This window comes from Paenibacillus sp. RRE4, from assembly GCF_031844205.1.
Taxonomy (GTDB): domain Bacteria; phylum Bacillota; class Bacilli; order Paenibacillales; family Paenibacillaceae; genus Paenibacillus; species Paenibacillus xylanexedens_B.
Window position 1 is genome coordinate 1 of the sequence record NZ_JAUZUT010000004.1, and the last position, 57,671, is coordinate 57,671.

A 57,671-nucleotide genomic window follows, 5' to 3' on the forward strand; every position below is an offset into this window, starting at 1 on the left:
ATTTCCTTTATATCGGGATGTAGCTCAGCTTGGTAGAGCACCTGGTTTGGGACCAGGGGGTCGCATGTTCAAATCGTGTCATCCCGATTTTTCGTTTATGCGGGTGTAGTTCAATGGTAGAACTTTAGCCTTCCAAGCTAATAGCGTGGGTTCGATTCCCATCACCCGCTTACGATTCAAAGAGTTCTTGCATAATGCAAGAACTCTTTTTTTATTATTAGTGAGTATTAATTGGCTTATACAGATCAAGTGAACCATATGATGAGGTTTTGTGGTAATCTATTCTTAATTAAAAGTAGAAAAATACAGGAGGGTGTTAAATGGGTCCTATTGTAATCCTTGTCTTTATAATGATCGCTATAATTATTTTTGGCATTGCACAAACGAGAAAGTCGAACAGATTAAAGAAAGAATTTGGTGCAGCCTTACATTCGGTTGGAATTCACCAATCAGGTCTACCTCAGGTGCCGGAGGGTAAGAAAGTCGATATACTGTTAGGTAACGGAAACTTGTACATTAAAGCAGATCAACAAGTATTCGAGCTTTCACTAAGTAAAGTGAGTGGCGTACATCACCCTAACCAACGAGAAGTGATGAAATTCCAAAGTTTTCTGATTATTGGTTATCATATGAACGGCAGACATCGAAAGATAAAATTATCTTTTTTTAAGTCGGCAATAGCTAAAACATTTTTATGGGAGATCGAGAGGCAGCTGTTCACTAATAACTCAAGTAATGGGGTCATTCGATTGTAATTCGTGATTGTTTAGTTTTAGTGGTGTTGAATATACATAGTTTAACTATATCCCCTGGAAAAAACATTAGTCTTGTAAAAAATAGTTTTTAAATTATCGGATAAAGATGATGAAAATTGAAAGCTCCTCCTGCGTCTATCTAAAGAAGCAGGAGGAGCTTTCGTGTCTACTGCATATCCTTTTCCATTAATACCGTTCCAGGATGGTCTGTGTTTTCAACCCATCGGCAGGGATCAGCCAGTTTTTGTTTTCAAGCAATTGTAGCAATTGGTTACGTAGACCGGATACGGCTACTGCGTCATCTGTTTTGAATGAAACTTCGACGATGTTTTCAGTACCCGTGCCTGCCGCGTTGCGGATTGGCCATACTTCCAGGGTAAGCTCCTGACCGTTCCATGTGCCTTCATACCGTTGGAAGATGATCGGGCCATAGGCACGGGCCTGGGTAAGTTGTTGTTTGCCCCAGTTGGAGGCAGACCAGTTTTTTAATTTACCGGGAAGCTTGTCCAGTAGCAGGTTCAAGGCATCCTTTTCGGAAGGCAACTGTGTGCCAGTTGTTTTGGTGTCTACTTTTTTCGTGTTGGAGAAGCTCAGTGTTTGTTTACCATATCCCCAGTCAATTTCAGCCTCGTAGTTATCGTCTGATGAATCGAAGCCTTCCTGATTTGCAAGTGTTAGTGCTGCATTGATATCCCCGTTCATGACAGGATAACGCTTCTTGTAGGTTAACTCGTAGTTGTTTTTATCATCCTTTTTGCGAAAACGGACGTTCCAACCTTGGGCATCCAATCCGAGAGCATGGGTGTCAAAGTACTCCACATTGATATTTCGTGGTGTAGCGTTCAGCCCGAGGGTCTGGATGACCTCACTGCGCGGTGTTCCATTGGCGTTTAATACAAGCTCAGGCTTGGCGAGGAACTTCACTTCATAAGCGGGAACGGCGTTGGCAGCGGCTGAAGCCGGCGGCGTATCCAGAAATGTTAGTCCACTTCCCAGGGTGACGATGCTCAGCATCAACGAGGCGGTTACTTTTTTCCACTTTTTCAAAACCAATCACTCTCCTAATCTGGATTAACGTACAGACCCCACTTTACCGCGCAAGTTTCTGAATACGATTAACGGGAAGCGCACATTACGTTAACCCTGCATAGATTTCATGATTGGCCAGCGATAGTTTATATAGGTTCAACCGATAGGCTGGTGCAGCAAAGGCTGTGTGTTCATGACTTCGTGCAGGACTTCGATGAACCGATGGACCTGAACAGAAGGGTGGCGATCCTTGTTATGAACGGTATAAATATGGCGTGGTGCCTGCTCTCCCGGAATGGGAAGCACCTGAATAAGACCCTGCTGCTCCTCCCACTGAACGGCCATTCGCGACATGAAGGAGATGTGACCGCCAAGTAACACAAGCTGTTTGATCGCTTCCAGGGAATCCATCTCTACGGTACTCCGCAGCCGGATATCATGTTGTACAAGCCATTGGTTGGTCAGCCTTCGCGTACTGGACTCATCCCCGTGCAATGCAAAAGGCACCTGTGCAATATCCTCGGGCAGCAATGATTCTTTCTGAGTCAGCCCATGTTGCGGAGAACAGATGAGCACAAGATCGTCCTCACACAACGTTTCAGCGTGTAATACTGACCCAACAAACGGTTCGGATGAGATGATTCCCAGATCAAGCTGATGTCGGATGACCATCTCGCGGATGACGGGGGCCGGTTTGACAGACAACAACATCCGAATACCCGGAAACTCTTGAGAAAACGTATGAAGCATCGCGGGTAGCAGATAGGTAGCCGGAACATAACTTGCTCCAATATGGAGCGTACCCCGATACAGGCTGTCGTATTCCTTGACGACGCGGCGGGCCTCCTGGGTCAGGGCATTGATTTTGACACTATAATGAAGCAAGGCTTGTCCAGCCTCGGTCAGAAATGTTTTTCCACTGCGGGATTCGAATAAACGAACCCCCATCTCTTCCTCCAGTGACTTCATATGAAACGTAACCGTTGGTTGCTTGATACCGAGAATCTCGGCCACACTTGTCATATGGTGATACTTGTCGATCAGTTCAACAATTTGTAATTTGATCAGGTTCAACCCGCTCCACACTCCTCAGTTCTGAAAAATCCCGGTTATGATGATTCGATGCTTTAATGAAATCTCATACCGTGTCTATCTATAGATTTAATCTATGAACATCAACAGAATTCATCTAAAAAGTTAATTCCCATTTTACAAACATAACAAACAACTCTCGAAAGCGAACGTTAGACTGAAAACAGTGCAAGAGAGGCAACAAGCAAGTAACACTTAAGCAATACATGAAAGCAACACAAGCGCACTACAAGAGAGCAGTACATCAAGTGTAGTACTAGAGCAGTGCAAAGGGGATAAGCTCAAGCAGAGCAACATAAACGAGATAAGCTAAGCCAGAGCAACAGAAGAAATCGAAATAACAGAGAAACATAATAACAGAGAAACATAATAACAGAGAAACATAATAACAGAGTAAAACAAGAGATTAGTCCAAGAGATGTGTAAAAATGTTAATAAAGAGGACAGGCAGGGGTGCTTATGAAACTGGAGTTAACAGGAATTCAAAAATCATTTCATCAAACGCCTGCACTTTTGCCCACGGATCTGACGCTTGAACACGGAAAATTCACCACTTTGCTTGGCCCTTCGGGCTGCGGCAAAACGACGTTGCTCCGCATGATTGCCGGGCTGGAACAGCCGGATGCGGGGGAGATTCGTGCAGATGGGGAGTACTTCTACTCTACAGCAAAGCGGATTGATACACCGACACACAAGCGTAATCTGGGCATGGTGTTTCAGGATTTTGCATTATGGCCGCATATGACGGTATATGAAAATGTAGCTTTTGGCTTGAAAGCAGGCAAACAGAAGTCTGATTTGCGGCAAAAGGTGAATGAAGCACTTGGCATGGTTCGACTGCAAGGCATGGAAGATCGGTATCCTCATCAGCTGTCGGGTGGACAACAGCAGCGGGTTGCTTTTGCCAGAGCCGTGGCGGTGAAGCCGGGTGTTATCTTGTTTGATGAGCCGCTGAGTGCACTGGATGCGGTACTGCGGGAAGAGATGCGGATTGAGATGATGTCACTAGTACGGGATATGGGACTCACTGCCCTGTATGTGACGCATGATCAGATTGAGGCCATGTCAATGTCGGATGAGATCGTGGTGATGCAGAAGGGGCGGATTTTGCAAAAAGGTACCCCGGAGACGATCTACTCTGCGCCAAGTGACTCTTATGTCGCATCGTTTATCGGAAAGTCCAATTGGCTTACGCCAAACGAATCCATGGTTCGTCCGGAACATGTCACCTGGAACAAAACAAGCCACGATGATCTGGGCTACACCGGAATTATTCTCAGCGTCAGCTATGTGGGAGAACGCTACGAGGTGCGTGTGCAGATGGAAGGACTGGGCGTGTGGACGGCATATGCGAATCACAGATTAAGCGTTGGAGAGAAAGTGCATCTCTATGTATCGCCGGAACGAATCTGCCGAATGCATGGTGCGCAAAGCCAGAAGGACAGTCCAAAGCCGGATATGAAGCATGATATGAGGCAGAACGCGAGTGCTAAACAGCGAGAAGTGATCGCTGTAGCTCGGTAGATAGCGACTTACAGTGAACTAAAACGACAAGCTTTTCAAAACGTAAAGCATAATGCAAAAAGACAATAACAGAAAAAAATAAAGAAGATATGATCGATGAATAAATGGAAGCAAATTCTTGCGGTATTACTCTAATTCGAATCCAAGGGAGCTGGAATGGACATGTTCGGTATGAAATCAAGTAAAAAGAGTGCAACACTTTTATTAACAGCAGTGATGAGTCTGAGTCTATTCGGATGTAGCACGGGAAATACAACAACTGGAAACGCATCGCAACCTGCAGGGGCAGGAAATACAGCGGCGGCAGCGGAAACGGAAACGCCAACTAAAGCAGCAGGCGGCAAACTGGTATTGTACAGTGCAGGGCCACAGAAGCTGGCAGACAATATCGTGAATGGATTTACAACAAAGACAGGCATTGAGGTAGAGATGTTCCAGGGAACGACGGGTAAGATTTTAGCTCGTATGGAAGCGGAAAAAGCCAATCCGGTAGCAGACGTCGTTATTCTGGCATCCTTGCCTTCGGCACAAGCTTTGAAAGCAGACGGACTAACATTGCCATATCCGGGAGCCGCTAATGCGGACAAGCTGAATAAGGAATGGTCGGATGCAGACGGAAATTATTTTAGCAGTAGTGCATCTGCACTGGGTATCGTGTATAACAGCAAACTGGTGGCAACGCCGCCTACAAGCTGGGCTGAACTCGCAACATCAGCATGGAAAGATAAAGTGAATATTCCTGATCCGACCTTATCCGGCTCCGCACTTGATTTCATTACGGGTTACCTGAGCGCCAATGGTGAAAAAGGATGGGATCTGCTGAACGCCTACAAAGCGAACGGTGTAGCGATGGCGGGAGCAAACCAGGAAGCCCTTGACCCTGTGGTTACGGGTGCGAAAAGCATTGTGGCAGCAGGTGTAGACTACATGGCTTATTCCGCCAAAGCCAAAGGGGAACCGCTGGATATCGTATACCCTGAAGAGGGTACAGTGATTAGCCCAAGACCGGCGGCCATTCTGAAATCCAGCCCTAACGTAGAGAACGCCAAAGCATTTATCGACTATCTGTTGTCGGATGAAGCACAGAAGCTGGTTACAGATGCATACCTGATTCCAGGACGTGAAGATATCGAAGCAACCAACCGTGCCAATGTGAAGGATATTCCACAACTGAAAGTGGATTGGAACTGGATGAGCGAGCATGGTGATGCGACCGCAGCACGTTTCTCCGAAACTTTTAAATAAGTGAACACAAATACAGAAACGGTAGGCAACAGGTGATGCCGCTGTCTTGATGTGGAAAGTATGTGAGGTGAGCGTAGTGAAACCTGTTGTAACAGATAATAACCGTATTTTTCGGAGAGTGGGCGTGGTGTTGGCCCTCTTTCTGCTGACAATTAGCATTGGAATGCCGCTATTACTCATCTTCTGGCAAAGTGTGTACCCGAACGGGCAATGGGATTGGATGGCGCCTCTGCGCACGATTACGGGGCATCATCTATCCGGCGTGTTGCTGAATTCCGTGTGGCTGGGCATCTGCGTGGTGGCGATGACAACGCTGCTGGCGCTACCGCTTGCTTGGATGATGTCCAAAACCCGGATGGGAGAGCACCGCTGGGTGGATGTCATCCTGATGATTCCGTTCATGACCCCGCCGTATATCGGCTCGATGGGATGGATTCTGTTTATGCAAAAAGGGGGATACCTCCAGCAATGGATACCCTCCTCTGCGAACTGGACGGAGCTTTTCTTTAGCTTCTGGGGTATGGTGATGATCATGAGTCTGCACTTGTTTCCTTTCCTCTACTTGCTGCTACGGGATGCATTAATCCGCATCGGCGGTAATTTGGAAGAAGCGGGAGCCGTGCACGGCGGGCGTGCCGGATACCGCTTCAGACGTATTATTTTACCCTTGTTGCTGTCATCTTACGGGATGGGGATTATGCTTGTTTTTGTTAAAACGATTGCGGAGTTCGGTACCCCGGCTACTTTCGGGCGCAAAATAGGTTACTATGTGATGACTTCCGAGATTCACAAATACATCTCCAGTTGGCCGATTGACTTCGGTAAGGCGACTTCACTTGCATCGGTGTTGCTGTCCGTTTGTCTGGTGATGTGGTATATGCAGTCAGCAATAAGCCGGAAGTTCACATATCGGCTGGTGGGCGGTAAAGGGCAACGGTCGAAACGGTATTCCCTGCGAGGCTGGGCGGGATGGTTATGCGGTGCATATCTTGCCATCTTGCTGATTCTATCCATCGGCATCCCGTATTTCTCGATCATAGCGGCATCCACGATGAAGCTACGGGGAGTTGGGCTTGCTCTGGACAATCTGACATTGGAGCACTACCGGGAATTGTTATCCTGGGGTTCAGTGAGCATGAAAGCCATCGGCAATAGTCTTGGATTATCTCTGGCGGCTTCTACGGTGGCAGTGATCATTGGTACGGGGTTTGCGCTGGCGATTGGCAAGTCATCCACGTTTATGCAGCGGGTTATCGACTTGTTCAGTCTGCTACCAAATACGGTGCCGGGTATTGTTATGGTGGTTGGTCTGATTCTGTTCTGGAACTCGCCGTGGATGCCCGTGACGCTGTACAACACGTATGGGATGGTGGTGCTTACCTATGTTGTGCTGTTCCTGCCATATACCGTGCAATATGTAAAATCAAGCTTCACCCAGATCGATGGCACGTTATTTCAGGCGGGTCAGGTGTTTGGCGGTAAGCCGCTGTACATTCTGCGGCGCATCCTTGTTCCGCTGATCCTGCCCGGTATGCTGGCGGGCTGGATGATGACTTTTACGATTGCGACCCGAGAATTGGTCGGCTCGCTTCTGATTCTTCCGCCGTCGATGCAGACGTCGGCGACGTATATTTTTGCCCAGTTTGAACAGGGTCAGGTGTCACTCGGGATGGCTATGGCTGTGGTAACCGTAGGTATGACGGTGCTGATGTTACTGGGGATTGAAATGCTGAATTCAAAGAGAAAGTGGAATGCTTCATGATCAAACTGAATGTATGGGGCGGTGCGGGCGAGCACGGACGTTCCGCCTATCTGCTTAGCGGGAGCCGTTACCGGCTGTTGCTGGACTGTGGTGTGAAAAAAGAAGGAAACGGCGAATATCCGCTCATCGAACCGGAGGTTGTGCCACAACTGGATGCGGTGTTATTATCCCATGCCCATGAGGATCACTCCGTTGCCATCCCGCTACTCTATAAGCTAGGCTATACGGGGGAAGTATGGACAACACGCGAGACAAAAGAGCAGTTAACAACTTATTTTCGATCATGGAGAAACAATATGGAACGTGCGGGTCAATCCTTGCCCTACGATGAAACAGATGAAAAACGGATTCGCTATCGATTTTTGGAAGATGAGGTTGAGCGTGAGTACTGGTATGAATTGTTACCGGGTGTATCGGTCATGTGGGGGCGCAGTGGACATTTGGCTGGATCAGTCTGGTTCGGATTGGAGATGGAAGACAAGCGAATACTATACTCTGGCGATTACACCTCGGAATCTATGCTGCTACAGGCAGATGATGTAGCTGACGGACTCAGGCAGGCTGATCTGAAGAGGCAGCGGCAGAGGCAGAGACTGAAAGAGGTCATGCCCGTTGCTTCTGTAGTAGGTGGAGCGCAACGTTTGTCTTGGTCCAGCAACTCATCCGTTACGAGTAGCAGTCAAGCCGTGGAGTATGCTCGTTTGGAAGTGCAAATGGAATCTGTCATCAGACTGGATTTGGCTATTATCGATGCAGCCTATGGAACAGATCGTGATACACAGGCAGACAAGTTGCAGCAGCTGGAAAGTGCCATCCAGAACGCTCTTCATCAGGGTGGTAAGGTGCTCTTGCCCATGCCTGCGGTTGGCCGGGGACAGGAACTGATTCTGTGGGCACAACAACGTTTTGCAGATGTACCTTTGATTGTGGAGCAGAGGCTTGTAGAAGGTATGAAGCAATTGCATCGCGCATCTTTTTGGCTTAGAGAGCTGGAAGGTGAAGTCACCGAAAGTGTGCCTGCTCATAGGATTGCAACATTTCTGAGCGGAGAAGGCTGGGAAAGAGTGAGTTCAACCGAAGAACGGACAAAGTTGCTTGAAAAATATGAAGCTTCGCTCTGGTTCATTCCGGATGGCATGATGCAGTCTTCACTCGCACGCTGGTATTACGGGATGTGGGCACCTGAAGTGCAAAATCTGATTTTGCTCACGGGTCATTCCGCTGTAGGTACATTTGCACATCAATTGCTCGAAAATCCGGAGCAATACGGCGTATGCCGGGTGGAAAGGGTCCGATACAAGGTTCATCAAGGATGGCATGATGTCGAGCGGATGTTGAACCGGGTCGCTGCACGGCACAACGTGCTGGTTCATACCGATACTGCAGAGACAGAGCGGCTGAGACAGGGATTGCTCGCTGGACAATTTCGATCTGGTACAGAGATTGATCTGTTATCTCCTGGGGATGAGTTAATCTTCTGAAAAATGGCTTAACGATCACCTTAGTTTTGATTTCGAAAAGGATACGGACAAAGAATAGCTTAAACAGCCAAAAAGGCACCTTGTGTGCCTTTTTTGTGATATGGCTAATCCATTCATTTTTCAATTTCCTAGAGATGTATCTGTCCTAAGGGGTATAGCCTGCTCTATTTATTGAACCTGAATATTACCTGATCGAGTTATCACGTGTACTTGATGTGTTCCCTGACCTGTAACCCCTTGTGATATATGTTTATTTTCGTTCATCTGCTGCCATTCAAGAGCAAAAGTACGCTTTCCGCTAAGGGACTCGAGTGTCCATCTTACATCAGGTACAGGCTCCGCGATCCTTAGCGATATCTTACCACTGGTGGAGGCAAGGCGAATATCTGAAACAATACGGTCAGCGGTCAGTTCAATGGAGCCACTAGTTCCATCCACTATGAGACTATTCTGAGGCCGAATGATGTTTACGGTTCCGGACGAACTGTTGATCTGTACGCTCCCCTCATAATGTAGAGGGATTTTGACGACGATGACGGGCTTGTTGGCCAAGTTAAAGATGCGAAACAGATGATTATTGGCTGCGATTCGAATGTGTTGTTGGCTTCGTTCTATTGTGAAAGCAGGTTTACGATCGGGAGCAGTGCTTGACACTTCCAACGAATCAAGGCCGGATACGGTTTCTATGGTTACGGGAGTACTACCGTTATTAATGGAAATGACTTTAGCTGTACCAAGCGGCATGGTCTTATTGTCTGTAAAAGGGGCATGAGGCGGATTGCAGGATACCAGAATGAGAAGCATACAAAGCCATACAGGCCAAACTTTTTTCATTAAATCACCTCATAATAAGAAATGGATTAGGAACAGGGTGTGTTCATCCATCTTACGAGATGACGTTACGTAAGGATCAAGTTTTTTTGCATAATGATTAGGAGTTGAAGCTGACGCTACGTCATTTTATATAATAGTTTCAAGTCAAAAAGGTCTTGTTTTGCAAATAGAAGGAGGTGTGAACATGAAAACTGGGGATGTCCTCATATACAGTTGTGTTATCATCGGGGCAGGCATCGGACTAACCATGGATTATGTATTTCCAGGTGTATTAATCGGGTTAGGTGCTGGTTATCTTCTGAAATATGCGTGGTCTGGAGAACAGAAAAACAAGGATACCTGAGCGAATTGTACAGGATGCCTGAGAGGTGAATGAACGTTGTATATTCATATTAATGAACTTGCACGTAAGACGGATATTACTGTAAGAACACTGCGGTATTATGATTCAATCGGTCTTCTAAAGCCATCCTCTAAGACAGATGGTGGTCACCGTTTGTATATAGAGAACGATCTAAAGAAGCTTCAGCAGATTCAGTTTCTCAAAGATTTGGGTTATGCGCTCAAAGATATTCAGGAGATGTTATCGGATGCGTCTTGGAATTGGGAGCATTCTTTGCATAATCAGCTGGATTACATTGTAGAAGAGCAACAACGGCTGAAATCGATGGAGGTATCGATCAGGGAGATGTTGCACAGCTTAGTGCTGGAGCAGGGAGATCAGCATGAAGCGATCGAAAAGCTGATCCAACTCTCCAAACCCAATGTAGCCAAGCGGCCTTCTTTAAGAGAGGGATTATTTAGTCATGATGAAATGAAGATGTGGCGGAAGTTACCACGGATGCGTGCAAACGATCCCCATTCGCTGGAGTGGATTGCACTGCTTGGGCAGCTTAAGAGTTATATGCATGAACCGCCTACACATGAGAAAGTACAGAACATTATCAGGCGAATGATGGAGAAGCAACGAGAGGACTTTGCAGGGCAGGATGATTTTTTAAACAAACTATGGGAGGCGAGGAAATCGCCTGAAGTTTCCGAAGAGCTTGGCTTATACCCCTTGGAGCCTGGACTTTTAGATTATATGGAGGCGGCCTATGACATTTTTATAACCAACGAAGGTGGAACAGCTGAATGAATGCTGAAATGTTGCTCTATGTTGGAGGTCTTGCAATTCTGGATATGTTAAGCCCAACACTTCTGGGGGTAACCATCTATCTGATGGCGTTGGGGCAAAGACAATTCGGTTCGCGGTTGACGGTGTATTTGCTGACTGTTGCGGTATTGTACTTTTTCCTTGGCTGTATACTCATGCTGGGGATGGAGTTTGTACAAAATTATTTGAGTTCCTTTTTCAATAACAAGATTGCAAGCTGGTCGATATTTATCATTGGTGCGTCATTGTTTGTGGTAAGCTTCTGGATTAAACCCAATTCTCGAAAAAATAATCGAATCCATTCTTTACGCTCTGCTGGTACTGTGGGAGTAGTCTTAATGGGGGTTACAACGTTTTTTCTGGAAGCAGGCACAGCCTTACCATATTTCGGTGCAGTAGGCCTCATGACAAGTAAGGGGCTTTCATGGTTGGAATGGTTGCCGCTACTGATCAGTTACAATATTTTGATGATTATGCCGCCTGTGCTGATCTATCTGCTGTACACTTGGATCGGGTCATTCATTCAATACCACGTGGAGAAGTTGCATCGTAAGCTGGTTGAACATTCGGGCTCTATGCTTTCGTGGGTTATGTGCATAGCTGGACTTATTCTTATTTTCAACGTACTCGATTATTTGTAGCGTTTCGTCTATGTAGTAGAACGAGCAGATATAAGAAATATGGAGCGCGAGATAAAAGAAGTACATGAAAGTGTAATTAAATTTCACAATATAATTGACTTGTGAAATTTTGTATCATATACTGATTGAAATATGGACAGGACGGGGCAGGTGGAGCATCCAGAGCATCCGGTCTAGGGAGGTTGGCATACGTATGGACACACGAGGAGATATCAGCAGTTACCCGATGTGGGCAAAGTATCGTTCTAAACGGGAGCACCTGGTGATTGGGTTGATGTCTGGCACGTCGCTGGATGGAACGGATGCAGCGCTGGTACATATTCAGACCGATGAGAGCGGAGCAATGCAACGGCTTGATCTGATTGATTTTATCTGTACGCCATATACGAATGAGCTCAGAGAGAGGTTGATTCGCTTATGTTCTCCCGAAACAGCGCGTGTCGATGAGCTGACAACAGCCCATTTCGGTGTATCCGAATGGTACGCACAGAGTGTACAGGAGCTACTGCAATCAGCTGGTTTCTCCAGCGGACAAGTCGATGTAATCAGCATGCATGGGCAGACAATCTGGCATGCCCCGGTGCCTTCTGCGTTTCCAAGCCCATTGGGTACCGGCAATATGAAAGTAAGCTCTACACTGCAAATCGGGGAGTGTGCTGTTGTGCGAGAGCGCACGGGGCTACCCGTTATTGGTAATCTGCGTGCACGTGATATGGCCGCAGGCGGTGAAGGTGCTCCGCTCACGCCCTATGCGGATGCATTAATGTTCCGTAGCGATACGGAAGGACGTCTGGTGCAGAACATTGGCGGGATCGGCAATGTGACTGTGCTTCCGTCAGGATCATCCGGGACGGAGGTTTCAGCTTTTGACACAGGACCGGGGAATATGGTGATAGATGCACTGGTTCGTCATGCTACCGAAGGGAAACAGCATTACGATCCCAATGGAAGTATAGCAGCGAAGGGAACCGTGCACCCCGAGCTGGCGGACTACTGCATGAATGATGAGTACTTCCGTCGCCAACCGCCCAAGAGTACCGGACGTGAAGTTTATGGTGCAGATTATGCCAAGCGACTTATGGAATTTGCGGCATTGCATGATCTGTCACTGGAAGATCTGTTAGCTTCCGTAACTTGGCTTACAGCAGAAACAATTGTACGGGCCGTTGAGGATTTTGTGTTACCCAAGACGTCAATCTCGGCGATGCTTACCTGCGGAGGGGGGACGTCCAATGACACATTAATGAAGATGATTCGGTTAAGACTTCCAGAATCTATCCGTCTGGAGCGTACAGCAGATTACGGCGTTCCGGATGATGCCAGGGAAGCGATGGGGTTTGCGCTACTTGGACATGAGGCTTTGATGGGTAGAACAAATACACTTCCTAATGTAACAGGTGCGGCACATGCTGTTATTTCGGGACATCTGACTCTGTAGTGGCCATTGAATTGCCAAGGTAAGCGGTATCTCCAATTAGACGTGGCAATAAATATAAGATAAAATGCTTGTACAGATAACAGTACGGAGAGGAGGAGCGGATGGAAGGTATGAAAGGTGGACTTGTACGTTTACGCGCGTTACTGGATGATCTGACTCCGTCAGAACGAAAGATCGGAGCTTACATTCTGGAACACCCCCAAGAGACAGTGCAGTCGTCCGTTGCGCAACTGTCTGAACGAAGCGGAGGCAGTCCGGCCGCCATTATCCGGTTGTGCAAATCCCTGGGTGTAACCGGTTTTCAGGAGCTGAAGCTCAAGATAGCGGGCGATTTACAGACCAATGAGCAATATCAATATACGGAGATTCGTCCTAAAGACTCAGTGGAGAGTATTATTCAGCATGTGTCTACAAACAACATTCAATCGATCAAGGACACGGTTCATATTTTGGAACCAAGGCTTGTAGATCAGGCGGTTAACATGCTGAATGAAGCCAATCGCATTTTTTTCTACGGCGTGGGGGCGTCTAATTTGATCGCACTGGATGCACATTACAAGTTCATGCGGATTAACCGAACCAGCTTTTCGTTCGCCGATCCACATATGCAGATTTCATCTGCAACGACGTTGCGTGAGGACGATGTTGTGGTCTGTATCTCTTATTCAGGCGAGACCTCCAATGTGATTTCCTGTCTGAAGCATGCCCGTGAAGGTGGTGCAGGAACGATCAGTATTACCAAGTGGGGCAGTAACACGCTGAGCAGTCTTGCGGATGTTCCTCTTATGATTACGTCGATGGAGAGCGATATTCGCAGTGGAGCTACCTCTTCACGCATTGCACAGCTTAACGTTATTGATATTCTTTATTTGGCTATTGCCAGCCGGGATTATAATCAATCGGTGCAGTATCTGGAGAAGAGCAGACAAGCGATTCAGGAGCATAAATGAGCAACGATATTATGATGTGTTTAAAAAATAAAAACGTGGAGAATCCCGTACAGTCATATGTACCAGGGATTTTTTTGATGAGGGAATACAATTGTACGTCAGGAAAAATAGAAAAAGAGAAGCCAACCGGGCAGGCAAGGCTTCTCTCATATAAATAACCATCTCTCAGCACCGGGAAAGCTCGCCTATACGTACCAAATGACTTGCTGGCTTTGCTTATTTATCCCAACTTTTTTAATACAAACAAGCTGCCGCATACTCTCCAATGATCCTTAAACAGGTAGGTGATAGATGTTACAGCAGCTAACCAGGTAGCGTCCCGATCAGCCTGATCCGGAAATAGCATGACGTACAAAACCATCTGCATTCTCTAGCCGACGCCCGGCTTCGGCTGCATCTACATCAGCCATCAGCATCACGATCGCTGTTTTGACATGCCCATTCGCTGAGGTAAAGGCTTGCTCAATTTCGTTTTCCTGCGCTCCAGTCGCAAGCTGTATCATGCGTTTTGCTCGATGTACAAGCTTTTCATTGGACGGATTCAGATCCACCATGAAATTACGATACACCTTACCTAAACGGATCATCGCCGTTGTCGTCAGCATGTTCAGAATCATTTTCTGGGCGGTGCCGGCTTTCATGCGAGTCGAACCCATCACGACCTCCGGCCCCATAACTGCTTCAATGCTCACATCCGATAGTGCGCTCATGGGTGTATCTGCATTATTGCTCAAACCGATGACTACAGCACCGAGCTGTCTGGCATAATTCATGGCTCCAAGCACATAAGGGGTGCGTCCACTTGCTGCAATCCCAACGACAACATCGTTAGCGCGTAGTCCGTGCTGCTTCAAATCCGTTCCCCCGGCTTCCTCGCTATCTTCTGCGCCTTCTACCGGGTCTTTGACTGCCCGAAACCCACCTGCAATAATACCCTGCACCATGGAAGGGGGAGTACCGTACGTAGGGGGGCATTCCGATGCATCTAGAATACCCAGCCTGCCGCTTGTACCTGCACCTACATAAAACAGTCTTCCTCCCGATTGAAAGCTGGTTACGATGTGTTCTGCGGCTTGAGCAATGACTGGAATTAGTGGCTGAATAAGCTCAGCTATGCGGCGATCTTCCCGATTGATGAGTTCCATAATTTCGGCTGAAGGCAGTTGATCCATATCATCTGTCAGTGGGTTAGGCTGTTCCGTTACTAATGAGTTAAGGGTATGATTCATCCGTAAGCCCTCCTTTTTGTTTAGAATGATTTATTCGAGTGGCATTGTAGTCTTGCTAACTGTGCCGCACCCACGGCCGGTGCAGGAGTATTTTCCAAGCAGACAACCTGCTGTTGATCGTACACTCCGGTAAGGTAGTGAAGGAATGTATTTCGAAACAGGGAAGAGTAGCGAAATATGGAACCGGAAAGCGCCATAGGAGCCGTGGCAAAAGAAACATGTTGGCGTATGAGCGCTTTAGCGGTATCGGCCAGTTGCTTGGCCTCATCCATGAGAAGCAAACGTGCTACCTCATCCCCTCCAGCGGCGGCTTCTATTGTCAGGCGAGCCATGGAAGCCATACTTGATTTGTTCCAGTCAGCTTGGTATACCACGTATTTTAATTCCGATGGATGCTTGACTTGCAACTCCTGCAATACGAGTGATGTCAAAGTAGTCGTAGGTAAAACGCCATCATGGCTCTTCATCACGCTTTGCAGTGTACGCTGTCCAATTCGATAACCGCTCCCCTCATCTCCAAGTAAATGTCCCCACCCGCCTGCCCGGTTCACTTCACCTTCCGGCGTGATTCCATAGATGATTGAGCCGGTTCCTGAAATGGCAAGCAAACCGTGCGGTTGCCCAAGCGAGGCCATTAGCGCGATTTCTCCCTCCGTGACAACATGGATCATACAGTTCACATGGATGGAATCAGCCGTGTTTTTCTTGCTTTTCATATAGTCATCAACGTGAGCAATGATCCATTGTCGCTCCTGATCTTCAGCTATACCTGACATACCGAGACATATACCCTCACAATTAGACAAAAAATCTACATTGGATGAAAATAGAATATCTAAGAGATGTAATAACTCCTTTACAGCTTCGTGAGGAGGCACACTATGTGGATTCGTTGCACCGCCGCGAGCTGTTGCCAGAATGTCACCAGATTCAGAAATGATTGCTGCATCAGTTTTGGTACCGCCTCCATCAATTCCTACGTATACTCGCAAGCGTGCTCACCTCGTTAGGGCTTATTTTCTTTTTTTCATAGTATAGAGGCTTGAAACGAAAAAGTAAAATTAAATTTTATAAATAAATTTATTGTTGAATTTTTATTTTACACCTCATATAATGAATTCAATCCACAATTTTGGAAGGAATCGATACGATTGATGTTACATTACTTAACGTTGAAGTTTCATTAGTAAAACTAGACCTTGCCGAATAGGTCGAGCTTCAAGGAGGTGTAGATCTCGGCTCTGTGCCAAGCTGTGAGCAGAGGGTAACGAAGGGAAAAGTAGCATAAGGGACCAGCAAGAGACTTTCATAATGGGCTTAGGACAAGAAGACGACATGCAAAAGGAGATGAAGGGTATGAAAAGGAAGGGTCTTGTTTTGGCAATGGTGTTATTGATGGTCTGGATCACAGCCTGTGGCAACAGTGGTGGAGCAAATTCGAATGATCCGGGTGCGAATGATACGGTGACAGTATGGACATACCCGGTTCATGGCACATACGAGGATGAATTGAAGGACTTAATTGCTGATTTTAATAAGGAACACCCGAATATTACGGTGAAAACGGAAATGCTCTCCTGGGCCGAGGGCCCCAAAAAGTTCGATGTTGCTTTGAACGCAGGTAATCCACCGGATCTGTACTTCCATAGTGTGGACGGTACTTATGTGAATACCGGACTGGCACTGGAACTGGACAGTTATCTGACCCCTGAGATCAAAGATGATTATCTGCCGGGTACTTTGGAACTGGGGCAGATTCAAGGGAAACAATACGGTCTGCCTCTCTATCAGTTCCAGTGGGCCTGGGGCGGTAACAAACGTATTCTCGATGAAGCGGGCATTGATTGGAAGACCATCCAGAAGAATGGCTGGACCTGGTCCGAGTTTAACGAAGCCGCTGCCAAGTTGACGAAAACGCTGGATGACGGAAGTAAACAATATGCCTTGGTGACAGATGGTACTTCGCTTGATTTTATCGAAATGCTGTCCCGTAACAACGGCATGATTGATGTGCTGGACGAAACCGGAAAGTTCCAGTGGAACGATGGACGCATTCTGGACACGCTCTCTTTTATCAAAAATTTGATGGATCAGGGATATATGCCGAAGGAAACGGCAGCACTTGCTCCGGCGAAGCGGACAGACATGTTCTATGCCGGTGAAACGGCAATCATCTCGAAGGCGATTCCTTATTACGATGTCATGATTCAGAACCGCAACAAAGATATTGACGACGGCAAGGTGCAGGGGGAAAAGATTGATTTTGTATTGCTGCCCGTACCGCACAATGATAATCAGCCTGCAGCAACAACGATGGGCGGCGAGGGTTATGTAGCCTTCAAACAGAAGAAAGACAAGGGCGAGCAGCATGCCAAAAATACCTTCCTCGTGATGGAGGCGTTGAGCGGTGCCAAAGCGGGGAACTCGGCCAATGAGCTGGCTCTTCCTTTTGTCAGACAATCGCAAGCTGACTTATTCAAAGGCAAGGAGCTGGGACAGCAGGTGAATCTGGATGCAGCCAAAGAAATGGCCAAACATATCGCGATGCCGGTCGTGCTCAAGCTGGACATTGACAAAGCCTCACAGCAGAAGCAGTTCAAGGAACAGGTTGTGAAACCAAACATTCAGGCGCTGTTCTCGGGTGAGAAAACCCCGGAGCAGATTGCGGAAGATTTCAAAGGCAAAGGCCAGCAGATGTTCGGGCAATAAATAACTTCGCAGTGATACTTTGATTCGGAGAGGAGGATTCGCCATGCAGACCGCCCTTGCGCCGGAGCCTGCACCCCGGCATTCCCGGGTTGTCCGGTTCTGGCGAGATTACGGGTGGGCGTATTTGTTTATTTTGGCGCCTGTCCTGCTGTTTCTCGTTTTTACACTGTACCCCGTATTAACAGCTCTTGTTATGAGCTTTCAGAAATACAACATCATGAACTCCACGTGGGTGGGACTGGACAATTACGAACGTCTGGTGAAGGACGAAACCTTCTGGAAGTCGATTAAAAATACCGTCATTTTTACACTTGGAACAGTACCGGTCAACATCCTGATTACATTTGTGCTCTCGTATTTTATCTTCCAGATGAAAAGCAAATGGCAGACATTCTTTAAGGCCACGCTTTATCTGCCTGCTGTAGCATCGGGAGTGACGATCTCGATCGTGTGGCTCGCCATTTTTGACCCGACGGATTCGGGACTACTCAATCGCTTCCTGGGCTTTTTCGGCCTTGACCCGGTCATCTGGCTTGGTCAGTCAGGGACAGCCCTCTTTTCTCTAATCTTGATGAATTGGCTTGGTTCCCACGGTGCAGGCATCATTCTGTATCTTGCAGCTATGGGAGGCATTCCGAAATCGCTGTATGAGGCTGCCGATATCGATCATGCGAGCGGATGGACACAATTCAGCAAGATTACATGGCCCCTTTTGAAGCCAACGACGCTCTACTTGCTTGTAACTGGCGTCATTACGTCCTTTCAAGTGTTTATTTCTGTATACCTGATGACCCAAGGCGGGCCAAACTTTGCGACGACTACGATTGCTTATTTAATTTATGAGACTGCCTTTAAGTTCTACGAGTTTGGATTAGCCTCGGCACAATCCTTTGTACTGGCAGTCATCATTATTGTCATATCCGTGATTCAATTCAAATATTTCTCCAGTGATATCGAGTATTAATTAGGGTTTTCATTAGGCATCCGGGGGGTGAATACACGTATGAATTCAACACGAAAAAAGATGTTGCTTGTTATAGCGTCTGTTTTGCTCGCTGGCTGGGCACTAATTACGATTATTCCGATGTACTGGATGCTCGTCGGATCGGTGCAGGACACAACAATGTCAGCTTCGTTTAAGCCACAGATGATACCCGAGCAGCTGTCCATGTCGCCGTATGAACGTTTTTTTGCCAAAACGGATGCATGGCGCTGGCTCTATAATTCGTTACTGATCTCCGTTATATTGACAGTCACCAATGTGTTTTTTGCTTCGCTGGCAGGATATGCGTTTGCTAAATTAAAATTCCCGGGCAGTCAGGCCGTGTTCTGGGTGTTGCTTGGAACGATGATGATTCCCGCACAGGTGACGCTGATTCCGCTTTACATTTTGATGGTCAACGTGTTTGATCTGGGGGATACGTACACAGCGATCATCCTTCCCGCAGCAGTCAGTGTGGGCAATATCTTTCTTATGAAACAATTTATGTCCACCCTGCCGACCTCACTCATTCACGCCGCTCGAATTGATGCGTGCAGTGAGTTCGGTATCTTCTGGAAGGTCATTCTACCTATGGCAAAGCCAGGCATAGCAGTGCTGGCGATTTTTACTTTTGTTGCCTCGTGGAATGAATTTTTCTGGCCTTTCCTGATCACCAATTCGAATGAGATGCGCACGGTGCAGGTCGGACTCGCATCCTTTGTTTTTGCTGAATCCACCGACTTCGGTGCCATGATGGCTGGAGCCACGATTGGTGCATTGCCGATGATCATTCTGTTCTTCTCATTGCAACGTTACTTCTTGCAGGGCATCACGATTGGAGCCGTGAAGGGATAATCATTGCAACATTTGCAAGTACATCAGGTGACAATGTAAAAGGGGGATTAACCTATGGCACGCGTGGAGTTTCGCCAAGTGCGCAAAGAGTTCAAAGACGACCATAAAGGAACGTTCACGGCAGTCGCCGGTTCGGACTTTGTAATAGAAGATAAGGAATTTGTTGTGTTTGTTGGACCTTCAGGATGCGGTAAAACAACCTCACTGCGAATGATCGCAGGGCTTGAGAAACAGACCAGTGGGGACATCGTGATCGGGAATCGGATTGTGAATGATTTGCACCCCAAGGATCGGGATATCGCCATGGTCTTTCAGGATTATGCCTTGTATCCACATATGACCATTCGGGAGAATCTGTCCTTTGGTCTGAAAAATCTGAAGAAACCCAAAGCCTATATCGATGAGCAAGTACAGAATGCTGCTTCGATCCTAGGCCTGGAGGCTATGCTGGAGCGCAAGCCGCGCGAATTGTCAGGAGGACAGCGCCAGCGTGTCGCTGTGGGACGGGCGATTGTGCGTGATCCGCAGGTCTTTCTATTCGATGAGCCGCTCTCCAATCTGGATGCCAAGCTACGTGTTCAGATGCGTGTAGAGCTTGGTGAATTGCATAAAAGATTGGGCGCGACGATTGTTTATGTTACACATGACCAGGTCGAGGCTATGACGCTTGGGGAGCGCATTGTAGTGATGAATCATGGGGACATTCAACAGGTTGCATCACCGAAGGATCTTTATGCCAGCCCGCGCAATATGTTTGTGGCAGGTTTCATCGGCTCGCCAGCCATGAACTTCATCGATGCCCATATCGAAGGTACGCAAGTGAAGGTGGAGGGCACATCCTTCACGTTATCAGCTGATGTGCTAGAGCGATTAAGCAACTATCAGGGAAAACGAGTCATCCTTGGACTGCGTCCAGAGCATATTTTTGGTGACGACGTGGCACCCAATATTCCGCAAGATCACATGCTTCAAGCACGTGTTCAGGTGGTGGAGCATCTGGGGTCGGAAAATTTGATCTATTTCCGTCTCGGAAGCCGGACGGTGACAGCCAAGGTTCATCCTGAGACCCATGCATATGTAGGTATGGATAAGACCTTTGTGCTGGATATGCGCAAAGCGCATTTTTTTGACCCGGAGACGGAGATGGCGATTGGACGGGAATAGAAGCTCCGGCATGATGGAGCGCATCCAAGCTTTTAACGAATAACGGCTTTCACAAAATACAGGGAGGGGAGCTTTTATGCGTAAACTGAGTGAAGTGGTGGTCAAGTCAGGGGTAGAGATCTACCGGGATATTATTCCGGTGGCGCTGTTCAGTGCGGGCAGCTCCGTGCTGCTCATTCCGATTCTCATGTTTGCGCCGATACCTGTGGCCGTGCTGCTACTTGCCATCATCTATATGCCGCTCTTGTTCGGTGTCTGTTACGCAGTGCATCATCGGCTGGAGCGGAAAGAGCGCCGAAACGGGCTACGTGATATATGGGAAGGTACAGTGAGGGGGTTGCTTCCAGGCGGTGTGACGGGGCTACTGTTTGCACTGCTCGGTTTCATCCTCTGGTCAACCTGGTGGTATTACGGTGGGAAAGGCAACATGACGGGCATGGCAGTAGGCATGTTTCAGACGTTTTTTGTTATCTTGGCATTCATTTCACAGTTCTACACCTGGCAGCTTATGTTGCAAAAAGGAATGGGTATCCTTCAGGCGATGGGAGAGAGTGTGAAGTTGTTCTTCCGTTATCCGGGGTATACGATTGCGGCCTGCTTCCAAGTGGTGTGCCTTAGCGCGTTGCTTATGCTGACGGTTGTGGGATTCGGAGCGTTGTTTGCAGGTATGTTTGCCATCTATCAGCATAAGGCCACAAGTAATCTGATAGAACCTGAAGAAGAGCCTGCATTGTCTCGTGGTAATGATCATCAGCAAGCCGGTTGGGTAAGTGAAGGTCATGTCTCATGAGGGTGAAAACAGGAGCGGATGTGCTGGCTGAGGGAGCTGCACATCCCTGGCTAACTGGTGGTGCACGAATCGGTTTGGTGACGAATCCGACGGGCATCACAGCAGATTTTGTCTCCACGGTGGATGTATGTGCAGGCTTGGTGGATGCCAAGTTGACGGCTTTGTTTGCATGTGAGCACGGGCTAGCTGGAGAGCTACAGGCGGGAATTCCTTTTCCAGACTCGGAACACCCCCGTTATGGCATCCCGGTATACAGCCTGTATGGTGTACATAAAAAGCCGCAGCTTTACATGCTGGCCGATGTGGATACGGTTCTTTTGGATATTCAGGATGTGGGTGTGAGGTATTATACGTATGCTTCGACGTTAATTCAGATGATGGAGGCGTGTGGCGAAGCGGGAAAACGTCTACTGGTGCTTGATCGCCCCAATCCGCTTGGCGGTGTGGAGGTGGAGGGCGGTTTACTCAAGGCCGGGTTTGAATCTTTTGTAGGAGCCTGGGCTACATCCATTCGTACCGGGATGACGATGGGGGAACTGGCTTTGCTCGTCAACGCCGAGCATCATGTGCCCTGTGAGTTAGAAGTTATGGCGATGGAGGGCTGGCGACGAAGCATGACCTTTACTGAGACGGGGCTGCCTTGGATGATGCCTTCGCCTAATATGCCAACGGTAGATACCGTGCGTTCTTATGCGGGAACGTGTCTATTGGAAGGTACGAATGTATCGGAAGGTCGAGGCACGACGAGGCCATTTGAATGGCTGGGTGCCCCGTGGATTGATGGCCAACAGCTAGCGGATGCGATGCGGTCTCATGGATTGGGCGGGGTGCATTTCCACCCGGTGTATATGACACCGGCCTTTTCCAAACATGCAGGAGAACAATGTGGGGGTGTAAGACTTTTTGTCACAGAAGAAAAGGAATTCCGTTCCGTTGAAACAGGTTTGTGGCTTTTGCATGAGATAGCCGTTCGATACCCTGAACAGTTTGAGTGGCTTGAACCTCCACGTAAGGGCTCCCGATATTTTATCGATTTACTTACTGGAGGGAGAGAGGTTCGCGAGATCATTGGAGACGATAGTGGTTTATTTCGTTTAATGGATGCTTGGCGTGAGCAGGAGAAGATGTGGCGGGAACGCCGCAGACCCTATTTGCTATACGATGAATGACGGGCTTGATGAGCAGGCAGGGATGGATGAAAAGTAGCATGGCAGACAGGGATGTTGCTCTTTGGCACGAGGGGTTGAGGTTCATGGGAGGAGGATACGTAATGCTAATGCGTAGCTTGAAGGACAGGGTGAAGCAAAGAATCGGACAGATGACCTTAAGAGATAAGATCGGGCAGATGCTGTTATGCGGATTTCATGGAACGGAGCCGGAAGGCGAGATAGAGAAGCTGCTTGGAGATTACCCGATTGGCGGCATCGTTTATTTTGCAAGGAATGTGGTTTCGCCTGAACAGGTAGAGCGGCTATCCGGCGGTTTGCAGAATATTGCGCAAGCAAGTGGCAATGTACCTCTCTGGATTGCTATTGACCAGGAAGGCGGCATGGTGGCTCGAATTACAGAGGGGATTGCACTTATACCTGGACAGATGGCCATTGCTGCGGCCGGATCGGTGCAAGATGCTTATGCAGCGGCACGGATCAGTGGAGCGGAGCTACAATCGATGGGCATCAACATGAATTTTGCACCCGTACTCGACGTGAACAACAATGCGAGCAACCCGGTCATTGGCGTGCGCTCCTTCGGGGAATCCGCGGAAAAGGTAGCTGACTTCGGTGCGGCATCCATTGCTGGATTTCAGCAAGCGGGTATAGCTGCAACCGCCAAACATTTTCCCGGACATGGAGACTCGGATACGGATTCCCATCTGGATCTTCCTGTGATTACACATGACAGAACGCGGGTGGATCAGGTGGAGCTTGTGCCATTTCGTGTAGCCATCGCAGAGGGTGTGGACGCGATGATGTCTGCTCACATTTATTTTCCGGCACTGGAGCCAGAGCGTCTGCCAGTGACATTATCTCATTCTGTTTTGACTGGACTGTTACGTAAGGAGCTCGGATATGAGGGTATGATCTTGACGGACTGTATGGAGATGAAGGCGATCGCTACTCACTACGGCACGGTCGATGCGGCAGTGATGGCGGTTGAAGCTGGAGCGGATATGGTACTGATCAGTCATACGGCACAGCTACAGGTGGGAGCTTTTGAAGCATTGATGAATGCGGTGAAAAGTGGGCGTATCAGTGAGCGGCGGATTGATGAGTCCGTTAAACGTTTGCTGACATATAAAATGAAGCGTGGGCTGATGAATGTGGAGATGGGACTGGAGAGCGGCACGGCCGTAGAGATATCTGCCGGTATGAGCAGGAAATCTGGTGTGGATGATATCCATATGCCCCCGGCGGTTGTTCGCGATTCCATGAATGCAAATCAGCCATTTGCCGATCCGTTTCAACGTAATAGTCCACAGCATCAGGAGGTAGCCCGGCGAATCAGTGAGAAGAGCATTACATTAATTCGGGATGCACAACATATGTTGCCGCTCAAACAAGAGCGAACACTTGTCATTACGGTTGCCGCAGAAGTGACAAGTATTGCTGATGAACAGTTGGATGGAGGGGCAACACTCGGAGCGGCTTTGTCTGCTCAAGGTCTGGATGTGGTGGATATGAGGGTAGCGGCGGATGAAATTGCGCTTTCCTCGGCTCGTCTGCTTCAAGCCGCAGAAGCGGTGGATGTTAGGCAGATTGTGATCGGCACTTATAATGCAGGTAGCCCTTCTGGTGACCCGCAATGTCGGTTGATCGGCTGGCTTCAGCAACTTGGCAAACCGCTGGCTGTAACCGCACTTCGCAGTCCGTACGACCTACAGAAGTTGCCGGATGTGCAGACTTATATCGCGGCATATGAGAGCCGGCCTCTAGCGATGAGTAGTGCAGCGAAAGCGATGATGGGACAGATTCCGTTCAAGGGTGATCTTCCTGTCACGATTGAATAAATAGATGCAGGTTCAGTAGATTTACAGGTAGAGAATGAAAATATATGAGGCTACTATGAAGCAATATAAAGAGATATGAAGATATATGAAGCGATATGAAGATATATGAAGCGATATGAAGATATATGAAGCGATATGACGATATATGAATAAAAATAAATATATATGAATATATATAAATATATATGACTCAATATTACGAAATATGAAGAAATATGACGTAATATGAGGGGAATCAACATAGCTGAAACTGAAACTTTTAAGGATATGAGGGATGAACTGGTGTCTCCTCACACAGCCGATATAACAACGAGATATAAGAATAACAAAAGGACCGAAGCTTTTTATGCTTCGGCCCTTTGCGTGGTTGCATAAGCCTATTATTGTACATGCAGTAAGCATTATGAATGATAACCAAACCGTAACCGATTCTAGTGACCACGAATGATGATATTGGGTTCATTTTGATGGTGGCTAAAATCTAACGATCCCCAGAAACGTTATTTGGGTGATATTAGCCGATTTTATTTTCTAACGATCTCAGTGGAGCTTATTTAGGGGAATTGATGCGAAAATGGGCTTTGATCATGTGTTTTTGGAGAAATAAGGTTACTGGTGATCGTTACAATTTCTGAAGGGTGATTATCGCTCAAATAAGCTCATCTGAGATCGTTAGAATAAACAGGGGGGGGGAAGACTGTGTAGCCAACCCAAACCTCACCCCAAACTTCACTCCAGACCTCACCCCAAACCGTAATCTTCGACTCTACCTAACTCTAACCCCAATCAACCCGCAACCCAATCTCAGCTACTCCTTGACCTCAACCTACTCTAGCCCCGAACCGCAACACCAATCAGAGCACCCACCACTAACCAAAACGCAACAGGCACGCACCACAAGGCACAAGGCACAAGGCACAAAACACACAACACAAAATGAACAACACAAACCACAAACTTCTAACCTCGCTGAATTGGTGGCTTCGTGCGGCTCCGTATGATGCTTCCAGCGACCGACTCTATTGCAAAGCTTTGGCCGTTCGTGTCTCTAGATCACTTAGCAGTGTGGTCATATCCATGCCTGCATGATTACCGAGCAGGATAATGGTAATATCATCGGATAAATTACGTGAAAATGCTGTGGAAAATCCGCCGCCGCTTCCATTATGGAAGACGGTGCGTTTTGTTCCATTTTCCTTGAGAATCCAGGCATAGCCGTAATTTTTATTGGAATAGGGCTTATACATCGTTTCAATCGTTTCCTGACTGAGAATCTGGTCAGTGTACAGTGCCCTATCCCATTTCAGCAGATCATCCACGGTAGAATAGATCGTACCTGACCCGGATTGTGAAACATAATAAGGCGCAGGTGTCCATCCTTTTCCTTGCTGGACAAATCCACTGTTCGTATGCACTTTGCGGGATGCTTCTCCTGAATCTTGCATGCCGAGCGGACCCAGAATGGTTTGTTGAACATAGTCTGCATAACTCATGCCAGATACCTGTTCCACAACGTACGCAAGCAGCACGTAACCGCTATTGCTATACAGGTAGGCACTGCCGGGTTCGAACTTCAACGTTTTGTGGCGAATCTCTTCTACCGTTTTTTCAAGTGTATCGCCTTCCCCGCGACCGAAGGCCGACGGCAGACCTGACGTTTGGGACAGTAACATATGCAGGGTAATCTGATCTCCCTTCGGGATGCCCGAAATATAGGCGGAGACTGGATTTTGAACATCCAACTTACCTGCTTCTGCGAGACTCAAAATGGAAGCCGCAGTGAATGACTTGCTTAAGGAGGCGATACGGGTCTTCTGGTCCGGACGATTCATTGTCTGTTCGTCAGCAAGACCATACCCCTGTTTGAGCAAGACTTCGCCGTTTCGTGCAATCAGAGCCATCCCCGGATAGTTGATCTCGCGCAGATATGTGTCTACGCTAGCCACTTCAGGATTTAACACGCTGACCTGGTCAGTCGTTATACCAACATTCATCTGGCCTGAAGGCGTTCGCTGGACTTGGATATCGGCCTTCAAAGCATTCGCCAGGGTCCGGACAGGAATCATTAATGTGCCGTTAATGGTGCGTGAATTCACTGGAGAGGCGAGAGAAACCTGGTTTACTTTAATAGATTTGCTTCCGGCTTGGTGCACCAGCTTGTCCCTGCCAACGGTTATTGTAGCTGTGTTGGTACGAGCATCCCACTTCAAATTCCCTTTAACAGATTGGACTACATCTCGTAAGGGGACGAATGTTGTGCCTTTTAGAATAAGCGGAGCGTTGTTCCAGAATTGCGGCTCTCCGTTGACTTCAATATGGACGGCCTGTGTAGTCTGCGATGCAGAAACAGTGGTGTTGTTAGATAGCCCGAATATCGGGCCTGCACATAGAATGAATGTGAGTAAAATACGTAGCGTGGATGAATAGCGACGACTAGATACAGATTGTTGCTTGTGAAACTTGCCTAAGATTTGAGCCCTCTCCTTCCAAAGTGTTTCTTATTAAACCATGATATAAATATTGTAAACGATCCCAACAAGGGGGTCAAAAAGAGAGAATATGCAAGTAATAGGATCAGATCATTAAAAATGCGATTATTTAATATGGATACATAATGTTTCGCGGCGAACTTTCCGATAAAAAGAGTTGAACTTAATGATGGGAGATAGATAGATAATGAGAAAAGGGCTTCAAAAAAGGCTTCAAAAAAAGTCTCAAGCAGGGAAAAAAATGAAGGGACGGTTTCAATCCTGGTATACGTTGACGGTAAAAAAACGGCTGATTGCCGCATTCCTTTTATTCCTGATCGTTCCCAGTCTTAGTGTAGGGTGGCTTGCTTATCTTAAGGCAGCAGATCAGGTTAAAATGGAGATTACTCGTTCTGCACAGGCCAAAACGGAAATGCTTAGTCTGCAGATTGATCAGATGCTCAATATGGAGAAGGACAATGCTGCACAGATGGCATCGGGTATTACATCCGAAGACATTATTAACAAGTCCCCTGCGCTTCAAGCTCAGATGGATCGAATGTCCAAAAACCATAAAGAACTAGGTGTACTTACAGCTGGAGCGGAGGATGGAAGCTGGATGAAATCCCCTGATGCCGGAAACCAGATCTATGATCCTCGTGAACGTCCATGGTACAAAATGGCGATGTCGCAATCGGAGCCAGTCATCTCAGATACCTATCAGTCTTCAACGACAGGGGAATGGGTGGTGACAGCAGCAGCCAAGCTTGCGGACGGACAAGGTGTTTTTGGCGCCAATGTAAGCTTGAATCATCTGAAGGAGACGGTGGACCAGATCCATATCGGCAAAGCAGGGAAACTGTATATGCTGGATAATGGCGGAAAGTTTCTATTCCATTACAAGATTGAATCCGGTACTCAGTCTGATCAAAGTTACATCAACGAGATGTATACGAAAGATCGGGGAACGGTGAAGTATACATATGATGGTCAACCGATGGAAGCTGTATTTTACACAAATACGGCCACGGGCTGGAAAATTGTCGGCGAGATGATTCCCTCCGAAGCGGCAGAGTCCGTGCAACCGATTATGATTCGTGCGATTACACTTGTAGGCGTAGCAATTATTGTAGGTATTGTGCTGTTGATCTTTATTATCCGTAGCATTCATCGTCCGTTGCAGCAGCTAACGCAAGCGGCATCTCAAGTAAGTGCGGGGGACCTGACGGTTCGCGTAGGCCTGCGGCGCAAGGATGAGTTCGGTCAGCTTGGAGAAAGCTTTGATACCATGACGAATTCACTGCGTAACGTACTTGGCGAGGTACATGATACATCGAGTCAGCTGGCGGCATCATCGGAAGAGTTGATGGCAAGCTCTGAGCAGACCTCGAAAGCAACGGAGCAAGTAGCGGAGTTGATGCAAGATGCAGCTGCAGGAACAACGATGCAAAATGAAAGTCTTGCAGCGACAGAGCAGCTTGTCGGTGAGATGTCACTTGGCGTGAAGGAGATCTCTGCAAGAGCGGGAGATGCGGAGCGTATCGCATTGGAAGCATCCTCCAAATCGGAAACGGGTATGGTCACGATGCAGGAGGCCGTATCCCATATTCAGCAGGTGAACGATGAGAGCAAGGATATGGAGGCTGTCATCGAAGATCTGCGAGCGAAGAACGAAGAAATTCTGGATATTGTAGCGGAGATTACAGCCATCGCCAAGCAGACGAACATTCTGGCACTGAATGCTTCCATTGAGGCTTCGAGAGCAGGCGAGCATGGCCGGGGATTTGCTGTGGTTGCTAACGAAGTGAAATTGCTTGCGAACAGCTCAGGCGCTTCGGCAGAGCGGATTAATGAGCTTATGCGCGAGATGAACGAGAAGACTCATGCTGTTCAGTCTACCTTCGCACGCACGGGTGAAGGTATGATGAGAAGCTCGCAAATGATCACAGAGGCTGGAGAAGCCTTCCAGACGATTCGTGATGCGGTTCAAACTGTTGCAGCTCAGGCCGAAGAGGCGGCTGCAGCTTCCCGTCAGATCGATCAAGGAATGGGACATGTGAACAAAGCTGTAAACGAAACGATGGTTCTCTCTAACCGGATTGCTGCGGGCACCGAGGATGGCTCGGCGGCGGCTCAGGAGCAGCTTGCTACAATGGAGGAGGTTGCGGCATCTTCAGCGGCCTTGTCTCGCATGGCAGAGGATCTGCAGAGCATGATTGAACGATTCAAATTGTAACGGAATGAGTATGAACGTGGGTATGAAGGCTGTCGGGGTGATGAACCGGCAGTCTTTTTTTTCTTTTTTGCAGGAGATTGGACTTTGTTTGAGGCATCTGATACATCCTGTTGGTTTGACAATAAACAAACATAATAATATTATATTTATAAATAAACAAACAAAATAACGAATAAATGAGAAATAAGATTTATTTAATTAAATTTCCCGTATGAATCAATACAGATTAACCTGGAACTCCAAATAACTCACAAATCAAAGGTACATTAGATGAATTATAGAAGGGACGGCGAAGGATGAAAGCCTCGGATTCAAGATTGCAGACAGCCTCTCTCGAAGAGATCAAACGCGGATATGTGGAAGAAGGAATGGCCTATTCCTGTATTTGTTGCGGTTTTACAACAGAACCGGGAATTGTTTACCCCGACGAAGGCGTGCTCTATGATGCGGTTCGTTACATGCGTGTTCATATTGAGAAGGTCCATGGTTCGGTATTTGAATACTTGCTGGAGCTGGATAAAAGTGTGACCGGATTGTCGGATGTACAGCGAGGTCTGCTAGCCCAGTTCTATGAAGGGAAAAAGGATGCAGAAGTGCAGCAGGCTCTGGGCATCGGCAGTGCGTCTACCATTCGAAACCATCGATTCGTTTTGAAGGAAAAAGAGAGGCAGGCCAAAATATTTCTGGCGTTAATGGAACTGTTGAAAAATAAAGACCTACATGCTCCGGCAACATGGGTGTCGCCCATTATGAAACAAGGGCATACGATTCATCAGCATTCCTTCGATATATCCGAAGAAGAACGGGAACGAGTGCTACGCAACTACTTTCCCGAAGGCACAAGCGGCCCGATGACTACGTTCCATATGCAGCAAAAACATAAGTATATCGTGCTCACAGAGATTTCCAAACGTTTTGAACCCCGGCGTCAGTACACCGAAAAACAAGTGAACGCACTCTTGGAAAAGGTACATGCTGACTATGTTGAGATTCGTAGATATCTGGTGGACTATGGTCTGTTGGAGCGAAAGGAGGATGGCAGCCAGTACTGGCTGGGTCGTGTAGCAGAGGAACAAGGGAACGGTAGAGGGGATGGGAAGCAGACGAAAGGATCATCAGCCAAATTATCAGATAACTCATCTGAATCCCAAGTCATGGAACAGCAAGTTTCAGAAGAAAGAACAGGTAAAGGAGAGAAGAGCATGAATCGACGCAAAGAGTTACAGGAACAAGCCAAAGAAGTCAAAATAGAAGCAGGCGTATATCAAATTCGGAATGAACGAAACGGCAAAGTATACATCGACAGCACACCTAATCTGAAGACCATTAACGGACAGCAATTTATGCTGCAGATGGGAAGCCATCTGAATCGACGTTTACAGGCAGAGTGGAATGAATACGGTGAGAGTGCATTTACGATTGAAGTATTGGAAGTCATGAAAAAGGATGATAATCCCTATGCCGATCCGAAGGATGCGCTTGCCAAATGTTTGGAAAGCTGGTTCGAGAAGCTGGAGCCTTACGGAGATCGTGGATACCACGGGGAGCAAAAACCGTCGAATCCATAGACAGACAGGGTTCGTTGCCAGTATCGAACATGACCAATTTGACATTTCATTTTTGGACATTAGCTGGCTCATTCTCAGCTTGACGTATATTATAACGGAATCGCAATTCTAACGATCACAGATGAGCTTAGTTTGGAGATACCGGGGTTTCTGAAATTGTAACGATCACCAGGAACCTTATTCCACTAAAAACACACGCTATCCCAATAAAAAAGTCCCTCTGCTGTCTGGTCAAGACCAGTTCGGCAAAGGGACTTTTTATGTGTTGATGTGCTCTAATATGGCTCGCCAATGGCGAAAGATTTGCGTTGGTTGTCCATTATAGCTTAAATTGCTCTACCAGTTTCTGCAGCTTATTAGCCAGATGCGCAAGGGAATCGGCAGAGGAGGAGATTTCCTGCATGGAGGCCACTTGCTCTTCCGTTGCAGCGGAGATATTCTCCGTGCCATCGGCATTGGTTTCCGAGATGGTATGAATGTGGTCAATAGACTGCACCACTTCTGCTGTGCTGGCAGACATCTGCTCGGATGCTGCTGCAATATTTTCAAGTTGCTGATTGACCACCCCAACAGCCTCGCTAATCTGTACAAATGCATCATCGGCAAATTGTACAGCCCGAATGCCGCTGTCTACATCCTTTTGTCCCAGACGAACATTCTCATTGGCCTTGGAGATTTCTTGCTGAATGGATGCGACCATCTCCACGATCTTCTGGCCGGATTCGCTGGACTGCTCCGCCAGTTTACGGACTTCACTTGCTACAACGGAGAATCCGCGTCCATGCTCGCCTGCACGGGCTGCTTCAATGGAAGCATTCAGCGCAAGCAGGTTGGTTTGGGCTGCGATATCCGTAATGACAGAAACCATCTCACCGATGGAGCTGGAATGCTGATCCAGCCGTGTTGCGGTTTCTGCGATACCTTGCACAAAATGCTGAATGGAGCCCATCTCCGATACAGCCGTTTTGATCGTCGAGTTCCCTTGTTGCGCAAGTTCGCTTGCTTGCATAGCGGCTTCGGACACTTGCTGAGTACTGTTGGTTACTTGTCCTACCCCTCCGGCAAGTTCATTCATCTGCTGTGCGGTATGTTTCAGGCTGTTTGCCTGCTTTTCAATGCCAGCTGCAGACTGTTCTGTAATGAGGGCCACTTGCTCTGTAGCTTTGGTTGTCTCTGACGAATTGATAGCAAGCTGTGCAGAAGATGTTGTAAGCTCGTCAGCTGTATTACGCACATCCTGAATGACAGTTCGTAGAGATGCACTCATTTTATTAAAGCTGTTACTGAGTTTGCCGAACTCATCGTGACCTTTCACAGCAACCTCGATTGTCAGGTTACCGTCACTGATTTCGTTAGAAGCTTTGACAAGTCGATTGAGTGGTCTCGTAATGGCTTGTACAATCCAGAAAATAATGATGGAGCTGATAACTACAGCAATTGTAATAACAATCAGGGTAGTGTACAGGATTGGACGAACGGTTTCCGTAACTTCGTCGTTATCGATAACACCGACGACTGTCCAGCCTGTCGTTTCATTGGTTACGAAGAAGGCATGCTCGTTTTTTCCGTTCAACGTATACTGCAGATCACCATTCTTTTGATCAAAAATTTGTTTATAAGGTTCCATCGTACCTTCAGTACCTGGTTTTTCGGTTGGATGTACGATGATTTTATTCGCATTATCGATAATATAGATATATCCTCTTTGCCCGATTTTCGTGGAATTTACCGTCTCGGAAAGAGCTTGAAGGGACAGACTGACCGAAACAACACCATGACCGTCACCAGTCGTCTGAGCAATCGAAGCAACTACGTTACCTGTATTGCTTGAGATGTAAGGTGTGATTACAGTAGGTACGTCTTTGTTCTCCGAAGCAGCCTTAAACCAAGGACGTTCACGGGGATCGTATCCCGGTTTGTTCACGGCGGTGACTGGGGAGTTGATATAGACACCTTTATCCGTTCCGACGGAAGCAAGTTCCACGTCATCGTGGGTATCTTTGTAAGCATCAAGTAACGTACGAATCGTTTTCGTTTCGTCCCCTTGAACCGGACCCACATTACCAGCATCCAACTGACTTGCCAGGAAGTCTACATTTTTGCGTGTGGCCCCAATAATCTGGTCAATGGTCTGATTCAGTACACTCACGCTACTGTTGGCATTCTCAAACATTTTTTCTTCGACCTTGGTAGCCGCTGTCTGGAATGAAATGATGCCTAAACTGATCGTCGGGATCAGGAGCACGATAGCAAATGAAAGTATCAGTTTCTCTCTCATCTGTAACGTTCGTTTCTCCTTTGGCTGCTTCATTTTCTTCATAGTACATTCTCCCCCTGTCAACTCTCCCGAACTGACATAAAATATGGTATATTTCTAAGTTAATGCATACCAATTCTGCATTAATTACTTAAAGTCTGTGACCCAGAATGGTATGTATCGATATATATCGGCTGACAGTGTTTAAAATTAGAGAGGAGTTGTACGAGAGTTGAATGAAAGTGCACCGAGATTAGCTGCACATGAAAAAAGTGTGGAAATCCAGGATGAGGCAACATTTATGCAGGGGGTTCGGGATTGTGTTCCGACATTGCTCGGATATTTAAGTATTGGCTTTGCAGCGGGGGTCATCGAGATGACCGCAGGTCTCAGTTTCGCCGAAACCGCATTGTTGAGCCTGATTTTATATGCAGGTTCCGCCCAGTTCATTGCAGCAGGGATGCTGGCTTCCAATGGATCGGCGTTAGCCATCATTTTCACTATATTTTTTGTGAATCTGCGTCATCTGCTACTCAGCGCAGCGGTATCTCCGTATTTCAGACATTTGACACCACTTAAAAATATGTGGATCGGCTCACTGCTTACGGATGAGTCATTCGGTGTGGCGATGACCCGTGCGATCGGCAGAAAAACACTCAGTGAGCGCTGGATGCATGGTCTGAACATTACAGCGTATTTGAACTGGTTTGTCGCGAACATGGCGGGAGCGTACTTTGGGCGCTGGATTACGAACCCGGATCGCTTCGGACTGGACTATGCGTTGCCAGCGATGTTTATCGGTCTAATCGTGCTTCAGTTGGTACATCGCAAAAGCAAAAAAATACATATCAATGTAGCAATCATTGCGGTCGTGTGTGTTATCTTAGCAAGCATGGCTTCACTAGGTAGTCTGAGCATTATCATAGCAGCAGTGGTTGCAGCAACGATGGGAGTGTTTATGGAACGATGGAAGTAAGATGGGATGTATTCTGGATTATTATGGGCTCGGCACTACTCACGTTTATCCCCCGGGTACTGCCACTGATGCTCTTCAGTAAAATACAGATTCCGGTGTGGCTGATGCGCTGGCTCGAATATGTGCCTGTTGCTGTCATGGCCTCGCTCATTGGTCAGGAATTGTTTATGTCAGGCAATCGCCTTGTCCCCATTACAGAAAATGCCGCCTTATGGGCAGCGTTGCCTACAGTGGCTGTAGCCATCTGGACACGCAGTCTGCTCGGTACGGTGCTGGTTGGTATTGTATCGATGATGATATTACGTTACCTCATGGGATAGGAAGATGGAATCGGGATGAAAACGCTATTTTCTAATGAACCTAAAAGGGATAAGATGGAGAAAGCGGTACGTATAGTCTATTTTAGCCATAGTTCAAGCAACAGGATTTCATTATATATAGTACGAAAGGAACGATGTCTAAGATGAAACCAAGTCCATCGGCGATTTTGTTTCAAGGGGACTCCATTACCGACGGAGGAAGATCACGGAATGAGGATCTGAATCATGTTCTCGGTCACGGGTACGCGTATTTGATCTCAAGCAGACTGGGCATGGAACTGGCAGGCAAGCAAAAAACGTTCTACAACCGAGGCATTAGCGGAAATCGGGCATCCGATCTGTACGCACGTTGGAATGAAGACACGTATAGTCTGAAACCGGATCTGATCAGTATCCTGATTGGGGTGAACGATGCTTGGCGCTTTATGAATGAAGAGCCTAGAGGTTACACTGATCGTTTTGCCCGGGCGTATCGTCACTTGCTGGAGGAAACAAGGGAAGTTATACCGAATACCGGACTAGTACTGATGGAGCCTTTCATTCTGAAGACAGGGGCGACGTTGGACAAATGGGAGGGCTGGGAAACGCTTATGGCCGAATACCAGCAACAGGTTCGGGAAATGGCCGAGCACTTCGGGGCGGTGTGGGTTCCGCTACAGCAAACGTTCAATCAGGCATTGGAGCAAGCCGACGCTTCATACTGGTTGTGGGACGGCGTTCATCCTACTGCGGCAGGTCATGAGCTAATTGCCCGTCAGTGGTTGTCTGTGGTGCAGCAATCTCCACTTGCTATTGTGTAGCTTATCTTAAATTCCATTAGTGAAGCGTGGTGAATCCTTTGCAAGGCTCTAATCACGAAATCGGAAACGAACATCATGAAATGCGTGTAAGACACGCTGTAGATGAATCTGAGGTACCCGACTGGCCAGACGAAGAGCAGATCCAGCAGGTGTTTCTTAACATTAACAATCGGAATCATGTTCAAGAGGGTGCAGGATTCAAGGCTGATGAACTTCGGGAAAAATTGTTCCGGCCCGAGTTGGCTGAGATGCTCACCGATTTACGAAGGTATGGAGAGCAAGCATTAAGAGAACCGTTGCCTCTTCTGACATTCCAACTGTTTCGACAGTTCGGCAGGGAGGGAGACCGCAAAGCATACGAGCAGGTTTACTTCGAAAGGCGCGGTAGATTAGCAGCCGTTGCCATGCTTGCTCTCGATGCTGGCACCCCTCGTATGGTTCATGCTCTCGAAGAGATGTTGTGGGCGGTATGTGATGAATATACGTGGTGCCTTCCGGCACATCTGGGAACGGGAGAGGCGGAGCAGGTAGCAGGCAATATCGACCTCTTCGCCGCAGAGACGGTACATATGCTTGCGGAGATTGTGGCACTTCATCGTCATCATCTCGATGCTCTGGTTGTTGAACGGATACGTAAAGAGGCGGAGCGACGTATCTTTACGCCGTTATACAGGGAAAAGAGGGCATATCACTGGCAGATAGCCGATCACAACTGGTCTGCTGTCTGTGGGGGATGTTGCGGCATGGCTGCTCTGTTATTGCTGGAGGATCAGGCGATGCTGCTGGAAGCCAACAGACAGACGATCGACTGTATGAAGGCGTTCTTGAGCGGGTATGGCGAGGACGGCGGCTGTGCTGAAGGGATTGGGTACTGGGTGTATGGCTTCGGTTATTTCGTCTATTATGCCGAGATGTTACTGGACTACACAGAGGGAGCGTTGGACTTGTTACAAGGTTCCAAAATAGCGGCGATAGCGGCATTTCCGCTACGAATCCATCTGTCGGGCGGTACATTTATCAATTATTCGGATAGCTCGGAGCATGAAGAGATACCTTCGGGGCTCCTGTCTCTGTTAGCTGTACGTTTCGGAATGGAAGTGGATTTGCCCTTGCGTATTCCCCGGCTGACAGAAGATCCTTGTCGTCGCTGGGCTCATCTGTTACGGAACGTGATGTGGAGCGATCCGGTGGTATATGAACGTATACATGGAGAGACAGCTGAGCGGGCGAATGGAGGGTTTATTTTTCAACAGCTGGAATGGATGGTTGCTAAACATGCCCTTCTTACGTCGCCGAATGTACAGGGAGAGACGAGCAGACGGTGTTCAGACCGGGAGTGGGTTCAGGTGGCGTATTCGTGTAAAGGCGGTCATAATGATGAACCCCACAATCATAATGATCTGGGACAAGTGATTATCCATTGCGGTGGCGAAAATATACTGTGTGACCCTGGAGCAGGGTTATACACGCAGGCGTATTTTGCTCCAGGGCGCGAGCAGTTATTCCATATCTCATCTGCCGGGCATAACGTGCCCCTGATCGGAGGTTGCGAGCAACATTCGGGTAGAAAGGCTGGAGCCGAGTTGCTGGAATTCAGGCTTGAGCCGGATGGAAGTGAAATGCAAGTCTTGTTCGACCTGACGCGTGCATATCCCGAAGCAACAGCATTACACCGGTATACACGCCAACTGAGCTGGAAGGCCGGAGAAGATTGTGTTGGGATGAATGGGATTATGAGAAGTGCGGAAAGGGCAGGCAGTGGTTGTAGTATGGATAATCCTCCCGATCCGGTTGTGCATGTAGATATGGCAACCTTGCGGATTATAGACACATTTCGATGGAAGATGGACACAGAAGCTAGTGCTGCGATGTCTTCGTTGAACGAGTCATATGTTGAATCACAAATCGTTGAGCGCTGGATAAGCCGGGTACGCCCAGTGATGGAAAAGGAAGGCATGCTTCGGTGGCATGCTTCGCAGGCTATTCTGTATATGAACTATGATGCTGTCCATTGGCAGGTGCAGACTGAAGCCGTGCATACCGTGGATCATGATCAGGTCCCGGTTACATTTTATCGTACATCACTTATTTGGAAAGGGAACGAACTCACAGCGATAAAGGGCGAGGGTGAAAAACTCGAAGATGCCGAAACCGCCAATATTGCTCCGCTGGAGATTGTATGTCAGGTTGATTTTATGGTTGTACCCCATCAAGGAGAAGCCGAGGTGAGTCCACGTGAGTCGTTATACAGCCACAGCGACATATCCATGGAAAAATGAACTTGAAAGGTATCGCACATTAGCGGCTGAGGCTGGCTCTGCACCGGCAGATGGCTGGAGCAGGGAGCTTAAGCTGGCACTCGTGAAACAAATTGTGTGCGCTTACACGAAATATCAGGATAGTAATGGTGCAATTATCGATCCGTACTCAGGCGTGGAACGGTACTACTCCACTCCAGCCTACGCTATGGCCGCTGCAGTATTGGTGGGTGCAGGGCACATCGAGTTGCTGGATTCCGCATCGGCAGCTCTGTCACATAGCATTGATGCGGTGGTAAGCGGCAGCGCGCCGGACAATCATCCGGATTTTTTCCCTGTACTGATGATGCGGGCATACATGTTGCTAAGGTCTTATCGACCTGATCAGGGCTCCATCTGGGCCGAGGCACTTCGGACGATTGATCCTGAGAACGATTATGTATTTACGATGAGTAAGATGAATAATGCCAATCGCATGATTAACTGGAATGCGATTATGATCTCGGGTGAGTATCTGCGATGGAGCGAACATCTTGCGATTGAGGATACAACGTGGATGGATCGTTATCTGCAAGCATACCATCTGCCACGTTTTACTCCGCTCGGTCTGTATCAGGACGGCCCGTTGGATCGGCCAAATTGTCCGTTTTCCTATGATATCGCTACCCGCTATCATCTTGAAGTGATGCTTGATGCAGGTTACAAAGGGGCAGTCGCGGATGCATTACGGGAGAGACTGAACCATGGTGCGTTCAGCTCACTGCTGGTGTTGTCTCCGCTTGGAGAAATACCGCCGCGAGGTCGCAGCTCCCAGCACCAATGGAATGAAGCAGCGGCGGCATATGTTTGCTCGGTGCACGCCAAGCTGGCGATGCAAGCCGGGGATTCTGTGATGGCCGGGGCGTTCGCACGAGCGGCAAATCGTTGTTTTGAAGCCGTAGAGCGCTGGCTGATGCCGGATGGACGTTTGAAAATTGTACGTAACGAATATGCGCCTGAGAAACGTCACGGCTACGAAGTATACACCAATCATACCTGTTACAATCTGTGGACGGCAGCCGCGCTGGCATATGCCTGTCTTCGTGATTCAGATGAGGGTATGGTGCAATCCTATCTCCCCTCCGAGATTGGAAACAGGGTACTGCAGGCGGACGGCTGGTTTGAAACGGTGCTGGCCTCTGTGCCAGGCCAGCAATTGGTTCTGCACACTGCGCTGAATGACCCGTATACGATTCCGGGGCTGGTGCGGGTGCAACAGGCAGGTTTGCCGGGATTATTAGGCCCGTCCGCAGCCAGCCATGCACAGGCAGGATTTACGGAATTTGCTGAGGGTATGGTGCAGCCTTTGAGTTATTGCCCTGCCTGGAAGACAACGGATGGGGTGTGGCATAGTCTGGCTGAGGGCATACCATCAGGTAGTGAGTATGACCGTGATGCGGGAATTGATCCGGCGAACGGTGGCGGTTCAATCATATTTAAGATGGCGACCCGGATGGGTGAGAGTTCGGCGGATAATGAGCTACAAGAAACCGTGTCAGCAGTTGGTTCAAATGTTGTGAAGAGCACTGCTGAGAAAGCCATGTTGAATACAACGGAGAATGATTTTGAGATCATCTGGACGGGGCCTTTACCTGGGATGCGCTCTATAATTACCCGTTATGTGCAACGAGCGGATGAACTCATGGTGACGTATATATTCGAGGGTGAGGTTGAGGCGGTGGGAGCTGTGATTCCACTGATGTTCAGCGATGGTCAGGAACAGGCTGTGATTACCTGTACGGAGCAAAGTGTGCGTACAGCTTACCGGGGAGCGTACGTTGAATCGACAATTGAAGATGCAAAAGCGGTGATTCATCTAAGTCCACAGGAAGTGGCGTCACGCAACGGGCTACTCAAGCGAGCACGGATGGAAGTTTACGATGCACAGCAACTGACATTCACTATTCGATTGGGACGCGATCTCGTATAGAAACAGGAGGACATGATCATGAATACCTCAACATCGGCAACATGGCTGGAGGAAGCATGGCAGAAAGGGGTTCGCAAGACGGTTCGAAATGCGACACGAATCCAGGATACCTTTCCTCATATTTCACCGCAGGGTGTGTACGACCAAAATGATCCGGCATGGTGGACAGCCGGCTTCTGGCCCGGACTGTTATGGCTGGTGTACCGGGATGATCCGCAGCATGAAGCGGCCGCGGATCTGCGGCGGATCGCCGCTAGCTGTGAGCGACAGCTCGAAGATTGTCTGCGTGATCCAGACCTGGTGGATCACGATCTGGGCTTCATCTGGCTGCTTAGTGGCGTAGCCAGCTATCGCCAGATGGGCAGCGAGGATGGGCGCCGCCGCGGCATGCTTGCCGCGAATCTGCTCGCTGCCCGCTTTCACGTGCGCGGTGAGTTCATCCGCGCATGGAACTTCCGCTCGTCGATGATGGACACGCGCGGCGTTGCCATTATCGACAGCATGATGAACCTGCCGCTACTCTACTGGGCATCCGAGCAGAGCGGCGATCCTCGCTTCCGATGGCTGGCGGAAGCGCATGCGGACACCGTGGCGCGCGAATTCGTCCGCGCTGACGGGTCCATCTGCCACGTGGTGGAGTTTGATCCACGCACGGGGCAGAAGTTACGGGAGCATGGCGGCCAAGGCCATGCTCCCGGGTCCGCCTGGGCGCGGGGCACCGCCTGGGCGTTGCACGGGTTTGCGCTGTCTTTCCGGTATACGGGCGAAGCCCGATATCTGGAGACAGCGGAGCGGGCGGCCGATGTCTTCCTCGCCATGCTTGGCGAAGACATCGTGCCGGTGTGGGATTTCCGCGCGCCTGCGGAGCATCAGGCGGCGTGGGACTCGTCCGCCGCGGCGATTGCCGCAAGCGGCTTGTTGGAGCTCGCGAAGCTGTCGCCACGCGGGCAAATCTACGCCGCCGCGGGAGAACACATCGTCCGCGGCTTGCATGAGCGCTACAGCCCTGCTGAATCTGTAGCGGAAGAAGGGTTGATTATGCAGGGAACGGTGCATTACCCGGAAGGTAGGGGAATTAATGTGCCGATTATTTACGGCGATTACTTCTATATGGAGGCGCTGGCGAAGTTGCGTGGAAACGAGGGGTTATTTTAACTAAAAGTAGGAGGTTCCTAAATGTCATTTCCGACACATATCGTATCTGCAGGCGGAATTGTAGAAGATGGACAGGGGAATATCCTGTTGGTCAAAACTCATGATGATGGCTGGGTATATCCTGGTGGGATAACTGAAATCGGAGAGAACCTGATAGATGGCGTCATTCGTGAAGTCCAAGAGGAAAGTGGAATCATCGCAACGGTTAGCCATTTAATAAGCGTTGTTTCTAATACAGCTATTCATAAGTGGTATGACGGTGTAACGGATGTTCCTACAAAAGTCATGTTTGATTTCGTGTGCAGAGCAGAGGGTGGAGAGTTAACGACTTCTGAGGAAACGAGTGAGTGCAGGTGGGTTCCAAAGGAAAATGTTCTGGACATGATCGCTTTACCCGCCATTCGTATGCGTTATGAGGCTTATTTAAACTTCAACGGTTCTGTAAACTATCTGGAGTATGGTACTGCGGCATCGACAGAACTACATGTCAAACTTCAAAGGCATATTTAAATACATGTAAAATAGTATCGTTAAACGTCTGCCTAGTTGAACAGAAGCAAGAAATAGAACCGCACACAGGCTGGTTCTATTTTTGTTTTTTTTCAGAATATAGATTTTACTTCGCTGGCGAACGTCTCAGAATGACAAAGTCGGCAGAGGACTGCTCGGGATATCGCTGGCGTATGATCTCATGCACTTTGAATTCGGGATAATCGAATAGATAGTGGAACAGATTCCGATCCTGGATGGTTTTCACGCCGGATTCCCCTTGCTCCTTCAGCCTTGTATAGAGCACCACCCATTGAGATGAAGTGTGGAGAACATCGCGTAAGGTCGCCCGAAAATCCGTTTCATCTGTAATATGATACAGCACATCCAGACACACGGTCAGATCAGCTTGGAGAAAACCGCGATTGACCCACAGGCCCGGCGTATACACCATGAAGCTTTTGGAGGGATCGCTGGCATATAGCGAAGCACATTGTTTTATCGACGAGGATGACACGTCCATGCCCAGATATTCACCATAGTTCATATATTTTAACTGGTTTCCATCTCCGCAGCCGAATTCGATGACCCGATGAATACCTTCCCGCTGGATTAACGCATTGACTACCTCGGCCTTGAATTCCGCCAGCACGCCATATGAACCCCTGCCCGACGTTTTACCTGAAGAATAAGTCTGCTCCCAATAGTGGATGTAATCAAATGACTGATTCACACCGATTTCCCCCCGATACTGAAAAATGATGTTACTTATGCTGATAAGCCTTATATTCAGGTTATGCGCCACGGGAGTAGATGAGACTATAGTATGAATTTCCATATAATTACCTGAAAATTTCCTGAAAGTCTAAACATCTGGAAAGTTCTTGCCGACATTAATTAGAGTAGGAAAAAATTGACGAATAATCGGAGGGAAATGATGTTAAAGCCAAGATTGACCAAGTACATGGTGATGATGCTGGTGTTGATACTGAGTATATCCAACGTAGGCTTGGCCGCTGCGGCAGAGAAAGAACTGTCCAAAATTGTGGTTTCCAAAAATGAAATGTCGCTCGAAGTCGGCGATTCCGGGTCGGTCACCGTAACGGGGGTATATTCGGATAATACCTCGGCAAACGTGACCATCAGTTCATCCTGGACGAGCAGTGATGCTTCGGTAGCATCTGCATATAATGGTTCGATAACTGCCAAAAAAGAAGGTACAGCCACGATTACAGTGGCCTATCAGGGGCAAAGTCAACCTATTCAAATCAAAGTGACCAAGAAAGTCAAAGCCCTTTCCAAAAATGTGCAAGATCTTGATCTCCGTACAGGGGTTACCAAGGATATTTTGCTGACGGCAACGTATAGTGATAATTCAACGAATGAGCAGGCGGCCAGCAGTGCTGAATGGTCGACAAGTAATGAGAAAGTGGCAACAGTGGTTAACGGTAAAGTGACGGGTCAGAGTGCAGGCACAGCGTTGATTACGGCGAAGCTGGGCAGTCAGAGCGTAACTGTAGATGTTAATGTGGAAGTGGTTAAACGTGTGGATGTAGACAAAAGCCAGATCAGTCTGCTTCTTCAACAGAAGGAAAGTGTCAAATTAACAGCAACCTATCCAGATGGATCTACCAAAGATGTAACCGATCTGGCAGAATGGACGTCAAGCAACGAAAAGGTTGCAGATGTACTGAAAGGCAACATTACAGGTTATTCGGCAGGTTCTGCCACAATTACAGGTAAATATGGTACCAAGTCGGTATCCGTAGATGTGGATGTAGATCTGACGAGCAAGCTGAGCGTAGCGAAACAGAGCATCTTCTTCCGCTTGAGTGATACGAATAAAACGGCCAATGTCGAAGTTACAGCTTCATATCCAAACAGTAGTGATGTGAATGTGACCGATCAGGCAACGTGGACATCCAGCAATGAGAAGGTGGCTACGGTATTCAAAGGCCAGATTACAGCAATAAGTGCGGGATCAACAACGATTAAGGCTGCATACAGTGGCAAAACGGTAGAGATTGCTGTCGACGTAGATACGGCGAGATATCTGGATATCAAAGATGTGACAGACAAACTTGCCATGAGCGTTACCGGTGACAATAGAACGAAACAGCTTACAGCAAACGCTGAATACATCGATGCAAGCAAGGAAGATGTAACGTCCAAAGCGACGTGGACGTCCAGCAATGCAGATATTGTATATGTATCGGGCGGTGAACTGATTGCCTATAAATCCGGTACAGCTACCATTACCGCAGCTTATGGCGGCAAAACGGTGAAATTCACAGTAAACGTAGACGTGCCTGACAAGTATGAGATGGATAAAAAGAAAGCAACCGTTGCTGTTGGCGGAACCACTGCTGCCAAAGTGCTTGCCGTATACGGTGAAGCTTCCAAGGATGTATCTGACGATGCAACGTGGAGCAGCAGCAGCGAGAAAATCGCTGAGGTCGACAGCAAAGGGGTTATTACGGGTGTAGCGATAGGCAAAGCGACGATTACGGCTAAAATCGAAGGAAAAACGTTGACACTGCCTGTAGAAGTAGGAATGGCGAGCGGACTGGAAGCGGATGTGAACTTTGTCGTGTTGTCGGCAAAAGAAACTCAAGCCATTGTCCTTACAGGCACGGATGGGGACGGTAATACGAAAGACGTCACAGCCGATGCGACCTGGAAATCGAGCAATGCCCGTGTAGCTGATGTGAAAAAAGGTGTAATCACAGGCAATAGCAGTGGTAAAGCTAACATCACGGCTGAATATGGCTCACAGAAAATCACAATTCAGGTTGAAGTCGATGTTATTTCTCGGATTGAAGCTTCTGAGCCTGCTCTTTCCCTGAAATCCGGTGAAACCGTGGATTTGAAGTTGACTGCTACCTTGAGTGATGGCAGTGAGCGGGATGTTACAGACAAAGCAGAGTGGAAATCAAACAGTTACAAAGTGGCTCAAGTGACCAAAGGCAAAGTGAAGGCACTGAACTCAGGTAAAGCAAGAATAACTGCGAAGTACGGTAACAAAACGGTTACGATTGCGCTGGATGTAGATACATTGAAATATTTACAGACGGATAAAGTTACGTTGACGATGAAAGTTGGCGATAAGGCAACCGTAGTCGCAACCGCAACATATTTGGACGGAAGTGAAGCCAATGTGTCCAAACCAGCACTGTGGACTTCTTCCCGCATTGCGACGGCTTCCGTGAAAGACGGGATCATTCAAGCGAATGGTAAAGGTAAAGCGACCATTACCATCTCCTATGCAGGTGTAAAAACCAAGGTCAACGTTGTGGTTGAGGAGAAGTAAGGTCGGAATACGGATTAGAAATAGTAAATGTCAAAAAGGTGATATCAGCTTAAATGCTGATATCACCTTTTTGAGTACCATATAGAGTTAAAAACATACATTTTCTCAAATTCATAATTCACATTAGCGGTCTAATCTGGTCACATCGTATGTGACAGTACCAAAGCACCGTAGGCAAAAGCAATAAGGATAAGAATTGCCGGGTGTAGCTTGGTTTTGGTCATAACCCATAGGGAGATGCCTGCAATAATGAGCGTCTGCCAAATGCCGATCGAACCGGTGGATACTTGGCCGAATTCCCAAGTGAGTAGAATCATGAGCACAGCAATCACCGGTTGCACAAGTAGAGTCATACCTTTGACCTTAGGTGAGGTCCGGTGTTTGTTCAACAAACGAAGTAATAGAATAAGTGCAGCCGATGACGGTACAATGGTAGCGAAACTGGCGATGAACGCACCAAACCAGCCTGCGACGTGATATCCGACAAAAGCAGCGATTTTGGTGGCAATCGGGCCTGGGAGCGCATTGCCGATCGCCAGTACATCTCCGAACTGCTCGGTTGTCATCCAGCGGTAATGATTCACAATCTCTTCCTGCATCAATGGAATGGAAGCGGGGCCGCCTCCATATCCGAGGATGTTCGCTACGAAAAATCCCCAAAATAATTCCCACCATGTCTGAAGCATCCTACGATACCTCCTTGTCGGAGTTACCTTTGGATTTTACACGCTGCACCAGCCCGAAATGGAAGAAACCATAGGCCAGGAACACCGTAATTACCAGTCCCGGATGAATATTAAGTAACTGTAATGCTGCAAAGGCAATCACACCGAATAAAATCGCAAACCACTTACCCAAGCCTTTCCAGGCTTTCATCGCGAATTCATAGGCCATCATGCCAAGCATCACAAAAATGACAGGCCGCACAGCTGCGACCATACCCGCTACAATCTTGGATTCGCGCAGGGCGTACATTGAACCGAGTAGAGCAATTATTGCGATGCTTGTCGGCAAAATATGAGCGAGTACGGACACAATAGCACCTAGAACACCCTTTGTTTTATAGCCAAGATAAGCCGCCATTTTGGTTGCAATGGGTCCGGGCAGGGCGTTGGCAATCGCCAGAATCTCGCCGAACTCATCGTCGCTGACCCACTTGTACCGGGTGACGGCTTCATAACGGATTAGCGGAATAACTGAGGGGCCACCGCCGTATCCTATAATTCCGGTTCGTACCATACCGATTACGAGACCGTTGTAATCTTTCCAACTCATGTGGTTATCCTCCTAGAGTCTCATGCCCATACGGCTTTTATATCGTTTTAAGAGCAGCTGGGATTCCACTTTGACGATGCCAGGCATCTTGTAGAGTTTCTCCAGTATAAACTGCTCCATCTCTTCCATATCTGCAAAAATACCATGCATATGCAGGGTACTTGGGCCTGTCATATGATAGAGACTGGTCACGGATGGTTCATCATCCAGCATCTCTGCAACTTCATCCAGAAAGCGCGGTTCCACATCGACATTGAAAAAGGCAGAGACCTGTAGCCCCACCTTGCCTGGGTTAATGACAACGGTGAAACGTTCGATGATTCCTTTTTCAGATAATGCATTGATGCGAGCTTGAACGGCTACGCGGGATAAACCGATCTGTGTACCCAGGTCTGTATAGGAAATCCGGCTGTTCTCATGGAGCGCGGCGATGATTTTTCGATCCATCTCGTCCAGATTGTACATTTGCGGAATTTCTCCGCCTTTGAAGGAACGTTTAAGAGACATGTTTGAACCATCCTTTACGTTTTCATATGTTGCATGATGTGTATTCGAATCTAAAGAGTAATTGAATATACGCTTAATACATGCAGCATTCATAGTTTAATGACGAAACGTAACTAACGTCAACTGATTTTAGGGGGATTGTTAAAAATATATGAGGGAGCACCTTCATTTTGTCGCATCTGTGAAAGAAAAAAGACTGCTCGCTTGATGCGGGCAGTCAGCACATCCTTGTTAGGGCAAGTTACTTCATGAATTTGTATCAGCAAGGATGCTTCTCTCATAAGATTAGAAGTTGTTGCTATAGTGAAGATGTTTGTTTGGATGGTGATGCATCACTCATTACGAGTTCACTCTCTTAGGTAGCAGTAGCGTAACCGTAGTCCCTTCGCCGGGTTCTGATGATACGCGTAACGTACCACCTGCTCCACGTGCACGTTCCTCCATGCTGAACAACCCAACACCATTCCCCGCAGTAGCGTCGTTAAATCCCGCACCTTGGTCTTCAATAACGACAAGCGTGAGCTCTTCCGTATCTTCTACAGTCACTTGTGCCTCGGCAACGTCGGCATATTTGGCTACATTGGTTAAGGCTTCCTGGATGATGCGATAGATGGCGATCTCCCGGTTCATCTCGAGCCGTTTGCGCAAATTGCATTCGAGAGTAACCTCGATGCCGTAATGGCGATTATAGTTCTCGATATAGGTTCGAATGGCAGGAACGACACCCAGATCATCCAGCACAGACGGCCGCAGTTCCCAAGCCATACCGCGAACATCTTCCATAATGCCCGTAACCTGTTTCCGTAGTGCTTCTAAACCCGGGTTTGCTTGATCTGCCAGCAGACGATCCATCTGAATCACGAGAGAGAACAGGCTTTGTCCAATCCCGTCATGGAGGTCACGGGAGATGCGCCGCCGCTCTTCTTCCTGAATGTTCATGACTTGTGACATCATCTGTTGCAGCTCGGCCTCGACTTGTTTCAGCTTGGTTACCTCACTGCGTACAGCTAAATACTGATATGGCTCCCCGTCATTATCGAGGAAAGGCACAATCGTGGTATTTACCCAGTAATAACTGCCGTCTTTCGCACGATTCCGAATCTCGCCATTCCACACCTTGCCGGCAGAAATTGTGTCCCACAACGTCTTCATAAAGGTTTTACCGTGATACCCCGAGTTAATAATCCGGTGATCCTGACCAATGAGCTCCTCGCGGCTATATTGGGAAATTTCACAGAATTTATCGTTCACGTACTGGATTTTACCTAAACGATTCGTCAGTGCTACGATCGAGGATTCGTCGAGTGCAAACTTCAAATCACCAAGTTGATGCAGCGAACCCTTCAGTTTGCTTCGGAATTCGTTATCCGAGATGTGCTTGTCAATTTCGCTGAGTAGGAGCTGAACAGGCTGGTCAGCTAATCCGCTGAGTCTGTTTTTGCGTGGCTTACTCAAAATTCAACAACCCCTTTTTCATCGCAAACTTCACCAGCTCCGGTCTGGTGCGCAGGCCAAGCTTTTCCATCAGATTGCTTTTGTGGGATTCCACCGTTTTGACACTGATGACCAGATGCTCGGCAATTTCCTTGTTGGCGTATCCTTTGGCAATCCAGGACAAAATCTCTTTTTCCCGATCCGAGAGCGTATCGTATGGCCCGGCATTCTCCTGTTTGGCTTTGTCCAGATACTCACTCATTAATCGTTTGGTTGCACTTGGATAGAGGTAGGCGCTCCCATCGGCTACAGAACGAATGGCAGCGAGCAATTCCTCGTGGGGCGCGCTTTTGAGGATATACCCGGAAGCTCCCGCGTGGATGGCGCGGAACAGGTATTCCTCATCATCATGCATCGTTAGAATTAAAATCGATACATCCGGCATAAGTTTTTTTAACTCCGCCGTAGCGGTCAATCCATCCTTGCCCGGAGGCATACTGAAATCCATCAGAACCACATCGGGTTGCAGTTCCTGTGCTTTGGCAATGGCTTCGTCACCATCCGCTGCATCGCCAACAATATGTATATCGTTCTTTCCTTCCAGCAGGGCAATTAGCCCCGAGCGTACAACCACATGGTCGTCCACAACTAACAGTCGAATCACATTCATTTCCCCCTGTCCGCTTCCATCATCTGTATCCATCATACCAAAAAAAAGAGGCTTTTCAGAGGTTAATCTCCGAAAAGTCTCCTATTCAGTGTACTTATTACATGGAATGCATAGATGATAAGGAGAGAATGATGCAACGCTCCCCATACGGTGTAGTCAGATTCTGTGCTCTTATCCTACTCACGCATGCAGCTCTAATTGTCTGGCGGCTTGCTCGGTTTGCATCACCATCTCGGGAGAAAACGTGCGAGGGGTTCGGCTTCCCACAAGTAATACACCGCTGGGCAGGCTACCTTCGCTGAACAGGGGGACGGCTACAGCACATACGAGTCGTTCAGCAAGCATAAGCGGGCAACGATCCGGGGTATACTCCCCACGGGACTGCTCATCCAGCATAACCGTGCGTCCGGTTCGTAGCGCCGTGCCTACCAGATCTTGTCCAGGGCGCATAGCCATGCGTTTGACACGTTCATTGGTTGCCCCGAAGGTATATTTCCAGCGCAACATGGATCCAGACACACAAGCCATTCCGCAAAAATCTCCGGCGGTGTTCTGACACAAGCCGCTCATCATCTCCTGAACGGCAGATGAGACTTCATCATGCATGAGGGACACTTCCTTTTTTCGAATCATATGACGATCTGTTCTTCACTCGTTACGTTCCTTCATTATCGTGGTCGTTCATCGTTGTCACATCATATGGGTAACCTTGAACTCAAGGCTCGTTGGATGGGAGAATCAGTTTACAATCAGGTTATTCCGATGTTAGTTCTATTGTAGACTGTTTCGTCAGCCTTGTAATTCAGGGAAAACCCCTATTTCACTTCTGGAAACTGCTGAACGTGGGCAGTGGATCACTCCGAGGAGTATGAGAATGAAAAAAACAGCTGGCCGATTAGCCAACTGTCTCGTTTGAATGTGTATTCTGGAATGAGTATATATCTAGGAAGACTCTTCTGGAGATCAGAACATGTACACGTATCTTTCTTCTACATTGTAAATGTGCTCAGTAAGGCTGGCCATACTGCGATCTTCTCACGGCAAGAGGGGCATGTTGTGTTGCCTGCCAGATATGGCAGATGCGCGGACAGTGTCTGTTCTCCGATCCTTGCCGTCCGTTCTGCTAAAATCCGTGTCTCCTCATCTGTCCATTCAGAAGTGGGAATGATGGCGTGAGCCTCCTGATCAGGCTGAAAAACAGGATCTTCTGCATAAGCTTTCAGAGGCACAGCATGATTTTCATCGGGCCATATGTACAGTTCATTTTCGCAAGCGGGGCACCCAGCTACATACTCATCCCCTTCCGAAAATGTCATCAGCATATTCGCAACGATATAGGATTTGCGGAATGCGGCATCTGCAATGAGGATGTAACGTTTATCCGTATCATCTGTGGATGGTTCGGCAGCATCGGCCAGCACTTGTTCTGTCAGTGATCTGAGCTGGTCGATCGCTTCTACATAATCAGTGTACATCTGCGTGCAGACCGTACTTCCCACCACATCAGCCAGCTCAGTCCAGGATGGCGGATATGGCATTTGATGCTGCTCATCGCGGCTTGCTTCCATAATACCGCAGTTGATAAACAGTTCCTTGCGCACCGCTGTATCGGATGTCGTACAAGCGAGATGTGCCAGAAACGGCATGGCTGCGTAGGTAGCCGTATAGATTGTATTTTGATGAAACAGATATTCCTGAAACAGTTCGTCAAAAACCTCTTGGCTGAATTGCTGCTGCAATTGTTGCAATAGGCGGGGTACATTTTCTGCTGACCCGTAGGGGCCGGTAAGCTTTTCCCAAAGATCACGATCTAACGATAACATATGTATTCCTCCTGTTCCGGAAATGAATAAGATGAAAGACTTATAAATTTGAAGATTCACAAGACGGATTACTTATAGGGTATAAATGTATGCTAGCATGATCGCAACAAATGGACAATTTAAGATTGGCTACTCGCAAGCGAGGCCTTTATTGGGTATATGTGACTTTTCTCACAGCGAATTGGGGGAGTTTCCCGCCAAAGATCAGGTAATCCCCCGATAACCTTTCGAACTGATTCACGATATGATGTAAACATAAGGAATCACCGAGGGGGACGAAAGTTATGGGTACAGTATTTGTGGAAAGAATCACCCAAAAAGCAGAGCGTGCACAGACGGAGGCGGGCAAGATGACTCAGAGAACAGGTGGAATTCTGTCTTTTGTTACACCGGAACAGTGGGATCTGATCGAAGACAAAATGCAGCCTAAAAAAGTAAAGTCGGGATACAGCCTCTTTTTGGAAGGTGATGAAGCTGGATATCTGTACTACATTCGTTCGGGACGTGTGAAGTTGACCAAATCGACGGAGGATGGCAAAGAGATTATTCTGTCGATCCAGCAAAGTGGCGATCTGATCGGTGAATTTGGCGGTATTGGCGGATTGAACCACAGTTATAGTGCAGAGATGGCGGAAAAAGGGGAACTGGCCATCATCTCGCTGACGGATCTCGAAAGTGTAATTAGCAAAAATGGGGATCTTGCGCTGAAATTCTTGCAATGGATGGCACTTGCACAGCGGATTACACAGTCGAGATTCCGTGATCTGTTGCTCTACGGCAAAGCAGGTGCACTGGCTTCGACACTGATCCGTGCCAGCAATACGTATGGCAAGATTGTTCCAGATGGCATCGTGCTGGAGATGAAGCTGAACCACACTGAACTCGCTGAGATGATCGGGGCAACTCGGGAGAGTGTTACACGTATGCTCGGAGCGTGGAAGGAGCAGGGCACCCTCGATATGCTGGACGGCAAATTAATGATTCGGGACATGGCTGCATTACGTTGCATGTGTGGATGCCCTTCGTTCCCAAGCTGCCCGAAAGAACTGTGCCGTCTGTAGGCCATATTCAGTAGATTCAGACAGTAGAACAGGTAAATTAGAGAGAGCGCACGGGTGGGGAGAAACGAGATCGGAACGGATAGAACAAAACAAAAACGGAACGGATACGGAACTGAAAAGCACTGAACTGAAAGGCACTGAATGGAATGGACCAAACGGGTTCTGACGAAACAAAAATGGAACAAAACAGAACAAAACAAAACAGAACGGATACAGAACTGAACGAGTTGGACTAAACAGAACTACCGGAACAAAACTAACGGAACAAAATAGAGTAATACGGAACTAAAGTAACGAACTGGAACGAAAGAATAGGATAAAACGGAAAAAGGATGGAGCGGCGTAGGCTGTGTCATCCTTTTTCCGTACTTCTTGGTATGTAGCTTTTCAAACTATCGGGTCTCGCTCTCCCATGGCTAACGATCTCAGATGAGCTTATTTTATGTATTTTAGCCCATTTGAAAATCTAACGATCAGGAGAGACGTTATTTCTCAGAAATTGCTGGAAAATGGAGTTTTTTTGCGGTTATTCAGTGAAATAGCGTCACTGGTGATCGTTAGAATCCCCAACAGCTGAAAAACACCCAAATAAGCTTCGTGGTGATCGTTAGAATTTTGGTGGCTACTTCCGTAACTCGTTGGATCTTGCTGGCTCACCGATATTGGCAACACCAACATACCAAAACTGGCACATCGTACTATACACTCGCACATCGTACTATACACCCGCACATCATCCTCATGCATCCACACAGCACCCTCATGCACCCGCCGCCCTCTGTGAATTAAAGCACACCATTTCGTACACCCAACCACATCGTGGCAGAATACAGCGCATCATCCCCATACATCCCAACGCATCGCACTACTTCACAGTGTATCATCGCGAAACCGGGGGCACCGCATTACATCACACCGCACGTCATAGCATCGCAGGGGATTTTGCAAGGCATGCACTCTCACTGGCTGCTGCCTCACGATACCATGCTTTACAGGCAGGTAAGCACAGCTGAGATTTTATTCTAATGAGATTTTATTCTAACTCCCGATCCAGCATGGAGTAGAGTGCCGAGTCATGATATGCCCCTTTATAGAACCAGTGCTCCCGGAGAAGGCCCTCACGTTGCATGCCGATCCGTTGCATGACACGCTCAGACGCCGGGTTTTCTGGACGGCATTTGGCATAAATCCGGTGAACCCCAAGTTCCTTGAAGCCAAAATGAAGTAATGCGCGGCAGGCTTCGGTCACATATCCATTCCCCTGATAGGCAGGGTGAAGGACATAGCCGATCTCAGCATTGGTCTGATCGACAAGGTGGAGCCCTGCGCCGCCGATGAGAAGCCCTTCCTTTTTCAAAACAATCGCAAGTTCATATCCTTCTCTCGGCTCGGCCAGTTGCATACGAATGACATCTTGTACATAAGCCCGGGTATCCTCCTCCGTGTTCGGGCCCCATGCGGTGTGTTCCGTAACTTCGGGCATTGAAGTATACGTATGGATGTCGGACCAGTCATTTTCTACAATTTCACGAAGAATTAATCTTTCTGTTTCAAGCTTCATAATGTACACTCCTTTGCTCCAACTCAGGTTTCTTCTTTCTACTTTCCATTCGGAGTGGGTCACACGACCCTGCCTGAATGGATTCCGCATCGTATTGTATCGTATTGCATCCTATTGTAACGCACCATATGCACGCAAAAAAGCCCACGATCGAATTCATACAACTGAATTCCTCGCAGGCTATTAGAAGATTACCAAAATCGTTTATGTTACGGTATGTTTTTTTATGGTTGGTTGCAAGTCGTTGCAGGATATGTGTAGGCCAGCTTGCGGATGATCTCCTTTTGCCATCTTGTGTCACCCAGGTTAATAGCCAGGTTCAGAAGATCCAAATAATCGTCAAGCTGCAGGACAGCCTTTTGCAGAGTTGTGTTCATTCGATGTTCGTTCCCCTTTATCTATAAAGTCGTAAGTATGGTTGGCATCATCATCAGAATTGAAAATAAACAAGTTCAAGAATGATAATCATTATCACATATAATCACATTATGCATCGAACGTAGGTAAATTGCAATGCCTAACGGCTCTATAACTCAACTTTTTTCGAAAATAGGCTTTTCCACAGCACATATGGGATATAAACGCCCAAGTAGGAAGCAGGGATCAGAAACCAGCGGTTAAGCAAAAAGTGATGAATTTCCGTAGTGAACGTCGTCATATGAGTATTAGTGGCATAGACATCACTGGCAATAACCGTTGCTACACTGTAGAAGCATAGAATAGCAAGGAGATGGAACAGCCGTATGGCCCATTTGGTTTGAAGCGCTATGAACGTCATGGCAAGTGGCACGATGATGATGAGTAACAAAAAGACTATTTTCAATTGGAACATCTCCTTCTGGATCAGAGGTCATTCTAGACTTAACAAACCGTATTCATTATCGAGTCATATAGGAGTCAGTATAGACAAAAGGGAGCTTTCTTAAAATTTTTCAAAAATTTTACATAAATCGAGAGGAATTCATCATATGAAGCTTTAAATTAGATAGGGACAAGCATCATACGTTATGGAGGAGGAGAAAGAGTATATGAAAAAGGCGTTAAAACAGCACTGGATCGGGGCATTCCTGGTCTTTGTTATGATGGCAACAACGTTATTCGCTCCGGGGGTTCAGGCTCCGGTTCAAGCCGCAGCACCACTTACCGTATCACAAGCCATTGCTGCCCAGAGCAGCGGAGGCACAGCAACCGTCGAAGGTTATGTTGTGGGACATGCAACCGGGTCACTGACGGCCAAGTTTACCTCACCGTATGCCAATGATTTCAATGTGCTGATTGCGGATTCTGCATCCGAGCGCTCGAACGCCAAACTGCTGGATGTGCAAGTTTCTTCTTCTTTCCGAGCTCAATACGGACTGGCTTCAAACCCTGGTCTAGTAGGCAAAAAAATTATCGTAACGGGAACGCTTGGCGCATATAACAGCTATGCCGGTGTCAAAAATCCTACGTCAATCACCCTCTCTTCAGGTACCACAAATCCTGACCCCGAGCCAAATCCGAATCCGGGCACACCTCTTCCGGGCGGCAACGGCAAAAAAGTGCTGTTTGATAACACGCATGCTCAGACCGCAGGTGCGGCGGACTGGATTATCGATGGAGCTTTTTCAGACTTTGCGAATGGTTTGCGAAACGCAGGCTTTACCGTGGATCAGCTGGAACGCAGCATCCCGTATACATTTGGTGAGCAAGCGTACACCTATAATAAATTGAAAGACTATGACGTGTTTGTCATTGGCGAAGCCAACGTGCCATTCAAGGCCACGGAGCAGGCTGCGCTCCTGCAATACGTACAGAATGGCGGTAGTGTGTTCTTCATCTCCGATCACTACAATGCAGACCGGAACAAAAACCGCTGGGATTCTTCCGAAGTGTTCAACGGCTACCGCCGCGGTGCTTTCCTGAATCCAGCCAAAGGCATGTCCTCTGCCGAAGCGGAATCCCCGGCGATGCAAGGCGTGACCAGTTCCGACTGGCTCGGTACGAACTTCGGTGTTCGTTTCCGCTATAACGCGCTGGGTGATGTGAACGCCACAGATATCGTTGCACCATCACAAGCTTTTGGCATCACGACAGGTGTACAAGCTGTAGCGATGCATGCCGGATCAACGATTGCCATTATGGACCCGAACAAAGCTAAAGGTTTGGTGTATGTTCCGGCGGGCGTGTCCAAATGGAATAACGCCGTCGATCAGGGCGTATATAACGGCGGCGGAAGAGCAGAGGGGGCGTATGCCGCGGTTGCCAAAGTAGGCGCAGGAAAAGCGGCGTTCATCGGTGATTCCTCTCCGGTTGAGGATGCGTCGCCAAAGTATTTGCGTGAAGAAAACGGAGCCACCAAGAAGACGTATGATGGTTTCAAGGAAGTGGACGACGCCACATTACTCGTGAATACGGTGAAATGGCTCGCGGTCAAAGAAAGTTACACTAGCCTGTCCCAAGTGCCAGGTCTGACCCTTGATACAGCAACAAGCTTGTTGCCAATGGAGACACCAGCAAGTTCCACCGAGCCACAGCTTGAGCCGTGGGCTGCGCCGGCTGCAGGGTATAAATGGTATGATCCAACGACATTTAAAGCTGGTTCTTATGGCAAGGCTCAATGATAGGTCGGTCAGGGCTAAATAAGAATTAGATAAGGATTTAGCTGGACGATCATTCAAAATACGGAGCAACGTGAACAAACGCAAAGAAGCTGGTGATGTCACTCAGCCTCTTTGCTGTTTTTTATTTTAAATAATCATGAATGATCTTCTCATCAAAGCTATTTGAGATTTTATACTTCATGGATGAGTTCTTCTTAGGAGAAGCCTCGTAATCATAAACATCGATATATTTGTTATCATATAGAAACATCCCGATTCTTGCGCCTCCATTTACATCAACCAGCAACCTGTAAACCGCTTTAAAATCCTTGGAAATGCTCGAATCTTTCTTCACTTCAAGAGCTGACAGAGTAAACATTATTTTATGAATATCATCTTTGCCTGTAAGCGTGACCTTGTGGTCATGCCCCTTTTCGATTTCAATGGAGGTTATCGTGTTGAAGTCAACTTCGTTGCACGCAGCTTCCTGTAGAGACTTTGTTGAATTCAATGCAAAGAACCATAGTCCAGCAGCTAAAAGGATGATTATACATGCGAGGATGTGGTATTTACGTTTCTGCATCACAAAACTCCTTGTTTTGTCGTAATACACTCATTGTAATATTTATCCAATTGGTAATGCATAATGCTTCTTTTCTCGGGGCAAGGTATGGATACTTATCATGGAATAGGAGTCCAAACGCGGTCAAATCAGAACGTAATTGGGTCGGAAACAGTAGCGAATCTCAATAGAGAACGATTAAATCCAAAGAGGGGGCGGCACAAGATGAATCAGCATACAGGACAAGCAGACTGTGACAGTTCTCTGATGCGGCAAAAGTTAAAGGCTGACCTGCACCGCGTAGCAGAACGGATGAATCAGACGTTATCGCGTTTTGATCATGATAGTGTCTGTTTGCTGGGGCAGTTTGCGGAGATTCGTGCCGAGATCAAACACATTGAAGTGCTTGCTTCTTCTTTTTATCTCGACTGTTATTTGTCCCCGTTTACCGAGAAGTTTGCAGAACTGACGTCTAGTGTGCAGCATCTATCCGACCGTAGATACGGCGCACTGATTGTGATTGAACGGGAGGTTCCGCTGGAAACGATGATTCATTCCGGTGTAGCGGTGGACGCCAAAGTAACTCACGCGTTGCTCGAATCGCTCTTCATTCCCGGTGCGCCACTACATGATGGAGCCGTGCTGATTCGTGGCAACCAGATTGTGTCTGCCGGCAATGTGCTGCCGTTATCCCAAGCCGAAGCCCACGAACGAAAGCTGGGCACACGCCACCGGGCGGCACTCGGATTAAGCGAGCTGACCGATGCGGTGGTGTTGGTAGTCTCGGAAGAAACGGGACAGGCTTCTTTTGCGGTGGACGGGGCGTTGCATCCGATCAATGTGGTTGAAACGCTGACCTAGAGCGTAGAGCGAGATAGCGATATGGTGAGATGACGAGGGTACATAGGTATACAATTGTGAGCATATGAGTACATGAGCGTATCGACCTACCTATGCATCCAGAGCGAGTTATTGGAGAGGCTGACCAGTCACAGGGTGACAGGCGGAGCCTCTTTTTGCTATGGTGGATTCCGTTCCTCGAGGTATTCGTCTGGTTTGCTTGGCTTCGATACGAATGCAGTGGAGTCCAAAAGTGAACATCGTGATGTGATTTTGCACAAACTGGGTGGATATGGGTACAATAGAGGGTGGAGCGTTAATAGGAACGCTAGAATTCGACGCTGCGATGTATCGCAAAAATGGTTAGAGGAGACGGTTAGCACATGAGTTGGTTTGAAGCAATGGAGCGACATGATTATGAGGAACTGGTTCTGTGCCAGGATCGAAATTCGGGCTTGAAAGCCATCATCGCCATACACGATACAACACTTGGGCCTGCGCTAGGCGGTACACGGATGTGGACATACGCTTCTGAGGAAGCTGCCATTGAAGATGCACTGCGTCTTGCTCGGGGCATGACATATAAAAATGCAGTATCCGGCCTCAATCTGGGCGGGGGCAAAACCGTAATTATCGGAGATCCGCGTCGTGATAAAAATGAAGCCATGTTCCGCGCCTTCGGCCGCTACATTCAAGGGTTAAATGGCCGTTACATCACTGCCGAGGATGTGGGAACGACGGAAGAGGACATGAATCTGATCTATCAGGAGACCGATTATGTGACAGGGATCTCAACTAGCTATGGCTCATCCGGCAACCCTTCCCCTGCAACCGCTTGGGGGGTATACCGCGGCATCAAGGCTGCTGCGAAGGAAGCATTCGGAACCGATCTGCTAGAAGGCAAAACCAT

The 57,671-nt window shown here is 47.9% G+C and carries 50 protein-coding genes and 2 tRNA genes (1 of these 52 running past the window's edge); 33 read left to right on the plus strand and 19 right to left on the minus strand.

The features are described 5' to 3' along the window. Positions 1–13: 13 nt before the first annotated feature. The 3 genes from Q9R46_RS20045 to Q9R46_RS20055 all read left to right on the plus strand — a co-directional run bounded on the left by Q9R46_RS20045 (position 14) and on the right by Q9R46_RS20055 (position 755). Positions 14–87: transfer RNA gene (locus tag Q9R46_RS20045), tRNA-Pro, on the plus strand. 12 nt (positions 88–99) lie between these two features. Next, a tRNA-Gly gene (locus tag Q9R46_RS20050) sits at positions 100–170 on the plus strand. Positions 171–320: 150 nt separating this feature from the next. After that, positions 321–755, plus strand: a complete 435-nt coding sequence (locus tag Q9R46_RS20055) for a hypothetical protein (protein ID WP_311281492.1) — start codon at positions 321–323, stop codon at positions 753–755. Positions 756–941: 186 nt separating this feature from the next. Here the strand turns inward: Q9R46_RS20055 and Q9R46_RS20060 are convergent, their stop codons facing one another. Further along, positions 942–1,802 carry a hypothetical protein gene (locus Q9R46_RS20060; RefSeq protein WP_311281493.1) on the minus strand — a complete coding sequence of 287 codons (861 nt, stop codon included), beginning with the start codon at positions 1,800–1,802 and terminating at the stop codon, positions 942–944. 138 nt (positions 1,803–1,940) lie between these two features. Beyond that, positions 1,941–2,858: a LysR family transcriptional regulator gene (locus Q9R46_RS20065; RefSeq protein ID WP_145334248.1), complete on the minus strand. Its 918-nt coding sequence runs from the start codon at positions 2,856–2,858 to the stop codon at positions 1,941–1,943. A gap of 477 nt (positions 2,859–3,335) precedes the next feature. Here Q9R46_RS20065 and Q9R46_RS20070 point away from each other — a divergent pair, with 477 nt between their 5' ends. The 4 genes from Q9R46_RS20070 (at position 3,336) to Q9R46_RS20085 (ending at position 8,888) form a co-directional block, all read left to right on the plus strand. Next, on the plus strand, positions 3,336–4,400 hold the full coding sequence (locus tag Q9R46_RS20070) for an ABC transporter ATP-binding protein (protein ID WP_311281494.1): 1,065 nt from the start codon (positions 3,336–3,338) through the stop codon (positions 4,398–4,400). Between the two features lie 162 nt (positions 4,401–4,562). Continuing rightward, the gene (locus Q9R46_RS20075) at positions 4,563–5,645 is read left to right on the plus strand and encodes an ABC transporter substrate-binding protein (protein ID WP_311281495.1); all 1,083 of its coding nucleotides are present in this window, start codon (positions 4,563–4,565) and stop codon (positions 5,643–5,645) included. 163 nt (positions 5,646–5,808) lie between these two features. Next, positions 5,809–7,407: an ABC transporter permease gene (locus Q9R46_RS20080; protein ID WP_260989930.1), complete on the plus strand. Its 1,599-nt coding sequence runs from the start codon at positions 5,809–5,811 to the stop codon at positions 7,405–7,407. After that, entirely contained in the window at positions 7,404–8,888 is a 1,485-nt protein-coding gene (locus tag Q9R46_RS20085) for an MBL fold metallo-hydrolase (protein ID WP_311281496.1), read from the plus strand. Before Q9R46_RS20080 ends, Q9R46_RS20085 begins: the two co-directional genes overlap by 4 nt. A gap of 168 nt (positions 8,889–9,056) precedes the next feature. Here Q9R46_RS20085 and Q9R46_RS20090 read toward each other — a convergent pair whose 3' ends face one another. Further along, the gene (locus tag Q9R46_RS20090; protein WP_311281497.1) at positions 9,057–9,722 is read right to left on the minus strand and encodes a DUF4097 family beta strand repeat-containing protein; all 666 of its coding nucleotides are present in this window, start codon (positions 9,720–9,722) and stop codon (positions 9,057–9,059) included. Positions 9,723–9,906: 184 nt separating this feature from the next. Here Q9R46_RS20090 and Q9R46_RS20095 point away from each other — a divergent pair, with 184 nt between their 5' ends. The 5 genes from Q9R46_RS20095 (at position 9,907) to Q9R46_RS20115 (ending at position 13,907) form a co-directional block, all read left to right on the plus strand. Continuing rightward, entirely contained in the window at positions 9,907–10,065 is a 159-nt protein-coding gene (locus Q9R46_RS20095; RefSeq protein ID WP_186809868.1) for a hypothetical protein, read from the plus strand. Positions 10,066–10,101: 36 nt separating this feature from the next. Beyond that, positions 10,102–10,860 (plus strand): MerR family transcriptional regulator, encoded by a 759-nt coding sequence (locus Q9R46_RS20100; RefSeq protein ID WP_311281498.1) that lies wholly within the window; start codon positions 10,102–10,104, stop codon positions 10,858–10,860. Then, positions 10,857–11,519, plus strand: coding sequence for a GAP family protein (locus Q9R46_RS20105; protein WP_311281499.1), 663 nt, complete (start codon positions 10,857–10,859; stop codon positions 11,517–11,519). The genes Q9R46_RS20100 and Q9R46_RS20105 overlap by 4 nt, the downstream gene beginning before the upstream one ends. Before the next feature lie 193 nt (positions 11,520–11,712). Beyond that, positions 11,713–12,957 carry an anhydro-N-acetylmuramic acid kinase gene (locus Q9R46_RS20110; protein WP_311281500.1) on the plus strand — a complete coding sequence of 415 codons (1,245 nt, stop codon included), beginning with the start codon at positions 11,713–11,715 and terminating at the stop codon, positions 12,955–12,957. Positions 12,958–13,067: 110 nt separating this feature from the next. After that, a complete protein-coding gene (locus tag Q9R46_RS20115; protein ID WP_145334296.1) occupies positions 13,068–13,907 on the plus strand; it encodes a MurR/RpiR family transcriptional regulator in 840 nt (279 codons plus the stop codon). A 323-nt stretch (positions 13,908–14,230) separates the two neighbouring features. On the opposite strand, the gene murQ is transcribed toward Q9R46_RS20115, so the two are convergent. Together murQ and Q9R46_RS20125 are read right to left on the minus strand one after the other, a co-directional pair. Continuing rightward, entirely contained in the window at positions 14,231–15,136 is a 906-nt protein-coding gene (gene murQ / locus Q9R46_RS20120; RefSeq protein WP_311281501.1) for an N-acetylmuramic acid 6-phosphate etherase, read from the minus strand. A 20-nt stretch (positions 15,137–15,156) separates the two neighbouring features. Next, positions 15,157–16,128: an N-acetylglucosamine kinase gene (locus Q9R46_RS20125; protein WP_311281502.1), complete on the minus strand. Its 972-nt coding sequence runs from the start codon at positions 16,126–16,128 to the stop codon at positions 15,157–15,159. 364 nt (positions 16,129–16,492) lie between these two features. Between Q9R46_RS20125 and Q9R46_RS20130 the strand changes: the two genes are divergently transcribed. The 7 genes from Q9R46_RS20130 to nagZ all read left to right on the plus strand — a co-directional run bounded on the left by Q9R46_RS20130 (position 16,493) and on the right by nagZ (position 24,643). After that, positions 16,493–17,845, plus strand: a complete 1,353-nt coding sequence (locus tag Q9R46_RS20130; RefSeq protein ID WP_145334234.1) for an ABC transporter substrate-binding protein — start codon at positions 16,493–16,495, stop codon at positions 17,843–17,845. 43 nt (positions 17,846–17,888) lie between these two features. Further along, positions 17,889–18,809, plus strand: coding sequence for a carbohydrate ABC transporter permease (locus Q9R46_RS20135; protein ID WP_145334232.1), 921 nt, complete (start codon positions 17,889–17,891; stop codon positions 18,807–18,809). 39 nt (positions 18,810–18,848) lie between these two features. After that, on the plus strand, positions 18,849–19,682 hold the full coding sequence (locus tag Q9R46_RS20140; protein ID WP_145334230.1) for a carbohydrate ABC transporter permease: 834 nt from the start codon (positions 18,849–18,851) through the stop codon (positions 19,680–19,682). A 54-nt stretch (positions 19,683–19,736) separates the two neighbouring features. Continuing rightward, positions 19,737–20,846, plus strand: a complete 1,110-nt coding sequence (locus tag Q9R46_RS20145; protein WP_145334228.1) for an ABC transporter ATP-binding protein — start codon at positions 19,737–19,739, stop codon at positions 20,844–20,846. Between the two features lie 76 nt (positions 20,847–20,922). Then, positions 20,923–21,636, plus strand: a complete 714-nt coding sequence (locus Q9R46_RS20150; protein WP_311281503.1) for a hypothetical protein — start codon at positions 20,923–20,925, stop codon at positions 21,634–21,636. Beyond that, positions 21,633–22,805 (plus strand): exo-beta-N-acetylmuramidase NamZ family protein, encoded by a 1,173-nt coding sequence (locus tag Q9R46_RS20155; RefSeq protein WP_311281504.1) that lies wholly within the window; start codon positions 21,633–21,635, stop codon positions 22,803–22,805. The genes Q9R46_RS20150 and Q9R46_RS20155 overlap by 4 nt, the downstream gene beginning before the upstream one ends. Positions 22,806–22,906: 101 nt before the next feature. Continuing rightward, complete coding sequence (nagZ, locus tag Q9R46_RS20160) at positions 22,907–24,643, plus strand: beta-N-acetylhexosaminidase (RefSeq protein ID WP_311281505.1); 1,737 nt, start codon at positions 22,907–22,909, stop codon at positions 24,641–24,643. Positions 24,644–25,662: 1,019 nt separating this feature from the next. Here the strand turns inward: nagZ and Q9R46_RS20165 are convergent. Continuing rightward, positions 25,663–27,114, minus strand: a complete 1,452-nt coding sequence (locus tag Q9R46_RS20165) for a serine hydrolase domain-containing protein (protein WP_311281687.1) — start codon at positions 27,112–27,114, stop codon at positions 25,663–25,665. 259 nt (positions 27,115–27,373) lie between these two features. Between Q9R46_RS20165 and Q9R46_RS20170 the strand changes: the two genes are divergently transcribed. Together Q9R46_RS20170 and Q9R46_RS20175 are read left to right on the plus strand one after the other, a co-directional pair. Further along, positions 27,374–29,347, plus strand: a complete 1,974-nt coding sequence (locus Q9R46_RS20170; RefSeq protein ID WP_311281506.1) for a methyl-accepting chemotaxis protein — start codon at positions 27,374–27,376, stop codon at positions 29,345–29,347. Positions 29,348–29,643: 296 nt separating this feature from the next. Continuing rightward, entirely contained in the window at positions 29,644–30,915 is a 1,272-nt protein-coding gene (locus Q9R46_RS20175; protein WP_311281507.1) for a DUF2087 domain-containing protein, read from the plus strand. Between the two features lie 319 nt (positions 30,916–31,234). Here Q9R46_RS20175 and Q9R46_RS20180 read toward each other — a convergent pair whose 3' ends face one another. Next, positions 31,235–33,235: a methyl-accepting chemotaxis protein gene (locus Q9R46_RS20180; protein ID WP_311281508.1), complete on the minus strand. Its 2,001-nt coding sequence runs from the start codon at positions 33,233–33,235 to the stop codon at positions 31,235–31,237. Between the two features lie 238 nt (positions 33,236–33,473). Between Q9R46_RS20180 and Q9R46_RS20185 the strand changes: the two genes are divergently transcribed. The 7 genes from Q9R46_RS20185 to Q9R46_RS20215 all read left to right on the plus strand — a co-directional run bounded on the left by Q9R46_RS20185 (position 33,474) and on the right by Q9R46_RS20215 (position 41,160). After that, the gene (locus tag Q9R46_RS20185; protein WP_145334290.1) at positions 33,474–34,148 is read left to right on the plus strand and encodes an AzlC family ABC transporter permease; all 675 of its coding nucleotides are present in this window, start codon (positions 33,474–33,476) and stop codon (positions 34,146–34,148) included. Next, positions 34,139–34,468, plus strand: coding sequence for an AzlD domain-containing protein (locus tag Q9R46_RS20190; RefSeq protein ID WP_145334208.1), 330 nt, complete (start codon positions 34,139–34,141; stop codon positions 34,466–34,468). The genes Q9R46_RS20185 and Q9R46_RS20190 overlap by 10 nt, the downstream gene beginning before the upstream one ends. Before the next feature lie 143 nt (positions 34,469–34,611). After that, entirely contained in the window at positions 34,612–35,268 is a 657-nt protein-coding gene (locus Q9R46_RS20195) for an SGNH/GDSL hydrolase family protein (RefSeq protein WP_311281509.1), read from the plus strand. An 80-nt stretch (positions 35,269–35,348) separates the two neighbouring features. Next, on the plus strand, positions 35,349–37,547 hold the full coding sequence (locus tag Q9R46_RS20200; protein ID WP_311281510.1) for a heparinase II/III family protein: 2,199 nt from the start codon (positions 35,349–35,351) through the stop codon (positions 37,545–37,547). Then, positions 37,504–39,495 (plus strand): glycosyl hydrolase, encoded by a 1,992-nt coding sequence (locus tag Q9R46_RS20205; protein ID WP_311281511.1) that lies wholly within the window; start codon positions 37,504–37,506, stop codon positions 39,493–39,495. The genes Q9R46_RS20200 and Q9R46_RS20205 overlap by 44 nt, the downstream gene beginning before the upstream one ends. A gap of 18 nt (positions 39,496–39,513) precedes the next feature. Next, positions 39,514–40,650, plus strand: coding sequence for a glycoside hydrolase family 88 protein (locus Q9R46_RS20210; RefSeq protein WP_311281512.1), 1,137 nt, complete (start codon positions 39,514–39,516; stop codon positions 40,648–40,650). A gap of 21 nt (positions 40,651–40,671) precedes the next feature. Further along, positions 40,672–41,160, plus strand: a complete 489-nt coding sequence (locus Q9R46_RS20215; protein WP_145334200.1) for an NUDIX hydrolase — start codon at positions 40,672–40,674, stop codon at positions 41,158–41,160. A 106-nt stretch (positions 41,161–41,266) separates the two neighbouring features. Here the strand turns inward: Q9R46_RS20215 and Q9R46_RS20220 are convergent, their stop codons facing one another. Then, complete coding sequence (locus Q9R46_RS20220) at positions 41,267–41,872, minus strand: methyltransferase domain-containing protein (RefSeq protein ID WP_311281513.1); 606 nt, start codon at positions 41,870–41,872, stop codon at positions 41,267–41,269. A gap of 204 nt (positions 41,873–42,076) precedes the next feature. On the opposite strand from Q9R46_RS20220, the gene Q9R46_RS20225 reads away from it, so the two are divergent. Then, positions 42,077–44,449 carry an Ig-like domain-containing protein gene (locus Q9R46_RS20225; protein ID WP_311281514.1) on the plus strand — a complete coding sequence of 791 codons (2,373 nt, stop codon included), beginning with the start codon at positions 42,077–42,079 and terminating at the stop codon, positions 44,447–44,449. Between the two features lie 140 nt (positions 44,450–44,589). Here Q9R46_RS20225 and chrA read toward each other — a convergent pair whose 3' ends face one another. The 7 genes from chrA to Q9R46_RS20260 all read right to left on the minus strand — a co-directional run bounded on the left by chrA (position 44,590) and on the right by Q9R46_RS20260 (position 50,158). Further along, entirely contained in the window at positions 44,590–45,135 is a 546-nt protein-coding gene (chrA, locus tag Q9R46_RS20230) for a chromate efflux transporter ChrA (protein WP_311281515.1), read from the minus strand. A gap of 1 nt (position 45,136) precedes the next feature. Continuing rightward, a complete protein-coding gene (gene chrB / locus Q9R46_RS20235; RefSeq protein WP_311281516.1) occupies positions 45,137–45,724 on the minus strand; it encodes a chromate efflux transporter ChrB in 588 nt (195 codons plus the stop codon). A gap of 12 nt (positions 45,725–45,736) precedes the next feature. After that, a complete protein-coding gene (gene chrS, locus Q9R46_RS20240) occupies positions 45,737–46,231 on the minus strand; it encodes a chromate efflux transcriptional regulator ChrS (RefSeq protein ID WP_311281517.1) in 495 nt (164 codons plus the stop codon). A 339-nt stretch (positions 46,232–46,570) separates the two neighbouring features. Further along, on the minus strand, positions 46,571–47,686 hold the full coding sequence (locus tag Q9R46_RS20245; protein WP_145334188.1) for a sensor histidine kinase: 1,116 nt from the start codon (positions 47,684–47,686) through the stop codon (positions 46,571–46,573). Then, positions 47,679–48,329, minus strand: coding sequence for a response regulator (locus Q9R46_RS20250; RefSeq protein WP_311281518.1), 651 nt, complete (start codon positions 48,327–48,329; stop codon positions 47,679–47,681). Before Q9R46_RS20250 ends, Q9R46_RS20245 begins: the two co-directional genes overlap by 8 nt. Positions 48,330–48,515: 186 nt before the next feature. Next, complete coding sequence (locus Q9R46_RS20255; protein WP_311281519.1) at positions 48,516–48,941, minus strand: GAF domain-containing protein; 426 nt, start codon at positions 48,939–48,941, stop codon at positions 48,516–48,518. Between the two features lie 383 nt (positions 48,942–49,324). Beyond that, positions 49,325–50,158: a hypothetical protein gene (locus tag Q9R46_RS20260; RefSeq protein ID WP_311281520.1), complete on the minus strand. Its 834-nt coding sequence runs from the start codon at positions 50,156–50,158 to the stop codon at positions 49,325–49,327. A gap of 284 nt (positions 50,159–50,442) precedes the next feature. Here Q9R46_RS20260 and Q9R46_RS20265 point away from each other — a divergent pair, with 284 nt between their 5' ends. Beyond that, a complete protein-coding gene (locus Q9R46_RS20265) occupies positions 50,443–51,219 on the plus strand; it encodes a Crp/Fnr family transcriptional regulator (RefSeq protein WP_311281521.1) in 777 nt (258 codons plus the stop codon). Positions 51,220–52,252: 1,033 nt separating this feature from the next. On the opposite strand, the gene Q9R46_RS20270 is transcribed toward Q9R46_RS20265, so the two are convergent. The 3 genes from Q9R46_RS20270 to Q9R46_RS20280 all read right to left on the minus strand — a co-directional run bounded on the left by Q9R46_RS20270 (position 52,253) and on the right by Q9R46_RS20280 (position 53,603). After that, positions 52,253–52,780 (minus strand): GNAT family N-acetyltransferase, encoded by a 528-nt coding sequence (locus Q9R46_RS20270; RefSeq protein ID WP_311281522.1) that lies wholly within the window; start codon positions 52,778–52,780, stop codon positions 52,253–52,255. Between the two features lie 224 nt (positions 52,781–53,004). Then, positions 53,005–53,157 carry a hypothetical protein gene (locus Q9R46_RS20275; protein ID WP_167375706.1) on the minus strand — a complete coding sequence of 51 codons (153 nt, stop codon included), beginning with the start codon at positions 53,155–53,157 and terminating at the stop codon, positions 53,005–53,007. A 149-nt stretch (positions 53,158–53,306) separates the two neighbouring features. Then, complete coding sequence (locus Q9R46_RS20280) at positions 53,307–53,603, minus strand: hypothetical protein (RefSeq protein WP_311281523.1); 297 nt, start codon at positions 53,601–53,603, stop codon at positions 53,307–53,309. A gap of 256 nt (positions 53,604–53,859) precedes the next feature. Here Q9R46_RS20280 and Q9R46_RS20285 point away from each other — a divergent pair, with 256 nt between their 5' ends. Further along, positions 53,860–55,380, plus strand: a complete 1,521-nt coding sequence (locus tag Q9R46_RS20285) for a DUF6359 domain-containing protein (RefSeq protein WP_397386396.1) — start codon at positions 53,860–53,862, stop codon at positions 55,378–55,380. A gap of 121 nt (positions 55,381–55,501) precedes the next feature. Here the strand turns inward: Q9R46_RS20285 and Q9R46_RS20290 are convergent, their stop codons facing one another. After that, positions 55,502–55,942 (minus strand): hypothetical protein, encoded by a 441-nt coding sequence (locus Q9R46_RS20290; RefSeq protein ID WP_311281525.1) that lies wholly within the window; start codon positions 55,940–55,942, stop codon positions 55,502–55,504. A gap of 204 nt (positions 55,943–56,146) precedes the next feature. Between Q9R46_RS20290 and cdaS the strand changes: the two genes are divergently transcribed. Both cdaS and Q9R46_RS20300 read left to right on the plus strand, forming a co-directional pair. After that, entirely contained in the window at positions 56,147–56,782 is a 636-nt protein-coding gene (gene cdaS / locus Q9R46_RS20295) for a sporulation-specific diadenylate cyclase CdaS (protein ID WP_311281526.1), read from the plus strand. Positions 56,783–57,144: 362 nt separating this feature from the next. Continuing rightward, positions 57,145–57,671, plus strand: partial view of a Glu/Leu/Phe/Val family dehydrogenase gene (locus Q9R46_RS20300; RefSeq protein ID WP_311281527.1) — the 5' portion only. It continues 580 nt past the right edge of the window; 527 of the gene's 1,107 nt are visible here — the first part of the coding sequence; its start codon is at positions 57,145–57,147; its stop codon lies beyond the right edge, outside the window.

Bases quoted from the DNA above. Each gene is read 5' to 3' on its own strand.
- Q9R46_RS20200 (WP_311281510.1), top strand. From the start codon at position 35,349: ATGCGTGTAAGACACGCTGTAGATGAATCTGAGGTACCCGACTGGCCA.
- Q9R46_RS20175 (WP_311281507.1), top strand. From the start codon at position 29,644: ATGAAAGCCTCGGATTCAAGATTGCAGACAGCCTCTCTCGAAGAGATC.
- Q9R46_RS20185 (WP_145334290.1), top strand. From the start codon at position 33,474: ATGCAGGGGGTTCGGGATTGTGTTCCGACATTGCTCGGATATTTAAGT.
- Q9R46_RS20095 (WP_186809868.1), top strand. From the start codon at position 9,907: ATGAAAACTGGGGATGTCCTCATATACAGTTGTGTTATCATCGGGGCA.
- Q9R46_RS20180 (WP_311281508.1), bottom strand. From the start codon at position 33,235: ATGAAGAAAATGAAGCAGCCAAAGGAGAAACGAACGTTACAGATGAGA.
- Q9R46_RS20110 (WP_311281500.1), top strand. From the start codon at position 11,713: ATGGACACACGAGGAGATATCAGCAGTTACCCGATGTGGGCAAAGTAT.
- Q9R46_RS20080 (WP_260989930.1), top strand. From the start codon at position 5,809: ATGCCGCTATTACTCATCTTCTGGCAAAGTGTGTACCCGAACGGGCAA.
- chrA (WP_311281515.1), bottom strand. From the start codon at position 45,135: ATGCTTCAGACATGGTGGGAATTATTTTGGGGATTTTTCGTAGCGAAC.
- Q9R46_RS20190 (WP_145334208.1), top strand. From the start codon at position 34,139: ATGGAAGTAAGATGGGATGTATTCTGGATTATTATGGGCTCGGCACTA.
- murQ (WP_311281501.1), bottom strand. From the start codon at position 15,136: ATGAATCATACCCTTAACTCATTAGTAACGGAACAGCCTAACCCACTG.
- Q9R46_RS20105 (WP_311281499.1), top strand. From the start codon at position 10,857: ATGAATGCTGAAATGTTGCTCTATGTTGGAGGTCTTGCAATTCTGGAT.
- Q9R46_RS20225 (WP_311281514.1), top strand. From the start codon at position 42,077: ATGTTAAAGCCAAGATTGACCAAGTACATGGTGATGATGCTGGTGTTG.
- Q9R46_RS20155 (WP_311281504.1), top strand. From the start codon at position 21,633: ATGAGGGTGAAAACAGGAGCGGATGTGCTGGCTGAGGGAGCTGCACAT.
- Q9R46_RS20285 (WP_397386396.1), top strand. From the start codon at position 53,860: ATGATGGCAACAACGTTATTCGCTCCGGGGGTTCAGGCTCCGGTTCAA.
- Q9R46_RS20150 (WP_311281503.1), top strand. From the start codon at position 20,923: ATGCGTAAACTGAGTGAAGTGGTGGTCAAGTCAGGGGTAGAGATCTAC.
- Q9R46_RS20140 (WP_145334230.1), top strand. From the start codon at position 18,849: ATGAATTCAACACGAAAAAAGATGTTGCTTGTTATAGCGTCTGTTTTG.
- Q9R46_RS20130 (WP_145334234.1), top strand. From the start codon at position 16,493: ATGAAAAGGAAGGGTCTTGTTTTGGCAATGGTGTTATTGATGGTCTGG.
- Q9R46_RS20215 (WP_145334200.1), top strand. From the start codon at position 40,672: ATGTCATTTCCGACACATATCGTATCTGCAGGCGGAATTGTAGAAGAT.
- Q9R46_RS20170 (WP_311281506.1), top strand. From the start codon at position 27,374: ATGAAGGGACGGTTTCAATCCTGGTATACGTTGACGGTAAAAAAACGG.
- Q9R46_RS20270 (WP_311281522.1), bottom strand. From the start codon at position 52,780: ATGAAGCTTGAAACAGAAAGATTAATTCTTCGTGAAATTGTAGAAAAT.
- Q9R46_RS20195 (WP_311281509.1), top strand. From the start codon at position 34,612: ATGAAACCAAGTCCATCGGCGATTTTGTTTCAAGGGGACTCCATTACC.
- Q9R46_RS20260 (WP_311281520.1), bottom strand. From the start codon at position 50,158: ATGTTATCGTTAGATCGTGATCTTTGGGAAAAGCTTACCGGCCCCTAC.
- nagZ (WP_311281505.1), top strand. From the start codon at position 22,907: ATGCTAATGCGTAGCTTGAAGGACAGGGTGAAGCAAAGAATCGGACAG.
- Q9R46_RS20265 (WP_311281521.1), top strand. From the start codon at position 50,443: ATGGGTACAGTATTTGTGGAAAGAATCACCCAAAAAGCAGAGCGTGCA.
- Q9R46_RS20085 (WP_311281496.1), top strand. From the start codon at position 7,404: ATGATCAAACTGAATGTATGGGGCGGTGCGGGCGAGCACGGACGTTCC.
- Q9R46_RS20075 (WP_311281495.1), top strand. From the start codon at position 4,563: ATGTTCGGTATGAAATCAAGTAAAAAGAGTGCAACACTTTTATTAACA.
- Q9R46_RS20145 (WP_145334228.1), top strand. From the start codon at position 19,737: ATGGCACGCGTGGAGTTTCGCCAAGTGCGCAAAGAGTTCAAAGACGAC.
- Q9R46_RS20255 (WP_311281519.1), bottom strand. From the start codon at position 48,941: ATGCATGATGAAGTCTCATCTGCCGTTCAGGAGATGATGAGCGGCTTG.
- Q9R46_RS20210 (WP_311281512.1), top strand. From the start codon at position 39,514: ATGAATACCTCAACATCGGCAACATGGCTGGAGGAAGCATGGCAGAAA.
- Q9R46_RS20115 (WP_145334296.1), top strand. From the start codon at position 13,068: ATGAAAGGTGGACTTGTACGTTTACGCGCGTTACTGGATGATCTGACT.
- Q9R46_RS20055 (WP_311281492.1), top strand. From the start codon at position 321: ATGGGTCCTATTGTAATCCTTGTCTTTATAATGATCGCTATAATTATT.
- Q9R46_RS20290 (WP_311281525.1), bottom strand. From the start codon at position 55,942: ATGCAGAAACGTAAATACCACATCCTCGCATGTATAATCATCCTTTTA.
- chrS (WP_311281517.1), bottom strand. From the start codon at position 46,231: ATGTCTCTTAAACGTTCCTTCAAAGGCGGAGAAATTCCGCAAATGTAC.
- Q9R46_RS20090 (WP_311281497.1), bottom strand. From the start codon at position 9,722: ATGAAAAAAGTTTGGCCTGTATGGCTTTGTATGCTTCTCATTCTGGTA.
- Q9R46_RS20070 (WP_311281494.1), top strand. From the start codon at position 3,336: ATGAAACTGGAGTTAACAGGAATTCAAAAATCATTTCATCAAACGCCT.
- Q9R46_RS20135 (WP_145334232.1), top strand. From the start codon at position 17,889: ATGCAGACCGCCCTTGCGCCGGAGCCTGCACCCCGGCATTCCCGGGTT.
- cdaS (WP_311281526.1), top strand. From the start codon at position 56,147: ATGAATCAGCATACAGGACAAGCAGACTGTGACAGTTCTCTGATGCGG.
- Q9R46_RS20275 (WP_167375706.1), bottom strand. From the start codon at position 53,157: ATGAACACAACTCTGCAAAAGGCTGTCCTGCAGCTTGACGATTATTTG.
- chrB (WP_311281516.1), bottom strand. From the start codon at position 45,724: ATGAGTTGGAAAGATTACAACGGTCTCGTAATCGGTATGGTACGAACC.